The sequence below is a fragment of the Bacillus sp. FSL W7-1034 genome (assembly GCF_038593365.1).
Classification (GTDB): Bacteria; Bacillota; Bacilli; order Bacillales; family Bacillaceae; genus Bacillus; species Bacillus altitudinis.
Genome location: NZ_CP151989.1, coordinates 1,095,341 through 1,153,011 on the forward strand (window position 1 = coordinate 1,095,341; position 57,671 = coordinate 1,153,011).

Annotated in this window: 56 protein-coding genes, 1 riboswitch and 1 other annotated feature (2 of these 58 running past the window's edge); of the genes, 43 read left to right on the plus strand and 13 right to left on the minus strand. The window is 41.2% G+C overall.

The genetic code is table 11. The features are described from left to right. On the plus strand, positions 1-692 hold the 3' portion of the coding sequence (locus NST73_RS05480; RefSeq protein WP_342499435.1) for a lysine N(6)-hydroxylase/L-ornithine N(5)-oxygenase family protein. The gene continues 658 nt to the left of window position 1, outside the view; 692 of the gene's 1,350 nt are visible here — the last part of the coding sequence; its start codon lies beyond the left edge, outside the window; its stop codon occupies positions 690-692. Positions 693-705: 13 nt separating this feature from the next. Next, positions 706-2,520, plus strand: a complete 1,815-nt coding sequence (locus NST73_RS05485) for an IucA/IucC family siderophore biosynthesis protein (RefSeq protein ID WP_035700240.1) — start codon at positions 706-708, stop codon at positions 2,518-2,520. Positions 2,521-2,565: 45 nt separating this feature from the next. On the opposite strand, the gene NST73_RS05490 is transcribed toward NST73_RS05485, so the two are convergent. From NST73_RS05490 to NST73_RS05510, 5 genes are all read right to left on the minus strand, one after another. Next, positions 2,566-3,423: a GNAT family N-acetyltransferase gene (locus tag NST73_RS05490; RefSeq protein ID WP_342499436.1), complete on the minus strand. Its 858-nt coding sequence runs from the start codon at positions 3,421-3,423 to the stop codon at positions 2,566-2,568. Positions 3,424-3,582: 159 nt separating this feature from the next. After that, a complete protein-coding gene (locus NST73_RS05495; protein WP_024720042.1) occupies positions 3,583-4,518 on the minus strand; it encodes a hypothetical protein in 936 nt (311 codons plus the stop codon). Between the two features lie 117 nt (positions 4,519-4,635). Then, a complete protein-coding gene (metH, locus tag NST73_RS05500) occupies positions 4,636-8,064 on the minus strand; it encodes a methionine synthase (protein WP_342499437.1) in 3,429 nt (1,142 codons plus the stop codon). Next, complete coding sequence (locus tag NST73_RS05505) at positions 8,048-9,889, minus strand: bifunctional homocysteine S-methyltransferase/methylenetetrahydrofolate reductase (protein WP_096881227.1); 1,842 nt, start codon at positions 9,887-9,889, stop codon at positions 8,048-8,050. Before NST73_RS05505 ends, metH begins: the two co-directional genes overlap by 17 nt. Positions 9,890-9,967: 78 nt before the next feature. After that, a riboswitch (SAM riboswitch) is annotated at positions 9,968-10,086 on the minus strand. Between the two features lie 81 nt (positions 10,087-10,167). Beyond that, on the minus strand, positions 10,168-10,659 hold the full coding sequence (locus tag NST73_RS05510) for a YajQ family cyclic di-GMP-binding protein (RefSeq protein WP_024720044.1): 492 nt from the start codon (positions 10,657-10,659) through the stop codon (positions 10,168-10,170). Positions 10,660-10,885: 226 nt separating this feature from the next. Here NST73_RS05510 and NST73_RS05515 point away from each other — a divergent pair, with 226 nt between their 5' ends. From NST73_RS05515 to NST73_RS05525, 3 genes are all read left to right on the plus strand, one after another. After that, positions 10,886-11,734: a S1 RNA-binding domain-containing protein gene (locus NST73_RS05515; protein WP_342499438.1), complete on the plus strand. Its 849-nt coding sequence runs from the start codon at positions 10,886-10,888 to the stop codon at positions 11,732-11,734. A 157-nt stretch (positions 11,735-11,891) separates the two neighbouring features. Continuing rightward, positions 11,892-12,869 carry a BMP family ABC transporter substrate-binding protein gene (locus NST73_RS05520; RefSeq protein WP_025207132.1) on the plus strand — a complete coding sequence of 326 codons (978 nt, stop codon included), beginning with the start codon at positions 11,892-11,894 and terminating at the stop codon, positions 12,867-12,869. Beyond that, positions 12,866-14,515, plus strand: coding sequence for a methyl-accepting chemotaxis protein (locus tag NST73_RS05525; RefSeq protein ID WP_047945528.1), 1,650 nt, complete (start codon positions 12,866-12,868; stop codon positions 14,513-14,515). The genes NST73_RS05520 and NST73_RS05525 overlap by 4 nt, the downstream gene beginning before the upstream one ends. 41 nt (positions 14,516-14,556) lie before the next feature. On the opposite strand, the gene NST73_RS05530 is transcribed toward NST73_RS05525, so the two are convergent. Beyond that, the gene (locus NST73_RS05530; protein WP_008348544.1) at positions 14,557-15,414 is read right to left on the minus strand and encodes a DegV family protein; all 858 of its coding nucleotides are present in this window, start codon (positions 15,412-15,414) and stop codon (positions 14,557-14,559) included. A gap of 140 nt (positions 15,415-15,554) precedes the next feature. Between NST73_RS05530 and NST73_RS05535 the strand changes: the two genes are divergently transcribed. Further along, positions 15,555-16,397: a YitT family protein gene (locus tag NST73_RS05535; protein WP_007499067.1), complete on the plus strand. Its 843-nt coding sequence runs from the start codon at positions 15,555-15,557 to the stop codon at positions 16,395-16,397. Positions 16,398-16,411: 14 nt separating this feature from the next. Next, positions 16,412-16,867 (plus strand): BsuPI-related putative proteinase inhibitor, encoded by a 456-nt coding sequence (locus NST73_RS05540; RefSeq protein ID WP_342499439.1) that lies wholly within the window; start codon positions 16,412-16,414, stop codon positions 16,865-16,867. A gap of 40 nt (positions 16,868-16,907) precedes the next feature. Here the strand turns inward: NST73_RS05540 and NST73_RS05545 are convergent, their stop codons facing one another. The 3 genes from NST73_RS05545 to NST73_RS05555 all read right to left on the minus strand — a co-directional run bounded on the left by NST73_RS05545 (position 16,908) and on the right by NST73_RS05555 (position 18,149). Next, positions 16,908-17,099 carry a DUF3813 domain-containing protein gene (locus tag NST73_RS05545; RefSeq protein ID WP_008348541.1) on the minus strand — a complete coding sequence of 64 codons (192 nt, stop codon included), beginning with the start codon at positions 17,097-17,099 and terminating at the stop codon, positions 16,908-16,910. Further along, positions 17,096-17,248 (minus strand): hypothetical protein, encoded by a 153-nt coding sequence (locus NST73_RS05550; RefSeq protein WP_008348539.1) that lies wholly within the window; start codon positions 17,246-17,248, stop codon positions 17,096-17,098. The genes NST73_RS05545 and NST73_RS05550 overlap by 4 nt, the downstream gene beginning before the upstream one ends. Before the next feature lie 88 nt (positions 17,249-17,336). Next, entirely contained in the window at positions 17,337-18,149 is an 813-nt protein-coding gene (locus NST73_RS05555) for a Cof-type HAD-IIB family hydrolase (protein WP_342499440.1), read from the minus strand. A gap of 137 nt (positions 18,150-18,286) precedes the next feature. On the opposite strand from NST73_RS05555, the gene NST73_RS05560 reads away from it, so the two are divergent. The 13 genes from NST73_RS05560 (at position 18,287) to NST73_RS05620 (ending at position 32,765) form a co-directional block, all read left to right on the plus strand. Next, entirely contained in the window at positions 18,287-19,072 is a 786-nt protein-coding gene (locus NST73_RS05560) for an alpha/beta fold hydrolase (protein ID WP_008348536.1), read from the plus strand. A gap of 46 nt (positions 19,073-19,118) precedes the next feature. Continuing rightward, on the plus strand, positions 19,119-19,427 hold the full coding sequence (locus NST73_RS05565; protein WP_003211530.1) for a metal-sulfur cluster assembly factor: 309 nt from the start codon (positions 19,119-19,121) through the stop codon (positions 19,425-19,427). Positions 19,428-19,549: 122 nt separating this feature from the next. Continuing rightward, positions 19,550-20,995, plus strand: a complete 1,446-nt coding sequence (locus NST73_RS05570) for an FAD-binding oxidoreductase (RefSeq protein ID WP_342499441.1) — start codon at positions 19,550-19,552, stop codon at positions 20,993-20,995. Further along, positions 20,992-21,540 (plus strand): MFS transporter, encoded by a 549-nt coding sequence (locus NST73_RS05575; RefSeq protein WP_008348533.1) that lies wholly within the window; start codon positions 20,992-20,994, stop codon positions 21,538-21,540. Before NST73_RS05570 ends, NST73_RS05575 begins: the two co-directional genes overlap by 4 nt. A gap of 138 nt (positions 21,541-21,678) precedes the next feature. Further along, positions 21,679-22,716: an N-acetyl-gamma-glutamyl-phosphate reductase gene (gene argC / locus NST73_RS05580; RefSeq protein WP_335352283.1), complete on the plus strand. Its 1,038-nt coding sequence runs from the start codon at positions 21,679-21,681 to the stop codon at positions 22,714-22,716. A gap of 20 nt (positions 22,717-22,736) precedes the next feature. Beyond that, the gene (argJ, locus tag NST73_RS05585; protein ID WP_039167371.1) at positions 22,737-23,957 is read left to right on the plus strand and encodes a bifunctional ornithine acetyltransferase/N-acetylglutamate synthase; all 1,221 of its coding nucleotides are present in this window, start codon (positions 22,737-22,739) and stop codon (positions 23,955-23,957) included. 14 nt (positions 23,958-23,971) lie between these two features. Beyond that, positions 23,972-24,748 (plus strand): acetylglutamate kinase, encoded by a 777-nt coding sequence (gene argB, locus NST73_RS05590; protein ID WP_342499442.1) that lies wholly within the window; start codon positions 23,972-23,974, stop codon positions 24,746-24,748. Continuing rightward, complete coding sequence (locus NST73_RS05595) at positions 24,745-25,896, plus strand: acetylornithine transaminase (RefSeq protein WP_342499443.1); 1,152 nt, start codon at positions 24,745-24,747, stop codon at positions 25,894-25,896. The genes argB and NST73_RS05595 overlap by 4 nt, the downstream gene beginning before the upstream one ends. Before the next feature lie 69 nt (positions 25,897-25,965). Beyond that, a complete protein-coding gene (locus NST73_RS05600) occupies positions 25,966-27,027 on the plus strand; it encodes a carbamoyl phosphate synthase small subunit (RefSeq protein ID WP_017367005.1) in 1,062 nt (353 codons plus the stop codon). Further along, entirely contained in the window at positions 27,020-30,100 is a 3,081-nt protein-coding gene (locus NST73_RS05605) for a carbamoyl phosphate synthase large subunit (protein WP_342499444.1), read from the plus strand. The genes NST73_RS05600 and NST73_RS05605 overlap by 8 nt, the downstream gene beginning before the upstream one ends. Then, positions 30,097-31,047 carry an ornithine carbamoyltransferase gene (gene argF, locus NST73_RS05610; protein WP_024720054.1) on the plus strand — a complete coding sequence of 317 codons (951 nt, stop codon included), beginning with the start codon at positions 30,097-30,099 and terminating at the stop codon, positions 31,045-31,047. The genes NST73_RS05605 and argF overlap by 4 nt, the downstream gene beginning before the upstream one ends. Positions 31,048-31,150: 103 nt before the next feature. Beyond that, entirely contained in the window at positions 31,151-31,330 is a 180-nt protein-coding gene (locus NST73_RS05615) for a YjzC family protein (RefSeq protein WP_342499445.1), read from the plus strand. 169 nt (positions 31,331-31,499) lie between these two features. After that, positions 31,500-32,765, plus strand: a complete 1,266-nt coding sequence (locus tag NST73_RS05620; RefSeq protein WP_007499050.1) for an MFS transporter — start codon at positions 31,500-31,502, stop codon at positions 32,763-32,765. Positions 32,766-32,884: 119 nt separating this feature from the next. Here the strand turns inward: NST73_RS05620 and NST73_RS05625 are convergent, their stop codons facing one another. Then, the gene (locus NST73_RS05625; protein WP_024720055.1) at positions 32,885-33,079 is read right to left on the minus strand and encodes a YjzD family protein; all 195 of its coding nucleotides are present in this window, start codon (positions 33,077-33,079) and stop codon (positions 32,885-32,887) included. Positions 33,080-33,291: 212 nt separating this feature from the next. Between NST73_RS05625 and NST73_RS05630 the strand changes: the two genes are divergently transcribed. From NST73_RS05630 to NST73_RS05645, 4 genes are all read left to right on the plus strand, one after another. Further along, positions 33,292-34,032, plus strand: coding sequence for a hypothetical protein (locus NST73_RS05630; protein ID WP_007499048.1), 741 nt, complete (start codon positions 33,292-33,294; stop codon positions 34,030-34,032). Positions 34,033-34,107: 75 nt separating this feature from the next. Continuing rightward, a complete protein-coding gene (locus tag NST73_RS05635) occupies positions 34,108-34,683 on the plus strand; it encodes a nad binding enzyme (protein ID WP_342499446.1) in 576 nt (191 codons plus the stop codon). Between the two features lie 90 nt (positions 34,684-34,773). Then, positions 34,774-35,739, plus strand: coding sequence for a BMP family ABC transporter substrate-binding protein (locus NST73_RS05640; protein ID WP_342499447.1), 966 nt, complete (start codon positions 34,774-34,776; stop codon positions 35,737-35,739). A gap of 11 nt (positions 35,740-35,750) precedes the next feature. Next, on the plus strand, positions 35,751-35,948 hold the full coding sequence (locus tag NST73_RS05645) for a ComZ family protein (protein WP_008348507.1): 198 nt from the start codon (positions 35,751-35,753) through the stop codon (positions 35,946-35,948). A 9-nt stretch (positions 35,949-35,957) separates the two neighbouring features. On the opposite strand, the gene NST73_RS05650 is transcribed toward NST73_RS05645, so the two are convergent. Beyond that, entirely contained in the window at positions 35,958-36,191 is a 234-nt protein-coding gene (locus NST73_RS05650) for a hypothetical protein (protein WP_008348506.1), read from the minus strand. 169 nt (positions 36,192-36,360) lie between these two features. Here NST73_RS05650 and NST73_RS05655 point away from each other — a divergent pair, with 169 nt between their 5' ends. The 9 genes from NST73_RS05655 to NST73_RS05695 all read left to right on the plus strand — a co-directional run bounded on the left by NST73_RS05655 (position 36,361) and on the right by NST73_RS05695 (position 46,203). Continuing rightward, positions 36,361-37,299 carry a beta-ketoacyl-ACP synthase III gene (locus NST73_RS05655; RefSeq protein ID WP_024720058.1) on the plus strand — a complete coding sequence of 313 codons (939 nt, stop codon included), beginning with the start codon at positions 36,361-36,363 and terminating at the stop codon, positions 37,297-37,299. 21 nt (positions 37,300-37,320) lie between these two features. After that, positions 37,321-38,562 carry a beta-ketoacyl-ACP synthase II gene (fabF, locus tag NST73_RS05660; RefSeq protein WP_008348501.1) on the plus strand — a complete coding sequence of 414 codons (1,242 nt, stop codon included), beginning with the start codon at positions 37,321-37,323 and terminating at the stop codon, positions 38,560-38,562. A 77-nt stretch (positions 38,563-38,639) separates the two neighbouring features. Further along, on the plus strand, positions 38,640-39,434 hold the full coding sequence (locus tag NST73_RS05665) for a DUF2268 domain-containing protein (protein ID WP_056407963.1): 795 nt from the start codon (positions 38,640-38,642) through the stop codon (positions 39,432-39,434). A gap of 170 nt (positions 39,435-39,604) precedes the next feature. Next, positions 39,605-40,585, plus strand: coding sequence for an ABC transporter ATP-binding protein (locus NST73_RS05670; protein ID WP_024720060.1), 981 nt, complete (start codon positions 39,605-39,607; stop codon positions 40,583-40,585). 23 nt (positions 40,586-40,608) lie between these two features. Continuing rightward, positions 40,609-41,604: a dipeptide ABC transporter ATP-binding protein gene (locus NST73_RS05675; protein ID WP_342499549.1), complete on the plus strand. Its 996-nt coding sequence runs from the start codon at positions 40,609-40,611 to the stop codon at positions 41,602-41,604. An 85-nt stretch (positions 41,605-41,689) separates the two neighbouring features. After that, positions 41,690-43,324 (plus strand): peptide-binding protein, encoded by a 1,635-nt coding sequence (locus NST73_RS05680; RefSeq protein WP_025207149.1) that lies wholly within the window; start codon positions 41,690-41,692, stop codon positions 43,322-43,324. Between the two features lie 77 nt (positions 43,325-43,401). Next, a complete protein-coding gene (locus NST73_RS05685; protein ID WP_008348492.1) occupies positions 43,402-44,352 on the plus strand; it encodes an ABC transporter permease in 951 nt (316 codons plus the stop codon). 33 nt (positions 44,353-44,385) lie between these two features. Further along, positions 44,386-45,285, plus strand: a complete 900-nt coding sequence (gene opp4C / locus NST73_RS05690; protein ID WP_008348491.1) for an oligopeptide ABC transporter permease — start codon at positions 44,386-44,388, stop codon at positions 45,283-45,285. A 165-nt stretch (positions 45,286-45,450) separates the two neighbouring features. Continuing rightward, positions 45,451-46,203, plus strand: a complete 753-nt coding sequence (locus NST73_RS05695; protein WP_017367012.1) for a YjbA family protein — start codon at positions 45,451-45,453, stop codon at positions 46,201-46,203. 35 nt (positions 46,204-46,238) lie between these two features. Here the strand turns inward: NST73_RS05695 and trpS are convergent, their stop codons facing one another. Further along, positions 46,239-47,234, minus strand: coding sequence for a tryptophan--tRNA ligase (trpS, locus tag NST73_RS05700; protein ID WP_008348488.1), 996 nt, complete (start codon positions 47,232-47,234; stop codon positions 46,239-46,241). A gap of 53 nt (positions 47,235-47,287) precedes the next feature. Then, positions 47,288-47,506: a binding site (T-box leader), on the minus strand. A 482-nt stretch (positions 47,507-47,988) separates the two neighbouring features. Between trpS and NST73_RS05705 the strand changes: the two genes are divergently transcribed. The 8 genes from NST73_RS05705 to spxA all read left to right on the plus strand — a co-directional run bounded on the left by NST73_RS05705 (position 47,989) and on the right by spxA (position 55,317). Continuing rightward, positions 47,989-49,626 carry a peptide ABC transporter substrate-binding protein gene (locus NST73_RS05705; RefSeq protein WP_007499024.1) on the plus strand — a complete coding sequence of 546 codons (1,638 nt, stop codon included), beginning with the start codon at positions 47,989-47,991 and terminating at the stop codon, positions 49,624-49,626. 116 nt (positions 49,627-49,742) lie between these two features. After that, the gene (locus NST73_RS05710) at positions 49,743-50,687 is read left to right on the plus strand and encodes an ABC transporter permease (protein ID WP_007499022.1); all 945 of its coding nucleotides are present in this window, start codon (positions 49,743-49,745) and stop codon (positions 50,685-50,687) included. 3 nt (positions 50,688-50,690) lie between these two features. Then, entirely contained in the window at positions 50,691-51,608 is a 918-nt protein-coding gene (locus NST73_RS05715; protein ID WP_017360167.1) for an ABC transporter permease, read from the plus strand. 3 nt (positions 51,609-51,611) lie between these two features. Next, positions 51,612-52,700 carry an ABC transporter ATP-binding protein gene (locus NST73_RS05720; RefSeq protein ID WP_089374143.1) on the plus strand — a complete coding sequence of 363 codons (1,089 nt, stop codon included), beginning with the start codon at positions 51,612-51,614 and terminating at the stop codon, positions 52,698-52,700. 1 nt (position 52,701) lies between these two features. Beyond that, positions 52,702-53,619: an ATP-binding cassette domain-containing protein gene (locus NST73_RS05725; protein WP_024720064.1), complete on the plus strand. Its 918-nt coding sequence runs from the start codon at positions 52,702-52,704 to the stop codon at positions 53,617-53,619. Between the two features lie 105 nt (positions 53,620-53,724). Further along, positions 53,725-54,012: a hypothetical protein gene (locus tag NST73_RS05730; RefSeq protein WP_342499448.1), complete on the plus strand. Its 288-nt coding sequence runs from the start codon at positions 53,725-53,727 to the stop codon at positions 54,010-54,012. Between the two features lie 137 nt (positions 54,013-54,149). Further along, positions 54,150-54,728 (plus strand): GNAT family N-acetyltransferase, encoded by a 579-nt coding sequence (locus NST73_RS05735; RefSeq protein WP_342499449.1) that lies wholly within the window; start codon positions 54,150-54,152, stop codon positions 54,726-54,728. Between the two features lie 193 nt (positions 54,729-54,921). After that, positions 54,922-55,317: a transcriptional regulator SpxA gene (gene spxA / locus NST73_RS05740; protein ID WP_003211421.1), complete on the plus strand. Its 396-nt coding sequence runs from the start codon at positions 54,922-54,924 to the stop codon at positions 55,315-55,317. Between the two features lie 39 nt (positions 55,318-55,356). Here the strand turns inward: spxA and NST73_RS05745 are convergent, their stop codons facing one another. Beyond that, positions 55,357-56,022: a TerC family protein gene (locus NST73_RS05745; RefSeq protein ID WP_342499450.1), complete on the minus strand. Its 666-nt coding sequence runs from the start codon at positions 56,020-56,022 to the stop codon at positions 55,357-55,359. A gap of 264 nt (positions 56,023-56,286) precedes the next feature. Between NST73_RS05745 and mecA the strand changes: the two genes are divergently transcribed. Then, on the plus strand, positions 56,287-56,952 hold the full coding sequence (gene mecA / locus NST73_RS05750) for an adaptor protein MecA (RefSeq protein ID WP_338706113.1): 666 nt from the start codon (positions 56,287-56,289) through the stop codon (positions 56,950-56,952). An 85-nt stretch (positions 56,953-57,037) separates the two neighbouring features. Beyond that, positions 57,038-57,671, plus strand: the 5' end (the start) of a protein-coding gene (gene cls / locus NST73_RS05755; protein WP_008348473.1) for a cardiolipin synthase. Its footprint extends 887 nt past the window's final position; only the first 634 of its 1,521 coding nucleotides appear in the window; the start codon lies at positions 57,038-57,040; the stop codon falls past the right edge of the window.

The following is a 57,671-nucleotide window of genomic DNA, read 5'->3' on the forward strand; positions in this document are numbered from 1 at the left end:
ACGATGAGGCGAAGGATATTCATTGGTTTACACGCTCTAAAGGGTTTTTCCCAATGGAATATTCAAATTTGGGTCTTGAGTATTTCTCTCCAGACTATATTGATTTCTTTTATGAGCTTCCGCAGCCTAAAAAAGATGCGCTATTAAAGCAGCAAGATTTGCTGTATAAAGGCATCAGCTCAGCGATGATCCAAGATATTTATCACTTGCTTTATGAACGTTCTGCTTGCGGAGAGCAGCTGAACACCGTGCTGCAGGCGATGACGGAAGTCAATTTGATTGAGGAAACGAGGGACGGCTTATCGCTTTCATGCAATCAATGGGTCAAAGAGGAATCCTTTACGCATGAGACAGACATTGTCGTCTTGGCAACGGGCTATCAATCTGTATTACCGCCATTTATTGATCCGATTTCCCATCATATTCAGTGGGATCATCAAGGACGCTTCCAGGTTGAACGTGAATATCGATTGAAAACAAACACATTAGGTGAGAATGATATTTTTGTACAAAATGCAGAGCTTCATACACATGGAGTAGGCGCACCAGATTTAGGGCTAGGGGCGTACCGAAACAGTGTCATTATCAATGAACTGGCTCGTCGACCTGTGTATCCACTTTATCAAAAGCATGTTTTCCAGACATTCGGTACACATAAACACGCAAATACATTTGAAGAAATCAAAGGGTAAGGAGGATGAACCGATGAGTGTACAAGATGAATTGAAAAAAGCGGTCAATCCTGCTGCTTGGAAAAAAGCAAACCAGCGAATGGTGGCAAAAATGCTGTCCGAATATATGTATGAGGATATGCTTCATCCCGTTCAGCTAAATCATCAGGATGGCATCGCCCAATATGAATTAATCATTCACGAACAGAAGAAATATCGTTATCTCGCAAAACCTCGTTTGTTTGATAGTTTTGATACGATTGCTGAATCGATCGAGTGCTGTCAAGACGGAACATGGACAAAGGATGTTAGTGCCATTGTGTTTTTACTAGACATTCAGCCAATCATCCCAATGTCTTCTGAAACAACTGGTCATCTGATCAAAGAGCTTCACCATACCTTGTTAGCGGATGTTCATTTGCTGTCGAAAAAAGCACTTCGTGCAGATGAGCTAACAGATACAGATTATGCATGGATTGAGGGCGAGATGACTGGTCATCCGTGGATCGTCTATAACAAAGGGCGTATTGGATTCAGCTACGATGATTACTTAGCCTATGCACCTGAAAGGCAGGAATGTGTGCAACTGTCTTGGATTGCTGTTCACCGAGAACTTGCGACTTTCCATGCGGTCGATCATGAGAACTATGAGCACATCATTGCCAAAGAATTAGACGAAGTCACGATTCGTCAATTCCAACGTGTGTTAAAGGATGAAGGGCTGAATGCGGCTGATTATTATATGATGCCTGTTCATAAATGGCAGTGGACGCATATGATCATCCAGCATTTCCCTGAAGATTTAGCCATGCGCCGTATTGTGTATTTAGGAGAAGGGCTGGATCAATATATTCCACAGCAATCGATCAGAACCTTTACAAACATCTCAAATAAAGGCAAGCATCATATTAAACTGCCAATGAGTATTTTAAATACGCTAGTGTACCGGGGGCTCCCATCAGAACGTACGGTGATTGCACCTCGTATTACAGCACATATTAAAGGAATCGCCGATCAAGACGCCTTTTTATCCGATGTATGCCGCGTGATTTTACCAGGTGAGAATGCGAGTATCAATGTTGATCATCCTTATTACAGCAAGCTACCTGGTGCGCCATATCAATACCTTGAAATGCTTGGGGTCATTTTTAGAGAAAGCATTTATACGTATTTAGATGAAGGGGAGAGCCCTGTTACGTTGGCGGCACTGACGTATGAAGATCATGAAGGCGAGCCTTATCTGAAACAGCTCATTGAAAAATCGGGTCTGTCAGCAAAAGAATGGATGGCGTCATTCTTCCACGTTGTCATGCCACCGCTTCTGCACTTTATGTATCAATATGGCACGGTGTTTTCACCGCACGGACAAAATACAATTCTTGTATTAAAAGATCACAAGCCGCATCGTTTGGCGATCAAAGATTTTGTTGATGATGTGAACATTAGTGATCAACCGCTGCCTGAATTGGCTTCATTAGAAGAAGATCTAAAGGAAGTGCTGCGTAGTGAGCCGCCTGAGGGTCTTGTACAATTTATTTTTACGGGCCTGTTTATTTGCAATCTTCGTTACGTGTCAAATGTGTTAGACAATCACAATCTGTTAGATGAAACGACGCTTTGGCGCTTGCTTGCAGAAGAAATTCAGCAGTATCAAAAGCAATTTCCACAGCTAAAAGATCGTTTTGCTTTATTTGATCTATTCCAGCCTCAGCTGACAAAGCTTTGCTTAAACCGTAATCGCATGATTGATTACGGCTATGGAGATGGAGATGACCGGCCGCATGCATCAGAGCATGGCAAGGTCACAAATGCACTCGCTCAAGTTCTCTCATCCGTAGGCGAAAAATAAAAAAGAAAAGCTGTAGACAACATCTGTCTACAGCTTTTTGATTTTTTAAGAAAATGCTTGTGAGGCCAGAAAATAGAGAAGCGCCGAATCGTTCTGCTTTTCGTTCCCGCGAATCATCATAAAATGTGCGACGTTTGTTTTCGTAAATCCTGCTTCTACAAGTGATGCATGCAGGCGTTCAGCTGTTTCTTCCTGCATATCTAAACGAAAGGCGCCAGAATAAGACGTGAGAAGTGATTGAATGAGTGATAGCGCCGTTTGTTCATCGTTTGCTGCAAGCGGGCCAATCATCAGATTAGCTGGTGTTTCCACACCAAACGCGAAGCCGGTGATTTCGTGGTGTTCATCCTTTGCGATCAGTTTAAATGCTGCTCGCTCCATTCGCTTTATTAAGAAGTTTGATCGATTGGTCCCTGCGCCTTTTTCATCCAGCCTTTCAATAGACGGGAGGTGCGTTTCATCAGCGGGAAAAAGATGAATCTGATGTGACGCGTGAAGCGCACTAGGATTTGTTTTTTGTGCTTTGTATGTATGAATATAACCGGCTGTCTGAAAGCCGATTTTTTCATAAACTGGCTGTCCTTGTACAGTAGCCGTTAAAACGACAGGGACACTTGGATCACTATGACGAAGTAGTGTGTCAATCATTTGACGGGCAAGACCGAGGCCTCGATGTGTCTCAGATACAATGACCGCCCCAATTGATGCCACTCTGTCATACTGAAAAAGTCCAGCGCATGAAATGACTTGTCCGTCAGTTGTTGTAAAACCGGTAAAATGTCCATTTGTTAAAAGAGATGTGAGCTCTTCCGCATTGTAATCAGGCCAGTCGACCTCTTTTGACAATGCGACAAGGTCTGGTATGTCATCAAGGGTTAAAGTTCGTTGTATAACGTTTGCCAATACACGCAACTCCTTCTTAGCTGATTTCTCTATATGTATCGTACCATAAGAACGCATAAGAAAAAGGAAAAGGGGATACCTTTTCCTTCAGCGTATAGACAAACCCTCGCATTTGGTGTCAGTCCTGCGCTTCGGTTCTCCCTTTTCCTTTTGTATAGTTTAATAATTGAGGTCACGGTTGTATTCATATTCAAAGGTGAGCTGTAAGTTCTTAATTGAGACAACGCCTACTTTGATTAACCGTCCACCGATCAATTGAGGAACCTCGGTTGCATTAAAAGAAACAAAAAAGCGGTCTTTTGCTGGCACTTGACTTGTTTTATAAGAAGAGATGTCAACTTTTTGACCGTTCCAAGGTACGTTCACTGTTCCGCCTTTTAAGGAAGAGACAGTGAATACATAATTATATGCATTTGTACTGCCTTTTTCAGCTTCTAATGACAGGCCAGTGACAACGGCATCCTGCGGCAAGCTGCTTAAATCAAAAGAAGAATTGGGAGATCCGGCTTCATTGAAACTATTCAATGTGGCAGGTGATCCATATCGTTTCGTTGTGGCTTTTTCAATACTTTTATCAAAGACAATACGATACATGTTGTCCTCTTCATTTAATAATTGCTTTGGTTTGACGGCTAAATAGTAGTCAGTGCTTGCGGCAATTTTCGGCATATGGATGATTTCATTTTGGTTGTTTGTCCGCACAGAGGAAGACACGAGTGACCCGCTCTGATTGTAAAGATAAAGATCGAAATCATTTCCAGCTTTCACATTGACGAGTTTGATAGAAAAGCGGCCATCTGCTCCATCAAATTTAGAGCTGGTGAACCGGTAAAAATCAATGTCATTCATAGAAGAGATACTACCTTCGTGATATAAATAGGTCTTGTTTAGATGAAGAGAGTGCTGTAAGAATTGAGCTTTTTCCATCGTATCATTGTTTGCATAATCACTGTCTGGATACAGATGCTCCAATTCTTCTGTATAATATGTTGTTTGTTTCGTAGAAGTTTCACTTGCTTGAGCAGGTGATTGGAAAAGAGGGCTAGCGATAAAGAGGCCTGTAAGCAATAAAACCCCGATCTTCTTTTTGAACATGACAAACATCTCCTTTTAAGTAAATGACTTTCATTTATAATATCGGTAAATAAACGTAATATTTCATATTTATTCCATTTTTATTTATAAAAAGAACCTCCAATTCAGGAGGTTTTTTTAGTGAACGTTAAAATATCGAGCTTCAGGATGAGAAACGACAATGGCTGAAACGGATGCTTCGGGCTCCATCATAAACCCTTCTGTGAGATGAATCCCGATTTTTTCTGGCTGCAGCAGGTGGAATAGTTTTTCTTGGTCTTCTAGATTAGGGCACGCTGGATAGCCAAAGGAATAGCGCTGACCTTGATATTTGGCTTGGAACCGTTTCTCCATCGTGAAATCGACTGGGTCTGGGAATCCCCATTTATCACGAATTACTTGGTGCGTTCGTTCAGCCAATCCTTCTGCAAGCTCAAGTGCTAAAGCTTGGACCGCATGCATTTTTAAATAGTCACCCTCTTGTTTAAATTGCTGCGCAACCTCTCGTATGCGGGCACCAGCCGTCACTGCAAATAAGGCGATATAATCTTTCTCGTTCTCTCCGCTTTTCCGCACATAATCAGAAATAGACCGGTACGGAAGTTTTTCCTGTCTTGGAAATTGGAATGTCTCAATGACGCGGTCAGGCGCTTCTGGATCATAGATATGCAGGTCATTCCCATTTGAACTGGCAGGGAAGAATTGATAGACGAATGCAGGTGCAAACCAGTTTTTCTCTCTGCCTTCTTGAAGAAGATCTGTGATCAGTTGTTTTAACTCCAATGCTTTTGGATGCTGTTCAGCCAAGAGCTTTTTGACCTTTCCTTTTAAGCCGAGATGATGGCCGATCAGCATCTGCTCATTGACATAGGGCATAATGTGGTGCAAATCAATATCCCGTACATAATGGCGTTTCGTATTTTCTGGCGTGAAAATCGCTGCCTCCGGAAGTGTCGCGCGTTTTTCTAGTAATTCAATCACAGCTTTTGGCTGCGTTGTTTCTTTTTCCTTATGGAGTGTTTCTTGATCCTCTAAGGGTTTTGTTTGAAATTGAAGAGGGTTCGCTCTTAATTCATTCGCTAAAGACAGGCCGTCCATTGCATCTTTGGCGTAAAGGACGGGGCCATCATATTGAGGCGAAATTTTCATCTTCGTAAACTTCCGGGAAAGCGCCGCGCCGCCCACCAAAATGGGAACAGAGATGTTTGCTTTTTGTAAATCTTGAGCGGTCAAGACCATTTGCTGTGCTGATTTGACAAGTAAACCTGATAATCCAATCATATCTGGCTTTTCTTTTTGCACCGCTTCAATCAATGTTTGTGGGGTTACTTTGATTCCGAGATCGACGACGTGAAAGCCATTATTGCTCAAAATGATGTCGACCAGGTTTTTCCCTATATCATGGACATCGCCTTTGACGGTGGCGAGGAGAATCTTCCCTTTGCCGCTTGCGTCCTTTTTCTCCATAAATTGCTCAAGGTATGAAACAGATGCTTTCATGACCTCAGCGGATTGGAGGACTTCAGCTACAATCAATTCGTTTTGATTAAAAAGGCGCCCAACCTCTGACATTCCCTGCATTAATGGTCCATTGATGACATGAAGAGGTGATTCAAATTTCTCCAAAGCAAGGGCCAAGTCATCAATCAGGCCTTCTTTCGTCCCTTCGACGACATAGAGTGCCAGCCTTTCATCAAGTGATAAGGAGATCTTTGGTTTCTTCTCTGTTTTCTTTTTCCCTCGATAAAATTGGGTGAACTCAGCAAGGGTTTGATCATTTGTTTCATAAAGTAAAGTTTCAGCCAGCTTGATTTCTTCCTTTGGAATTGAAGCGAAGCGTTCAAGCTTTTCAGTATTCACGATCGCATAATCAAGCCCTGCTTTTACGCAGTGATACAAATAAACGGCATTCAATATTTCTCTGCCAACTGGCGGGAGTCCGAAAGACACGTTACTAATGCCTAAAATGGTGAGACATTCAGGCAGTGCTGCTTTGATTCGCTCAATGCCTTTAATCGTCTCTTCAGCAGCACCAATATACTGTTCGTCTCCAGTACCTACTGGAAAGACAAGCGGGTCAAAAATGATATCACTCGCAGGGATTCCATATTTTTTCGTGAGCAGGTCATGGGATCTTACGGCAATCTCAAGTTTTCGATCTGCTGTGACGGCCATCCCTGTTTCATCGATTGTTCCAACAACAAGTGCGCCGCCATATAGCTTGACAAGCGGAAGAATCTCTTCAAAGCGCTCTTCTCCATCCTCTAAATTAATAGAATTGATAATGGCTTTTCCTTGAGAATACATGAGTGCTTTTTCGATGACATGTTTATCGGTTGAATCAATGACAAAAGGAGCTTTCACTTTTTTCATGGCTTCTTTTAAAAAGCCTTCCATGTCTGCTATCTCATCACGATCAGGGTCTGCTAGACACACATCAATGACGTGAGCGCCATTTTTCACTTGAGCACGGGCAATTTCTGCGGCCTCTTCAAACTTTTGTTCTGCGATGAGCCGTTTGAATTTGCGTGAACCAATGACATTTGTGCGCTCACCAACAAAGAGGGGGCGCATCGCTTCTTCATAAATGAGGGGCTCGATGCCTGATACGGTATGCGGTGATGACTCATGCGACATGCTGCGGGGCTGAAGCGAACGTACTTCATCTGACAATGCCTGAATATGTGCAGGCGTTGTACCGCAGCAGCCACCGACGATATTTAACCAGCCTTCTTTTGCAAAAGCGGCAATTTTTTTAGCAAGCGAAGCAGGGGATTCGTGATATTGCCCTTCTTCATCAGGGAGACCAGCGTTTGGATAGCAACTGACAGCCGACTTTGAGATGGAGGAGAGTGTACGGATATGGTCTGTCATAAATTCTGGACCAGTTGCACAGTTTAGTCCGACGCTGATTGGTTTCATATGCTCAAGTGAGATATAAAAGGCTTCAATATCTTGACCGGCAAGGGTGGTGCCCATTGGTTCAATCGTCCCTGACACCATCAGTGGTAGCTCAATACCGGTTGCGTGAAAGGCTTCTTGAATACCTTTAAATCCAGCTTTGACATTCAGCATGTCTTGACTCGTTTCTAAAAGAAGAGCATCACATTTCCCATCAATCAGGGCGCGGGCTTGTTCTTCGTAATTTGCAACGAGCTCTTCAAACGTTGTGCCGCCTGTCACGGATAATGTTTTTGTAGTGGGTCCCATTGCGCCTACAACAAAGCGGGGCCAGTCTGGTGTCGACAAACGGTCTGCTTCACGCTTTGCCAGCTGAGCTGCTTTTACGTTCAATTCATAGGCGAGATGGCCAAGTCCATATTCATCGAGAACGAGCTTCGTCGCGCCGAATGTATTTGTTTCGATTAAATCTGCACTTGCTTCAAGATATTGCCGGTGAATCGTGGAGATAATATGAGGGGCTGTGACGTTCAAATATTCGTTACAGCCTTCATACTCTTCTCCGCCGAAATCCTCTGCTGTGAGCTCGGCGTTTTGAATCATTGTGCCCATTGCACCGTCAAGGACGAGGATGCGTTTTTTGAGCTGTTCAGTGATAGTTGGCATGGATGTTTGGCTCCTTTTCTTTCTGATGGATGTAAGTTGTCAGTTCTGCTGTTAAATCTGATCGAAGGAAAGGGGTAATTAAATAGATACCATTAAACAATTCGCAGGCTGTATCTAATAAAGAACGGGCAATCGCTAATCCTTCTGTCCGCTGCTTTTCTTTATCTTCGCCTGCCTTGGCCATAATCTCACGAATCGAGTCAGACAATTTAATGCCGGGAATTTCATGATGAATAAACTCAGCATTTCGGCTGCTTGTTAGCGGCATAATACCAATGTAAATCGGTTTATCCAAATGTCGGCTTTCTTCATGAATCTTCACAAGCTGTTCTTCAGAGTAAACAGGTTGTGAAATAAAATAATCGGCACCGTATTCGATTTTCTTCTCGAGGCGTTTGACCGCTTTATCAATATGACGGACATTGGGATTAAACGCGCCAGCCACTGAAAAATTAGTCTTTTTCCCGAGCGGTTTCCCAGAGAAAGATAGCCCCTCGTTAAATTGTTTGATCAGACGGATCAAATCAAAGGAGGTTAAATCATACACAGATGTCGCACCTGGGAAGTCTCCAATTTTAGACGGATCGCCTGTGATGGCTAAAATATCGGTTAGTCCAAGCGTGTCCAGTCCCATTAAGTGGGATTGGAGTCCAATCAAATTGCGATCACGACATGTGATATGGACAAGTGAACGCATATCAAGCTGCTGTTTCAATAAAGCGCCGCATGCCACATTGCTAATACGCGGGGTAGCTAGAGAGTTATCGGCCAGTGTGAGGGCATCAATGCCTGCACTTTTTAATTCGTTCGCTGCGATAAGGAATTTTTCAAAGTTCAGCTTCTTCGGCGGGTCCAGCTCGACGATAATCGAACGTTTTTTCACAGCCAGCTCGTCAAGACCTGGTTCTGTCCGTTGATCTTGGATGGAAATGATTTCTTCTTTTAATACTTTCACTTCTTTTTCGGTGATAGGTGCTAAATCTTTGACCGCCTCAGCCATGGCGCTAATATGCTGAGGGGTTGTTCCGCAGCAGCCTCCAATGATTCGTGCGCCCTGATTTCTAAACTCAAGTGCACTTTTTCGGAAATAATCATTATCTGTATCATAGACGAGTCTGCCTTCTTCAAGGGAAGGAAGACTGCTATTTGGATAGACAGATAAATGCGAATTTTGCAAAAGTGGAACGCCTTCAAGTGCCTGAATCATATGATAAGGGCCTAATCGGCAGTTAATGCCGACGACATCAGCGCCAAGTGAGGATAATTCAGATAAACCGTCTTTTAGCGGTGTACCGTCCTGCAATACACCTTGCTCATGCATGGAGACGTTCATGACAATCGGAAGCGCTGTTTCTTTGCGAGCAATCTCAAGCACGGCTTTTGCTTCTTCAATATCGTAATATGTTTCAAGCAGTAACCCATCAGGCTCTTCATTTAAAAGGATATAGAGCTGTTCTCTAAAGCTCCGTTTAATCTCGTCTAAAGAGTAGGCATTTTTGTTAAATGTTCGAATGCCGCCGATCGTTCCGAGGACATAAGCTGAGCCAGCGGCTGCTTTGGCAATTTGTACAGCTTTTGTGTTGATGCGTTTTGTTTCTTCCTCTAAACCGTAGCGGGATAGTTTAATATAATTTGCGCCGTACGTATTTGTTTGAATGATGTCTGCACCAGCCTGCACATATGCTTCGTGCACTCTTTTGACTTCATCTTCTTTCGATAAATTTAATTCTTCAAAGCAGCGGTCAATGCCATAAGAGTATAAAAGTGTTCCCATTGCTCCATCGGCAATCAGTACGCGATTTTGTAAGTCTTGTAATAGGCCCATTGGTTTCCTCCTTATTTCTATGTAACAAAAAAAGCCTTCTGATAAGAAGAAGACTTTTTGGCTGTATTGAAATTCTTCTCCTTATCTTCCAAGCAGTTGCTTGCTGGATTTAGCACCTTGGTCATAGAAAATAGATTTCTACTACACCGGTTGCTGAGGCTTCACAGGGCCAGTCCCTCTGCCTCTCTTGATAAGAAAGCGATATGAACATGTCAATGAATTGAACTTCCATCAACTGTATCGAAAAAATCGGAAATAATCAATGGAAAATTTGAAATTTATCGAAAATTTATAAATTGGACGTCAATCGGTAAATCTGCCTTACGCATGAGTGCCATCACTTCTTGTAAATCATCTTTATTTTTTCCTGTCACACGCACTTGGTCATCTTGAAATTGCGACTTTACTTTTAAACCAGATTGTTTGATCAAGGCATTGATCTTTTTGGCATTGTCCTTATCAATCCCGCTAATCAGCTTTGCACGCTGGCGAACGGTTCCACCTAGGGCATGTTCTGTTTTTCCATAGTCAATGTTTTTAGTCGGTACGTTTCGTTTAATCAGTTTTGTCACAAGGACATCCTTTAGCTGCTCCAGCTTGAAGTCATCATCAGAAATGAGAACGAGTTCTTCTTTTTCTAGTGAAATATCACTTTTACTTCCTTTAAAATCATAACGGTTTTTAATTTCTTTCAGTGCTGCTTGAATGGCGTTTTGCACCTCTGGCAGCTCCACCTTCGAAACAATATCAAATGAACTTTCTTTTGCCATCACATATGACCTCCAACTATAGATATTGCGTCTATTTTATCATGCCCATAGGGGAAGAAGAAACTTTATCGAAGCGAGTTCAGATGCATGCGGTATAATTCAAGTACAGTTTGTCCACTTTAGCTAACAGAACTAGAGATGTTCATGATGACAGAAGTATAGTAGAATAAAGTGAATCAAAAGATGAACGAACGCTCTTTTAAGGGCAGATAGGAAGGAAGAGAACATGAGACCAGGTGAGCAACTGACCTTGCAAATAGATAACGAGATGGAATACGGCTACTTTTTAACAGATGGCGAAGATTCTGTTCTCCTACATCGCAGTGAGATGACAGAGGATATTGGAGATCGTGATGAAGTAGAGGTCTACTTATATGTAGATCATGAGGAAAGACTGGCAGCGACGATGAAAATTCCAAAAATCAATGCACATACATACGACTGGGTAGAAGTCGTAGACGTTGTAGAAGATATGGGTGCTTTTGTCGATATAGGTTTGTCAAAGGATGCACTTGTTGCAACTGAACACCTCCCGCCTTTTGAGGAAGCGTGGCCGAAAAAAGGCGACAAACTATACTGTATGCTCAAAGTGACAAGTTACGGGAGAATGTTCGCAAAACCAGCCACTGAAGATGTGATCAGTGAATTATTTACTGAGGCGCCAGAAACGTTAATGAACAAAGAAATGACGGGAACGATTTATCGCTTAATTGCGACAGGTTCTTTTATGCTGACAGATACAGGCGTGCGTGGGTTTATCCACCGCACGGAACGAAAGGAAGAGCCTAGATTAGGATCGACCGTGACAGGACGTGTCATTGCAGTGAAAGAGGACGGAACCGTGAACGTTTCTCTGCTTCCTAGAAAACAGGATGCATTATCTGTCGATGCAGAAGAAATCTTAACTTATATGAGAACGAGAAACGGTGCAATGCCTTACGGGGATAAAAGTAATCCAGAAGATATCCGGGAAAGATTTCAAATGAGCAAAGCAGCCTTCAAACGAGCATTAGGTCATCTGATGAAAAATGATCTTGTTTACCAAAAAGAAGGATGGACATACGAGAAAAAGTGAGCATTTGCTCGCTTTTTTTATTTTTATCATAAATAATGGTTTTTTTCAGTGAAAAAAGTCATGAAAAAAGCTGAAAATCCTTCACTTTATCATTGAAACAATGCCTCTCAAATCCGATAAATAAGGGGTAAGGATGATAAAAGGAGTGTGTTTTTGGATGAAAGTGAAGATTTCATTACTTCTGATGGCAGCGATGATCATGGTACTCGCCTCATGCAGCAATCAGCAGGGAGGACCACCGATATCAAATGCGAAGCATATTGGTGTCATGCTGACGGATGATGGTCTTGGTGATCAATCATTTAACGATTCATCATTTAAAGGATTAGAAAAAGCACGTGATGAGCTTGGCATTGAATTCGATTATAGAGAAATTGCAGAAACCGATACATATGAAAAAGGGCTGACCGAGCTTGTGAAAGATGGAAATGACCTGATCATCGGTGTAGGTTTCAGTATGCAAGAAGACTTAGAAAAGGTAGCGAAAAAATATCCGAAAAAGCAATTTTTACTCATTGATGCTGTGTCTGAACTGAAAAATGTCACATCAGTGACTTTTAAAGAAGAGCAGGGCAGCTATTTAGCGGGAGCACTTGCTGCCATGACAACAAAAAGTGATGTCATTGGTTTTGTGGGCGGAGTCGATGCAGAGGTGATCCATCGATTTGAACAAGGCTATCAAAAAGGCGCAAAATCAGTGAATCCGAAAATCAAGGTCGTATCCACGTATGCTGGCACATTTAGTGATGCAGGCAAAGGCAGTAAAATAGCGAAAGACATGATCAAAAAGAAAGCAGATGTTTTATATGCCGCAGCCGGTTATACGGGTGTTGGTGTATTAAAAGAAGCGCAAACGCAAGGCAAATACGCAATCGGCGTGGACAGCGATCAGTATTATACAGCTGAAAAAGCCGTTATTTCGTCTATGGTCAAAAAAGTAGATGAAGTCGTCTATCAATTCAGCGAACAGCTCGTCAAAAGCAGCAAAATCAAAAGCGGGCATATCGTTTATGACTTAAGTAATGACGGAATCGATATGGCAAGAATCCGGGTGCTCAAAGATGCTGAGAAATTGACCAAAAAATTAAATGGACTGAAGCAGACACTTCTGAAAGAAGAGGGGGCAGCATCATGAGCTTACGCATCAAAATTTTGCTCAACTCACTCATTTCACTTCTTTTAGCGGTTGGCGTAATTGCCTTTATTATTGTGAGCATGACAAAAATTCAGTCATCAAGCGAAACAGAAGTTCAAACCTTACTGAACGTACAAAAAACGAAGGCCAGCTTTGAAAGTGTCGAACAAGCCATGACCAATTATTCCATGACCCTTTCAGATGAACAGCTAGAGGTCGTTCAAAGCGATATATCGACAGCAAAAAAACAGCTGCAAACGTTAAACAAAAACGCAGGAAATATGAACAAAGAAGCCCTAACACGGTTAAATTCAAAGTTTGACACATGGACGCAAGAAGCAAACAATGCCATTGGTGAAAAAAATGCCTCTGATGCCAGACGAGTGGCTGCCAGAATTGACGGTGTTTTAAACGACGTGCATACGATGAATAAAAGAGCACAAGAAGCGTATGAATACCATTTAGAGGAGGCGGCAGACAATGTGCAAAGGATCATCACAAGCGCATCTGTCGCAGCCCTCACGCTGATTGTCATCGCCGTCTTTTTAAATATTGGTTTAACGAGATCCATTGTGACACCAATCAAATCCCTTTCTTACCGGGCAAAACAGATTGCCGAAGGAAACCTCGCTGTGGAGCGGATGAACATCAAGCGGAAAGATGAAATCGGTGGCTTAAATGAGTCGTTCAATCAAATGACGGATCAGCTGATTAGCTTGATTCAAGAAATCAGCCATGTCTCAAGCCAAGTAGAATCATTCTCGGTTCAGTTAGATGATGAAAACAAAAAGCTTATGGAATCGGCCAATCAAGTGTCAGTATCGACAGACGAAATGGCGAATGGTTCACAAGCGATTTCAGAAGACCTTCAGCATGGCGTTAGTTTGATTGAGAAAATGGATTCACATGGCCGTAAGAATTCCGAAAGATCACATACAGTCATCCGTAGTACAGAGGATGCCATTGAAGCGGTGGAAAGCGGAAAGCACACGTTAACAGAAACAAAAGCAGCCATTGAAAAAAATACACGTGCGACGAGACAAATTGAAGAGTCAGCAGGAGAATTCACTCAGTACGCAAGCGGAATCTCCGCAATGGCCAAAACGGTTTCTGATATTGCGGACCAGACAAACCTCCTTTCGCTCAATGCGGCGATTGAAGCGGCAAGAGCAGGAGAAGCTGGAAAAGGGTTTGCCGTCGTAGCGGACGAAATCCGTAAGCTGGCAGATGAATCGTCTCGTGCAACAAGACAAATTTTTGACATGGTGAGTCATATTGAAAAAGGCATTCAATCCATTAGCCAAACTGTACAAGAAGGGGTCAAGCTATCACTTCAGCAGCAAGATGCAATGGACAAAACCTCACACTCCTTTGAAGATATAGAAACAAAAGCACAACATATTAAGCAAGAAATGGCGATCTTAAATGACCAAATTATTCAATCAACAGAGCTTGGCGGACAAGTGCTGCACTCGATTGAAAATATTAGTGCCGTTGTAGAAGAAACGGCAGCGGGTAGCGAAGAAATTTCTGCCTCGGCAAACGAACAGCTGCAATCTTTCCATCAAATGAACAAACAAGTAGAAGAACTGATGAGTATGACAGCAAGGTTAAACGAAACCGTTCACCGATTTAAGCTATCATAAGAAAAGCACCCTTCCCGTGATGTTTCAGGGAAGGGTGCTTTTTATGATGGGCTGCCTGTAAAGAAGATGGCAAGTGTGCTAGGGCCTGAGTGGGACCCAACAGCCGCTCCGATGACCTGGATGTCGATTTCTTTTGGGTGAAATTCGGCTTCGATTAATTGTCTCATTTCTTCTGCAAGTGCAGGGTCATCTCCATGACTAATGCCAACAGTTTGACTAGACCAGTCAGATCCGCGTTCTTTCATCAGCTCGATAATGCGTTTCAATAATTTTTTACGGCCACGAATTTTTTCAAGGGGTATCAGTTTTCCATCCTCAACGTGTAAAATGGGTTTAATACTTAACAATCCGCCAACAAATGCGGACGCTTTACTGATTCTTCCGCCTCTTGCTAAATACGATAAATCGTCTACAGTAAAAATATGTTGTAAAGATTCACAAAAATGCTTTACAGACGTTTCAATTTCTTGTATTGTATTTCCGTCAATGGCAAGTGATTGAGCGTGTTTGACAGCTAGTCCATAACCAAGTGAAGCACATTTAGAATCAATGATTCGCAAATCGAAATCAGGGTATTCTTCCTTCACTTCGTTTGCCATCATCACAGCGGTTTGGTATGTACCTGAAAGCTCTGATGAAAAGGCAACATAAATAGCCGATGTATGGGTTTGGGCCGCAGAAACAAAGGCTTCTTTGATCCGGTTTGGTGAAGCTTGTGATGTTTTTGGACTTGCACCTTGTCTCATCGCATCAAATACTTGTTTTGGTTCAATGGTGATCAAATCCTCAAATTCCTGCTCGCCGAGTAACACACGCAGCGGAATGAGTGTCATGTTTTGTTCATCATAATAAGAAAGAGGCAGATCAGCAGCACTGTCTGCTATGATATGAACAGTCATCAAAATCCCTTCTTTCTAAAAAATCAACCATATTTTACATCTTTTTAGCCTAACTATATCATAGAAAATCATTTTTTCGTGTTCAAATTCTAAATTTTAGGGAAAACCATAGAGAGAATGGTAAGTGGAGGAATGACAACATGTTCATTGGAGAAGCAAAAAAATTCATCGTCGTCGTCATTGGTGCCTTACTTAATGCGATTGGGCTGAATTTATTTTTAATCCCTGCTGACGTATATGCAAGTGGTTTTACTGGGGTTGCCCAGCTGTTATCTAGTTTAATCGATCAATATGCACCGTTTTATTTATCAACAGGGATCCTATTATTTATTTTAAACATTCCGGTCGGCATTTTAGGCTGGATGAAGGTTGGTCGTTCCTTTACTTTGTATAGCATTATTAGTGTGGCGCTGACAACGATTTTCCTCGGCATTTTACCAGAGACAAGTGTTTCTGAAGATATTTTATTAAATGCTGTATTTGGCGGAGTCATTTCTGCACTTGGCATTGGGATTACACTGAAATATGGGGCATCTACAGGCGGCCTTGACATTATTGCGATGATTTTAGCGAAATGGAAAGACAAACCAGTGGGCACGTATTTCTTCATTTTAAACGGAATTATCATTTTTACAGCAGGATTGTTACAAGGTTGGGAGAAAGCTTTATATACCCTTGTCACATTATATGTGACGACTAGGGTAATTGATGCCATCCATACGAGACATGAAAAGCTGACCGCCATGATTGTGACAAAGAAAGCAGATGAAATCAAAGAAGCCATTTATGGAAAAATGGTCAGAGGGATTACGACTGTTCCGGCAAAAGGGGCATTTACCAATGAACAAAAAGAAATGATGGTCATTGTCATTACAAGGTATGAGCTGTATGAACTTGAACAAATTATAAAGGAAGTCGATCCAAAAGCCTTTACAAATATTGTTCAAACAACCAATATTCTTGGATTTTTCAGACGAGATTAAAAGGTGGGTAGAAGATGAAAAAAGGGTTAGTGCTTTTTCTCGTTCTATTGGTTTTAACAGCTTGTGGACAACAAAAAAAGGATGAACCAAACAAGGAGGTATCCGGTCAAATGGGAGAAAAAACCGTTGTACTCACAGTAGACCCCGTCCAAAAAGGTTCTTCGGTTCAATTTCATATGTCACTAAAAAATGACTCAGATCGAGATATTGAATTCACGTTTAACACAAGCCAAAAATTCGAATTGAGTGTGTACGATGAAGACGGAAATGAAAAATACCGTTACTCGAAAGACCGTATGTTCACACAAGCCATCCAATCCTTTGTGCTGAAAGCAGATGAAACATATGACTTCCAAGATACGTGGTCAAACGGTGTGGAGCCGGGAACGTATGAAGCGGTCGTCACATTTAAAGGAAAAGCAGAAGGGCTAAAGCAAATCACTGAGAAGAAAACGTTCCAAGTGAAATAAGCATAAGAAAAGCTGTCCACAAAGCGGACAGCTTTTTTCGTTAAAGATCATCAAGCAGGTCTTGGAACGTATGCAGCTGGTTTCTTTCTGCATCTGTCGAATTAGCAAATGCAGATGATACGGCGTTTTTAGCTCGCTGAACTGCTTGTTGACGCTCTAAACCAGATGGAAATGAAGAAGTAAGGGCTTCTTCAGTAAATGATTTGGCTTGATCAAAAAGTTCGTTTCTCACAATGAACCTCCAGAAGCATCAGTCTTCATATTTCCCCTGTCCTCCGCAGCTTCTTCAAGTGTGGAACGATACGGAAAACGTGCGTCATGTAGACTGACTGAATCTTTACCTTGTTGTATAAAGCGTTTCGATTTGCTTCTTTTACCCATTCGGAATCCGCCCCTTTACACAAGCTGACAGGACAACCTGTCTAACGGTAGTATGCCCGCTTCGACCTGCTATGTATGAATGGAAAAATTAAAGCGAGAAGTAATTCGTTAGGAATTTTGCAATCCCATCTTGTTCATTCGTATCTGTCACTTCATTAGAGACGCGTTTCACTGCATCAATCCCGTTGCCCATGGCAACCCCGCATCCAGCAAATTCAAGCATCTCTAAATCATTGTCTTCATCTCCGAATGCCACAATCCGCTCCTGAGGCACACCGTAATAATCACTGATCTTTTGCAGTCCAACGGCTTTGTTCATACCTGTTTTAATGATTTCAATGACATGCCACGGAGCAGCCCAGCGTCTGTGGTCAATCACTTCTGCATGAACATCTGTCAAATAGCTCCGAATCGCTCCGACGTCTTCTTCTTTTGCGTGAATTAAGACGCTTGTGACATTCTCTCCAAGATTGTTCCGAAGGTCTCCAACGGTCACTTTGTTTGCATTCATATTAAATATATCAATGAGCTTTTCATCATGATAATGGAAATACAAATCGTCTAGCACTTCAGCTAACACATTGTGCACTTTATATTCCTCACTAATATCCACAAGCTGTTTCACGACTTGAAGATCAAGTGATGTGTGAAATCTGCCCCATTTTTCATCAAGAGGATGATGGACAAACGCTCCATTAAAGTTCACAATCGGTGAATCGAGCTGCATTTGCTGATAATAAGGAGAGCTGGAACGAAATGGCCGGCCAGTTGAAATACAGACATGATGCCCGCTGTCTTTCACTTTTTGAATGACATCAAGTGTGTGTGCAGAAATCGTTTTATCGTCTTTTAATAACGTGCCATCCAGGTCAAGTGCGATTAGATAAGGTTTAGTCTCCATAAAATCTCCTTTGATCTGTAAGTAATAGGAGGCATCTGGTGCGGGTGCCTCCACCTATAGTGTATCTTTATCACATCTTCGTTGTCTACATGTTAAAATAAACAAAGACGGGAATGATAAAGGAGGATTCATAGGCTGTGATCACCATTGATGAGCAAATGACGCACGATATTCCATTTTTACATATCGTAAAAGCTGAAAATAAAGATAAACCACTGCCACTTGTATTTTTTATACATGGATTTACAAGTGCACGCGAGCACAACTTACACTTCGCCTTTCATTTGGCGGAAAAAGGCATGAGAGTCATTTTGCCTGACTGTGCTTATCATGGTGTAAGATCAGAAAACCTCAGCTTAGAGGAACTGGCATCAAAGTTTTGGGAAATCGTCCTGAACGAAATCCGTGAAATCGATATACTTAAGACACATTTTCAAGAAAAACAATTGATTGAAGCCGACCTAATAGGTGTTGCAGGTACTTCCATGGGAGGCATCACGACCTTTGGTGCACTCGCAAAACATGATTGGATTAAAGCGGCAGTCAGCTTGATGGGCAGTCCGAAATATACGACATTCCTACAAGCACAAATTATGGACATGCGGCACAAAGGGTTGATGAAAGAGATTACAGATGAAGAGGTTCATCAGCAATTAGACGCGCTGCGCCCTTATGATTTAACGCTGCAAACAGATCGATTAAACAAAAGACCGCTGTTATTCTGGCATGCAGAAAACGATCCAGTTGTCCCTTACAGACATGCAAAAGCTCTTTATGACGAGTTAGCAGAAACCCAATATAAAGAAGATCCGCACCTGATTCGTTTTATCACAGATGGACAGGCTGGCCATAAGGTCTCAAGACAAGCAATGTTTGAAACCATTGACTGGTTTGTGACACACCTGAAAAGCACAAACGTTTAGCCAAAAGGAAAAGTACGTTATACTAGTTGAAAAAGGAGTGGATATCATGGATGAAGCATTGAAAGAAAATATTTTAGGCGCCCTAGAACAGGTGATTGACCCTGAGTTAAACGTAGACATCGTCAACCTTGGACTTGTCTATGATGTCGATCTTGATGAGAATGGAAAAGCGGATATCACGATGACTTTAACATCAATGGGGTGTCCCCTTGCACCAGTTATCGTCGATGAAGTCAAAAAAGCATTAAGTGACTTGCCTGAAGTGAAGGAAACTGAAGTTCACATCGTCTGGAATCCACCTTGGACACGTGACAAAATGTCAAGATACGCTAAAATTGCGCTTGGTATTCAATAAGTAAATACGAAAAATGCCTGGTATGAGTTGAACTCGTACCAGGTTTTTTTATGAAAAATTAAGGTAGAGGAGGAGTATGGCTTGATATAATGGATGTAATTTTATAGAACGGAGTACCTATAATGAAACGAAAGTGGATATGGATCGTTCTTTTGATGGGATATGGCGCTGCCTTTTTTGCATCAGTCTCTATACGTGAAGGTCAAGCACACAAAAGACAAGGACTTGAGGCGTTTACAGATGTGAGTCACCTCATGCCGGTCAAAATAAAAAAAGTCGTGCAAGGAAAAGAAATAGAATCTTTAAAAGAAGTATTAGAAGAAGCAAAAGAGAAGAATCTGCCCATTTCAATCGCCGGAAAGCAGCATAGTATGGGCGGCCACACGTATTATGAAAATGGCATTGTACTAGACATGACGAAATTTCGCCGAATCGTATCATTTAATGAAAAAAAGAAGACCATTCGGGTCCAGAGCGGCGCCACATGGGATGATATTCAAAAATATGTGAACCCATATGGTCTTGCAGTAAAGGTGATGCAATCTCAAAACATCTTTACGATTGGTGGCTCGTTAAGTGCAAATGCACATGGACGTGATATTCGCTACGGCTCACTCATTGACACTGTGCGCTCTTTCACACTGTTAAAAGCAGATGGAGAGATCATCACAGTAAAGCCTAGCGATTATTTATTTACTGCCGTGATTGGAGGATACGGCTTATTCGGTGTCATTTTAGATGTTGAGCTGTCCTTAACAAAGGATGAATTATATAAAATGGAGACAACCTCTCTACACTTCGATGAATACACTGATTATTTTCAAAAGCATGTAAAGAACAATAAAGAAGTGCGCATGCATCTCGCAAGAATCTCTACAGCGAAAACAAATTTTTTGAAAGAGATGTATGTGACGAATTATTCGCTTACTTCTGATCAACAGATCGATCCATACCGCGAGCTCAAAGAAGATCAGCTCGTCATTCCTTTAAAATTTATGCTCGGCCTTTCGAGAAGATTTGATATGGGGAAAGATTTGCTATGGAACTTGCAAAAGAAGTATTTTCAAAGTCAAAATGACCAGCTGATCACAAGAAATAACGTGATGCGGTCTGATTCTGCTTTTTTAGAATATGAAAATGAGTCAGATACCGATGTGCTTCAAGAATACTTTGTTCCGGTTGATCGTTTTCGTGCGTATATCGATGACATGAGAAGCTTTTTACAACAGGAAGAATTGAATTTAATGAACATCACAATCCGCTACGTACAAAAAAATGAAAAAGCGGATCTCTCATATGCGAAAGAAGATATGTTTGCACTTGTTTTGTTAGTGAATTATGGTTTTGAGAAAGAAGAGAAGGCAGAAGCAGAGCGGGTCATCCGGCAAATGACAGATATCACCTTGCGGCACCATGGAAGCTATTACTTACCATACATGCCGTATCAAACGAAAGCACAAATGAAACAAGCGTATCCAAAAATCGATCTATTCTTTCAAAAGAAAAAGCAAGCAGATCCAGATGGCAGATTTATCAACTACTTTTATGAAAGGTACAATACACAATGAATGCTAAAGCAATGAAATGGTTCGTCTATTCACAAAGTCTACTGTTTTTCGCCAGTAGTCTCATTTTCCCTTTTTATATTCTTTTTATTAAAAATGTTGGGTCGAGCTATTCTCAATTTGGTCTTGCTTATGGTCTGTTTGGTTTGAGCGGTGCGTTCATTCATTTATTATTAGGAAAACTTCCTGAAACGACCGACAGGCGTCTCTTTTTAATCATTCATTCGTTTGGTATGGCGTTTCTTCTTCTACTTTTTCCACATATCACAGAAGTAGAGCAAGTTTATATGATTCAGCTTGCCTTAGGTGTGCTAGGTGGTGTTCAGAAGCACGGAGAGAAACTACTCGTCACCGAACTCACAAATGAGAAAAAGCGTATGAAAGAAGTTGGGCACTATCATTTTTGGACAGCGCTTTTTTCATCCATCGCCATTATGCTTGGCGGCCTGTTTGCTGATTTCTTCACCATTCATTTGATTTTTTATGCAAGTTCCCTATTATATTTATGCAGTGCGCTTCTGGTCCTCAATATGAAGAACAATAGATAAAATCCGCATGTCTCACGAAGATATGTGGATTTTTTTATGAAAAAAAATGAAAACAAATATTAAATATACAATTGAATTAATTTTTATACATGTTATAATGTTAAATAATTTCACAAAGATCAAGAGGGTGTATTGACGTTGAAAATAGGTATTATAGGTGCTACAGGGTACGGTGGTGCGGAATTAGTTCGTATCTTTAAGCAGCATCCACATGTGGAGGAATGTATATTGTATTCATCAAGTGGTGATGGGCAATTATACAGTCAATCTTATCCGCATCTGACAACGATTACTGACCAAACATTAAAAGCCATTGATCCGGCGGCCATTGTGCAAGAAACAGATGCTGTGTTTTTAGCGACACCAGCAGGCGTTTCAAGTGAACTCACACCGAAGCTCATGAATCAAGGGGTGCCAATTATTGATTTATCAGGTGACTTGCGCATTCAAGATGGAACTGTTTATGAAGCGTGGTATAAACGAAGGGCAGCGGATGAAGCATCGGTTCAACAAGCTGTATACGGATTATCTGAATTGAATCGTGAAACCATTAAGCAAGCGGAAGTCATTGCAAACCCCGGCTGCTTTCCTACTGCAGTTCTTCTAGGTTTAGCACCGCTGATGAAACAGAATTTAATCGATGAATCTATGATCATAATAGATGCAAAAACCGGGGTGTCCGGTGCAGGACGATCAGCCTCACTTGGCACACATTTTTCAGAGCTGAACGATAACTTTAAAATTTATAAGGTGAATGAACATCAGCACACACCTGAAATAGAACAAATACTTAGAGAATGGAACCCGCAAACGGCGAACATCACATTTTCAACACACCTTGTCCCGATGACAAGAGGGATTATGGCGACGATGTATACACAATTGAAATCAGATGTCACAAAAGAAGAATTAATGAAACGGATGAAGGACTTTTATGAAGATTCCTATTTTGTAAGAGTGAGAGATCATGGGATATATCCGCAAACAAAAGAAGTATATGGCAGTAACTTCTGTGACATTGGTTTTCATTTAGATGAGCGAACAGGCAGACTGACGATTGTATCTGTCATAGATAATCTCATGAAAGGCGCAGCCGGCCAAGCGGTTCAAAACTTCAACATCATCAAAGGCTTACATGAAGAGGCGGGCCTCACAATGACACCTCTCTATCCATAAGAACAGGGGAGACAACAAACATGATCGAATTGAATGAAAAAAGTATTGTCAAAATAGACGGGGACGTATCATCACCAAAAGGTTTTGAAGCAAAGGGGATTCATATAGGATTACGCTATTCAAAAAAAGACCTTGGCTTGATCATCAGTGAAGTACCAGCAGCGAGTGCAGCGGTATACACTCAAAGTCACTTTCAAGCTGCGCCTCTTCAAGTCACACAAAAAAGCTTAAAAAAGACGGGCAAACTAAAAGGTGTCATTGTCAATAGTGCCATCGCCAACGCATGCACAGGTGAACAGGGATTAAAAGATGCATACGACATGCAGGCAGCCTGTGCAGACATGTTAGGCACAGAGCCTGATTACATTGCCGTTTCTTCTACTGGTGTCATTGGAGAGTGTCTGGATATGGATAAAATCAAAACAGGCATTGCTCAGCTAAAAGAAGCAAAAGCAGGAAATGGCCACTTTGAAGAAGCGATTTTAACAACAGATACAGTCATTAAAAATACGACATACTCCTTGACGATAGACGGGAAAGAGATTCTCATTTCTGGTGCAGCAAAAGGCTCTGGTATGATTCATCCGAACATGGCAACAATGCTCGGGTTTGTCACAACCGATGCAAATGTCGAACAAGAAGCTTTGCAAAATGCTCTTCGTGACATTACAGATGTGACGTTTAATCAAATTACCGTCGATGGAGAAACATCAACTAACGATATGGTGCTTGTGATGGCAAATGGAATGGCAGAAAACCAGGCACTGAATGAAGAACATCCAGAATGGCCATTGTTTAAAGAAGGATTAAAACTAGCCTGTGAAGATCTAGCAAAAGAGATTGCAAGAGACGGAGAAGGCGCAACCAAATTAATCGAAGCGAAAGTTGTTGGTGCTAAAAACAACTTAGAAGCGGGAATTATTGCAAAAAAAATCGTAGGTTCAAGTCTTGTGAAAACAGCCGTATACGGTACGGACGCCAACTGGGGACGGATTATCGGAGCAATCGGTCATAGCGCAGCTTCTGTCACGCCAGAAGAGGTTGAAGTTTACTTAGGCGGGCAATGTCTGTTTAAACATAATGAACCTCAGTCTTTCTCAGAAGAGGAAGCAAAAGCGTATCTAGAGCAGGATGAGATTACGATTTTCATTCAAATGAATGAAGGAAATGGTGAAGCGGCAGCATGGGGCTGTGACCTTACCTATGATTATGTGAAAATTAACGCGAGCTATCGCACATAATGAAGGAGATAGACATGGATAAAACGATCGTGTTCAAGTGTGGAGGCAGTGTCATTCGAGAACTTTCCGATACCTTTTATGAAAATGTCCGCTCACTTCAAGCTGCTGGGTTTAAACTGGCTATCGTACATGGCGGGGGTCCTGAAATCACGAGCATGCTGCAAAAATTAGAAGTGAAAACGGAATTTGTAGATGGACAGCGCAAAACAACAAAGCCGGTGTTAGAGGTAGCCGAAATGGTCCTTTCAGGAACGGTGAATAAATACTTTGTTTCAGAGTTGGCAAAGCATGATATATCATCTGTCGGTGTATCTGGTAAAGATGGACAGATGCTTGTCGCCGATTTTCTCGATCAAGATGTATATGGGTACGTTGGCGAAATCAAAGAAGTCAATCCAGAGATGGCAGAAGCACTAATGGAGAAACAATTCATTCCCGTCATTGCGCCGCTATCTATGACCGAAGAATGCCAAACGTTAAATGTAAATGCTGATCTTGCAGCATCAGCAGTCGCAGGAGCTATGAAAGCTAATAAGCTCATGTTTGTCACAGATGTGGAAGGAATTTTAAAAAATGGTGAGCTGTTAGACGTTGTCACCGAACAAGAAGCTCTCAAGCTCATCGATGAAGGTATTATTTCCGGGGGAATGATTCCAAAAGTGCAATCTGCGCTAAGTGCTTTATCAGGAGATGTGGATGAAGTCATGATTGTGAATGGAAAAGGCAGTATTTTTACAGGAGATACCTTTAAAGGAACTCGAATTGTAAAACAAAAGGAGGCGGTCCTGTGAGTCATCTCTTTCAAACGTACGGACGGTGGAATGTTGAAATTAAAGAGGCAGAAGGTTCTTGGGCAGTTGATACAACTGGGAAAAAATATTTAGACTTTATACAAGGCATTGCGGTCACGAATTTAGGTCACAATCATCCAAAGGTCAATCAAGCCATCAAGAAGCAGCTTGATGAGGTCTGGCACGTATCAAATCTATTTGAAAATGGACTGCAAGAAAAAGCAGCGGAAAAGCTGGCAGCCAACAGTTCAGGAGATCTCGTATTTTTCTGCAACAGCGGGGCTGAAGCGAATGAAGGGGCTATCAAATTGGCCCGAAAAGCAACAGGTAAAACAAATATTGTGACGTTTTTGCACTCTTTCCATGGGCGCACGTATGCTGGTATGGCTGCCACAGGTCAAGATAAAATCAAAACTGGTTTTGGACCGATGCTGGAAGGCTTTCATTATGTACCGTTTAATGACCCTGAAGCGATCACAGCGCGTGAAATCGATGATGTCGCAGCGGTCATGCTGGAAGTGGTGCAAGGTGAAGGTGGAGTGAATCCAGCTACAGCTGAATTTCTAGAAGCCGTTCAAACGTTTTGCAAAAAACATCAAGCACTGCTAATTGTAGATGAAATCCAAACAGGTATTGGGCGAACAGGGACAGCATTTGCCTATGAGCAATCGGGACTTGATCCTGATATTATTTCAGCCGCAAAAGGTTTAGGAAATGGATTTCCAGTCGGTGCAGTGATAGGGAAAAAAGCTTTAGGGGATGCATTTTCTCCAGGCTCTCATGGCACAACATTTGGTGGCAATATGCTCGCTATGTCAGCTGTGAACGCAACTCTTGATGTAATATTTAAAGAAGACTTTCTTTCAGAAGTGAAAGAAAAGGGTGCGTACCTTTTAAAGAGACTGCAAGAAGTCAAACAGCTGAACATCGTGAAAGAAGTACGGGGCAAAGGATTAATGGCAGGAATTGAGTGTCATCAGCCAGTAGGTGATTACATCACAGCCCTTCGAGAGCAAGGTATGCTTGTGCTTCCAGCTGGTCCGAATGTCATTCGTTTATTACCTCCGCTGAATGTCAAAAAAGTTGAATTGGATCAAGCCATTGAAGCAATCATTCAAGTGTTAGCAAATGAAGCAGTAACGGTCTAAATTTTTTTACACCAGAACGCATAAACATGCATTTATATTATTAATTATTCAATATGGGGTGACACAAGCATGAAAGGTTATTTAAATTTAGAAGATGGAGCCTCTTTTGAAGGAGATCTGACAGGAGAAGCTGGCATGACAGGTGAAGTGGTCTTTTTTACAGGGATGACAGGTTATCAAGAGGTGCTCACAGATCCTTCTTATAAAGGACAAATCATTGTCTTCACATATCCGCTCATCGGAAATTACGGCATCAATCATGAAGACTTTGAGAGCAAAAAACCACAAGTGAAAGCGGTCGTTGTCTATGAGGCAGCTGACCATTTTTCTCATCACCTTGCAGCCGTAAGCTTAAAAGATTATTTACAGAAGTGGAACATTCCGCTTCTTACACATACAGATACTCGTGCAGTCGTGCAGAACATTCGAGCAAATGGAACGATGAATGCAGTGCTTAGTTTAGACGAAAATGAAACGCCACCTGCAATGAAGCAAGACAATGTGGTTGAGCAGGTCACAGAAGATGAAGTATACACACAAGGCAGCGGCGAGGATCATGTAGCGCTCATTGATTTTGGCTTTAAAAAATCAATTGCGGACTCACTCGAAGCGCGCGGCTGTAAAGTCACAGTGATTCCGTACAAACAAATGGAAAAGGTATTTGATATCAAGCCAGATGCGATCCTTTTGTCAAATGGACCTGGAGATCCAAAAACAATGAAGCCATATTTAAAAACCATTCATGACATCATGATGACCTTCCCGACACTAGGCATTTGCTTAGGTCATCAATTAATTGCTCTTGCGCTTGGCGGGGATACGTATAAGCTTCCTTTTGGCCACCGCGGAGCGAATCATCCTGTACAAGATACAGAATCAAAACGTGTCTTTATGACAAGCCAAAATCATAGCTATGTGGTCAATGAAAAAAGCATGAATGACAAAGAAGTGGACGTCAAATTCCTCCACGTGAATGACGGATCTGTTGAAGGATTCATTCATAAAGAGAAGCTGATTATGTCCGTTCAATTTCATCCAGAAGCACATCCAGGCCCTGCAGAAAGTGAATGGGTATTCGATGATTTTATTGAGAAAGTGAAACAAGCAAGGAGAGAAGTCGCACATGCCTAAAGATCAAAGCATACAAACCATTCTAGTCATCGGGTCCGGTCCAATCATCATTGGTCAGGCAGCAGAATTTGATTACTCAGGAACACAAGGTTGTATGGCCTTAAAAGAAGAAGGCTACAACGTCATCTTAGTGAATAACAACCCAGCAACCATTATGACAGACGAGTCATTTGCTGATGAAATTTATTTTGAACCGCTTTCAGTTGATTCAGTGACAAGAATCATTGAAAAAGAGAAACCAGATGGTCTTTTAGCCAATCTTGGCGGACAGACGGCTTTAAACCTTGCTGTCGAGCTGGAAAAAGCCGGTGTGCTGAAAAAGCATGGGGTAAAACTGCTCGGAACGTCAGTTGAAACAATTGAAAACGGTGAAGATCGTGAGAAATTCCGTGCTCTCATGAAGCATTTGAATGAACCTGTACCAGAAAGTGAAATTGTGGATAATGCGAAAGACGCCCTTCAATTTGCAAAAGAAGTGGGCTTTCCTGTCATTCTTCGACCAGCCTACACACTTGGTGGTAAAGGGGGAGGCATCGCTTTAACTGAAGAGGCTTTTAAACCGCTGATTGAAGGTGCTCTTCTAGCGAGTCCGATTCATCAGTGCTTAGTTGAAAAAAGCATTGCTGGCTTTAAAGAAGTCGAGTATGAGGTCATGAGAGATCGTCAAAATACGTGTATCACTGTATGTAACATGGAAAATATCGATCCAGTTGGTGTGCATACAGGCGACTCGATTGTCGTTGCACCGTCACAGACATTAACGGATCAGGATTATCAAATGCTCCGTTCAGCGAGCTTGAAAATCATTTCAGCGCTTGATGTCGTTGGCGGCTGTAATATCCAGTTCGCTCTTGATCCACTTAGCAAAGAATATTTTGTCATTGAGGTCAACCCTCGGGTCAGCCGGTCTTCTGCTCTTGCATCGAAAGCAACAGGCTATCCGATTGCCAAAATGGCGGCAAAACTTGCGGTCGGTTATACACTAGATGAATTGAAAAACCCGCTTACAGGAACAACGTATGCTAGCTTTGAGCCGGCACTCGATTATGTCGTGGTGAAATTCCCGCGCTGGCCGTTCGATAAATTTAAACAGGCAGACCGGAAATTAGGCACAAAAATGAAGGCGACTGGTGAAGTCATGGCGATTGACCGTAATTTAGAATCTGCCATTCAAAAAGCAGTCGTATCACTTGAAATCAAAACAAAGGGCTTCCACTTGCCTGAACTGAAAGAACATTCGACTGAACAGTTATTTGAATTAATCAAAACACCGGACGATCGCCGTTTCTTCGCTGTCATGGAGCTTCTTTCCAGACAAGAAACCGTTGAAACGATTCATGAAACGACGAAGATTGATCTGTTTTTCTTACATGTCTTCAAGAATATGATCACACTCGAACAAGAATTGAAGAATCATCAGGGGACGCTATCCAAAGACACCTTAAGAAAGGTGAAAGAAAAAGGCTTCCTTGATGAAACAATCGCTTCTCTGACGGATCGCAGTGAACAAGATATCAGACAGCTTCGTCAAGAGTATGGCATTGCCGCTTCATTTAAAATTGTCGATACATGTGCGGCTGAATTCGATGCAAAAACGAATTACTTCTATTCTACGTACTTTGGCAAAAGTGATGGAGAGCATCAAGAGAAAACAAAGCAGCGTGCACTCATCATTGGATCTGGTCCGATTCGAATTGGGCAAGGGGTCGAGTTTGATTATAGTGCCGTTCATGGCGTTCTTACTTTACAAAAGCTTGGATTTGAAACCATCATGATGAACAATAATCCAGAAACGGTTAGTACCGATTATGAGATTGCAGATCGTTTATACTTTGAGCCGATCACGTTAGAACATATTTTAAACGTAGTTGAAGCGGAGCAAATTGATTTTGTCATCGTTCAATTTGGCGGGCAGACAGCAATCAATGTGGCGGAAGGTTTAGAAAAAGCCGGCGTTACCTTGTTAGGCACGTCCTTTGACACACTAGATGCATTAGAAGATCGCGATTTATTCTATCAGCTTCTTGATGAACTGAATCTTCCTCATGCAAAAGGAGATACAGCTCATTCAAAAGAAGAAGCACTGGGGCATGCTGCAAGCATCGGGTACCCTGTTCTTATTCGTCCATCATATGTCATTGGTGGAATGGGCATGATCGTTGTTCATACAGAAGCTCAATTGGGAGAACTACTTGATCAGCCAGATCATTTACCTTATCCGATCTTAATTGATGAGTATGTCACTGGAAAAGAAGTGGAAGTGGATCTCATTTCAGACGGACAAACGACATTCATTCCAACCATTGTTGAGCATATTGAAAAAGCGGGCGTACACTCAGGTGACAGCTTTGCCATCTTACCAAGTGTCTCTATTAGTGAAGACATCAAACAACAGGTGTATAACGCTTCTGAACAAATCGCAAAGAAATTAGCTTTTAAAGGCATTATGAATATTCAATTTGTGATAAAAGGGAACCAGGCGCTCGTATTAGAGGTGAATCCTCGGGCAAGCCGGACTGTTCCAGTTGTAAGTAAAGTCATGGGTGTAGACATGATCCCAATGGCGACTCAGCTGTTAGCTGGTGCAACGCTTGAAGAATTGAAACCGGCAACGAAGAATAAGGGGGGCACAGCTGTTAAATTCCCGGTCTTCTCCTCACATGCCATTCAAGATATCGATTTAAAGCTCACACCTGAAATGAAGGCGACGGGTGAAGGAATGTGTGTAGGAAAGAACGTCGAAAGCGCCTTGAAAAAAGTGTTTGCACCGATCTGGAAACAGAAAGGAAGCCTCTTTATACAAGGCAGTGAATTATTCGTAGATGAAGCAAAACGAGCAGGCTTTGACGTCTGGACTGGCAGCTTTGAATCGTGGCTGCAACAAGACGATAAATCGCTTCACATTCATTTAGGTGATGATGAAGAGGCAAAAGAACAGCGTGTAAAAGCACTCACACATGGTGTTCAAGTTCTAACCGAATATGAAACGGCGCAAGCGTTCCTGCAAGGAAAAGATGGAGATGTATCACCAGTATCTCTCCACGAATTATATAAAAAGGAAGTGACGGCATGAGCCAAGTCGACGTGCAACCGGCATTATACGGAAAAGACTTTTTATCGTTAAAAGACTTTTCGATCAATGACATTGCGTACTTAATTGAAAAAGCAGAAGAAATGAAACAACATCCATATCAAGATTTATTCAAAGGAAAAACATTAGCGATGATCTTTGAAAAATCTTCAACTAGAACCCGTGTCTCGTTTGAAGCGGGCATGACGCAGCTAGGCGGACATGCGCTCTTCCTCAGCTCAAATGATCTGCAAATTGGCAGAGGAGAAACGATTGGTGATACAGCGCAGGTGCTCTCTGGGTATGTAGATGGCATTATGATTCGAACCTTTGAACATGAGAAGGTAGAAGAACTTGCAAAATACGCCTCTATTCCAGTGATCAACGGACTAACAGACTACTCTCATCCATGTCAGGCACTGGCTGATTTACTGACGATTAAAGAAGCAAAAGGCACACTAAAAGGTGTGAAAGTGGCGTACATCGGTGATGGGAATAATGTGGCTCATTCCTTAATGGTCGGCTGCGCGCAGTTAGGCTGTGACATTGCCGTTGCATCACCAAAAGGCTATGAACCTCTTCAAGAGGTGACAGACACTGCTCGGGCGTTTGCAAAACAATCAGGCGCAGAAGTCATCGTCACAACAGATCCAGTAGCTGCTGTTCAGGATGCAGATGTCATTTATTCAGACGTATTTACAAGCATGGGACAGGAAGCTGAAACAGAGAAACGTCTAGCAGAATTTAAAGAATATCAAGTCAATGAGGAACTCATGCAACATGCAGCAGCAGATTATATCTTCCTTCATTGTCTGCCGGCACATCGCGGAGAAGAAGTGACGGCTGATATCATTGATGGACCACACTCTAAAGTATTCCAGCAAGCAGAAAATCGCCTGCATGTGCAAAAAGCGTTAATCAAAGAGCTCATGTATCAACAACCTAAATAAATCACAAGTGTCCCTGTCTCGACTGAGCAGGGACTTTTTACATATTGGATTGGAGAGGCAATGGACGGGACATAATAACATCAATCGAGAAAGGAGGATGGAAATGGGTCAACAGCATCAGTTTAAATCTGGTAATAAGGCACCTAATAATGGTGTTTATATCGAAATCGGTGAGACCGGTAGTATGGTGAAAGATCCTTTAAAGATAAAGCTTAAAGCAGGAGACGTCTTTCCGGATAACTCGAACCATAAGCGCGTTTGGACTTACCAAAGGAAGCCGTAAGCAATTGACTAAGAGTCCATATGAATAAGTCTTTAGAGGCATGTGTCATGCCTCTTTTTTCTTTATAATAAAAAACAATTAAGTTCCAATTTTCAAATAAATAGTATGAAAAAAAGAAAGATTAAGGTAAAATATGTAAAAATAGTATAAGGTTGAAAGGATTTGTGTGATGGAAAAGATGAATCTCAGTGAAAGTGTTTGGAATAAACGCTTCACCTCATTGTTCATATCAAGACTCATAAAAAATACAGGAGAAAGTTTTGCTTTTACATCCGTTCTTTGGTTATTGATTTTAAGAGGGGATGGAGCGCTCGGTACCGGACTTCTTCTAGCAGTGACAGTTCTTCCTTCATCATTGTTGGCCCCAATACTAGGACCTCTTATGAAAAGACATCATTTATCTAAATGGATGTTTGCTTCAGATGTCATTCGAGCAACCATTGTACTCATTATTCCACTACTGCATTTTTCGCACATATTGCCTCTATGGTTATTGATCTCATTAATGGTTATTCAATCGGCAACAGGTGCAGCATATAACCCGGCTTCTGTGGCCATCCTGCCGCAGATTGTTCCAAAGCATCTCATTCAAAAAGCAAATGCGATCCTGCAATCATCTTTTGAAATTGTCGCACTTGCTGCGGTGATGGTCGCTGGTCTTTTGGTCAAACTAATTGGCCCTGCAGATACGCTCCTAATCACCACTGCTTTATTTATCATATCGGGCTTGTTCATTATTGGCGTTAAACTCCAAAAGTCAGATGCAGAAAAAGCAGCAGACATTAAACAAGCAAAGAATACATATCTGTATAACTTAAAAAGAGGCTTTCTAGTCGTTAAAAATCATCATATTTTATTTGCACTAACCCTTTATTGTATTTTAATGAATGTCGCTGCAGCTCCGTGGCAGGCATTATCCGCTGTATATGTAGCAGAAGCGCTGCAAAGTGATTCAATGGTGTATTCCATTTTAAGAGGTGTCGCTGCAGTCGGTGCGTTTATGATGGGCTTTGCACTGGCGAAGGTGAAAATCAAAAGATTCGGCTTGTTCTTTATTGTCGCAGGCATGATTGAAGGTGCTGCATTCTTTATCACTGGAATGAGTACATGGCTTCCAGTCGTTCTTCTAGCTTCCTTTATTTTTGGTGCAGCCGTCAGTGCGATCAATGTCCCAGAGATGGTTATTATTCAAACGTCTGTTGACCAAGAAGATCAGCCGCAAGTATATGCCGTGATCAATGCGTCATCAAATGTCTTTCTCCCGCTTGCAGCCGTCATATCGGGCGTCCTGGCAGAACGCTTTGGAGCAGGACCTGTCATTGCGGGGGGTGGTGTGCTTGAAATTTTATCGGGCATCGCGATCTTCCTGTTCACAGGGCTTGCGAAAAGCCATTTGTCAGCAGACAAACAGAAGTCCGAAACGGTTGAGGTGTAACTCAAAAACCCCCTGTAATTGACGGCAGGGGGTTTTAGCGTGCGCTCTCAACTTCTAGTCATCATTCTGAAAAAAAGAAAAAGAGCTAATCTCAAATCATTAGCTCTTTTCCAGCAATATTAAGAATGTTCTGTTGAACTTTCTGTTTCTTTCATTGGACTTACTTCAGCAAAGATGAATAAAATAACCGTAAACACTATGGCAAGAATGGAAGTTAACGTAAAATCATAAGCAGCTCCATTCATAGATGAAACGATGTAACCAGCCATATGTGTCAGCAGAAAAGTCCAAATGAGGGTGATAATGTAATGCATTATTCCACCGTCCTTTATGTAACAATCTATTGACTATCATACCATAGATACGAGTTCAGAGAAAAGACTGTTTTCCGCCTTTATGTGACCATTTTGAGACCTTCTACTATAAAAATAAAAAGAATTCTTCTGTCTTTAGGGGATTTCCTTATTCCTACAAGAGTTGTTGTTCATATCATAGAAAGCAGAATCACTGAAAGGAGGCTGGCCATATGGGTGTAAGCGAACGTTTTTTCCAGCTTGGTTCCCAGTGGAACGTCATTCACCTTCCTCAAAAACCAAATGGCTTTGGCATTCTAATCCTCGGTGACCGAAATCACTTTGTGCAGGAAAATACATCATTCTGGCTTCAGCATTACGGAAGAAACCAGCTATTAACTGCTTTAAAGGATGAAGGATATACATTGTTTAATAGTCATCTTCATGGGAATCACTGGGGATGTGAAGATGCTGTTTTTAGTGCGAAACAGCTTGTTCATCACACATTAAAACAAGAAATATTAAACCGGGAAATTCATGTGCTGGCAGAGGGAATGGGCGCACTTGTCGCCATGAGTCTTGCCGAAGAAATGCCAGAAGTGCTAAGGTCTATAGCCATGATGAATCCATGTTTACACCTGCAAGCACAAAGAGAAAGAGAAAAGGAACACAAATTCTTCTACAAACAGTTCATGAAAGAACTCGCACAGAGCTATGGGTGCTCTGCAAAGGAAGCAGAAACGTATCCACTTCCTTCTTGCCCCGTTCATTCAGCTCATGTACCGATTCATATATGGCAGAGACTAAACGGCGCACCGTATGCCTATGAACTACATGCAAAGCCATTTATTGATCAACATATGATGAATCCAGACCATTGTCAGATGGACCTTACCTTGCATATGTTTGATCATCCAAGAAGAATCTTTCAGTCCATTCACAAGTTTTATAAATCGCATGAAAGAGAATTGTAATGAATAGGATGATAACAGCCCTTCATGGAAAGGGCTCTTCTTTTTATTCGATATGCTAAAAAAGGGGACATGAACATGGAAACAGGACTGATCATAGGTGCAGATGAATTTTTTGGGCTGACACTTTGTGAATATATGATGAAAGAGGGCATACAAGTGGATATCACATATCCTAAGGAGCAGTCAGAGGAGCAAAGAATGTTATTAGAAGAGCGGATGATGTGGCTCGGCCGCAATGATCTTGTCCGCGTTATTGATGGTCAAGATAGGAAAGAGGCATATGACCTGATCTTTTTTCAATCAGATGATTCAATGAACAGAGAGACAGACCTCGAAGCGAAGCATGGCATATACCGCTTGTTTTACGAAGAACCCGAAAGCCATTCGCATGAACAAAGCGTTTCGGCTGTTATCCTTCCACGCATGTTTGGTCCGTGGACGCTCCATGAAGAGAGACGAATAAAGGACGATCACGCATTTTTTGTAGAAGATGTCGCAAAGGAGCTTTTAAAGTGGGCACGGACTGATCAAAGGCAGGAAATGATCCATCAATTGAATGTAGAAAGACAAACAGGTGACAAACAAGCAGAAGAAATCATAGCAGAATGGAAAAGACAAAACTCAACATTTTTCGACAAAAAGCAAGAATGATCTTCCATCTTATCTTTTTTCAGTATAAAATAAACCTATATTTAACATACAGGTTCATGCCTGCGTGTTGCAAAGGGAGTTGAACATGGCATGAAGTACCAGCGGCTTGTCATGATCTTTTCGTTCCTTCTTCTTATGCTATCTGCCTGCTCACAGGCGCCGTTAAAAGGACATATTGAGAAGGTGGGTTTACTCGTCCCCGATACGATTAATGATCAAGTTTGGGGAACGAAAGGTTATAAAGGCTTATTAAATATCCAATCAACATTTGGTGTAGATGTTTATTATAAGGAAGGGATGGTCGACAAGGAGAAAATCGTTGATGCCATTGAAGAATTTCATAAAAAAGGAGTCAATTTAATTATTGGCCATGGCAATGAATACAGCGAAATTTTCAACTTGATCAGTGAAGATTATCCGAAAACACAATTTATCACGGTCAATGGAGGCAAGCCTCAAGCTGATAATGTCACAAACGTCACGTTTAAAGGAGAAGCAATGGGCTTTTTCGGAGGCTTGACAGCAGCACATATGTCCAAAACAAAAAAGATTGGTATTCTGGCTACATATGATTGGCAAAGTGAAGTAGACGGTTTTATCAAAGGTGCAAAATATCAGGACGAACATGTGCAAGTCCTAGCGGAATTTGTCGAAAACTGGGATGATGCTGACAAAGCCGTGAACCTCTATCAAAAATTGAAAAAACAAGGTGTAGATGTTGTGTATCCAGCAGGTGATGGTTATAATATCCCTGTCATTGAACAAATCAAAACCGACAATTTATCTGCGATCGGATATGTCACTGATCAATCCAACCTTGGAAGCCATACGGTGTTAACTAGCACTGTACAGCATGTCGATAAAGCGTACAGTATCATTGCGAAGAAGTTTAATGAAGGCAAGCTAAACGAACAAGGTGAGTACTCCTTTGACTTTAAAGAAGGAGTGATCGAAATGGGGAAATTTAGCTCAACCATAGACCGCGCTTTTGTGAAAGACATTGAGAAGGATATTGCGAATTACAAAAAAACAGGCAAATTGCCAAATGAAAAGTGAGGACGTTGAACATGCAACACGAAAAATCGATGGAGTTTTTACAAATTGCGATGAAGTATTTTCCACAAGCAAAAGAAGAATTAGATAAAGCAGGGATTCAGCTTGATCCACAAGCACTTCAGCCGCTTCTCTCTTTGTTTACATCTGTCATGCAAGAGGCATATGAGCTTGGAAAAGCAGATGCAGCATCAGAAAAAGCCACAGAATAGTGGCTTTTTTTATGATAATTTTTTCTTGAAGGCACTAATCATAGGGCCGACATCTTTAAACACAGGCTTCAGCTCATCGATGGAGTTCATAATGTTTCCAATTTGATTCATGACATGCATGTAGTCAATGGAGTCATCACTTGAAGAAGTCTCTGCACGCTCCTCCTTTTTTTCTGTCTTGCTTTTCTCCTTTTCAAGCGGCTGACCAAACATCATTGCTGAGAAAATATCCTTTTGCGCCATATCACATGTTCCTTTCTACTATTGGTATATCATTAATCTATGAAAAAAGTGAGAGGAAAGGTTAGACGTTTGTATTGCCAAGGAGAAAAAAATAAGGTAAAATTAGTACCAGATACTAATATAAGATCACAATATCACATGCTCGTATGAGTAAAAGGAGTCTTATTCAATGAATGCTGGAATTATTGGCCTTGGCCGCTATATACCTGAAAAAGTATTAACAAATCGTGATTTAGAAAAAATGGTTGAAACTTCTGACGAGTGGATTCGTACTAGAACAGGTATAGAAGAAAGAAGAATTGCATCTGATGATGTCAATACATCTCATATGGCGCTTGCTGCTGCAAAAAAAGCATTAGCTGACGCAGATGTGGCTGCAGAAGATATTGATATGATTCTTGTAGCGACAGTTACGCCAGATCAAGCATTTCCGACAGTCGCTTGTATGATTCAAGAGCAGCTCGGTGCACATAAAGCATGTGCAATGGATATTAGCGCTGCCTGCGCTGGCTTTATGTATGGGCTTGTTACTGGAAAACAATTTATCGAATCTGGCACTTACAAACATGTGCTTGTCGTTGGTGTAGAAAAGCTTTCTCGCATTACCGACTGGGATGACCGCAACACAGCTGTTTTGTTTGGAGATGGAGCAGGTGCTGCTGTACTAGGAACAGTCAGCGAAGGCAAGGGAATTCTATCATTTGAGCTTGGAGCCGATGGAAGAGGCGGGAAGCACTTGTACTTAGATGAAAAAGATCATACAATCATGAATGGAAGAGAAGTATTTAAATTTGCTGTGAGACAAATGGGCGAGTCAAGTGTAAACGTGATTGAAAAAGCTGGACTATCAAAAGAAGACGTAGACTTCTTGATTCCGCATCAAGCAAACATTCGCATTATGGAAGCAGCACGCGAACGCTTAGAGCTGCCAGTTGAAAAAATGTCGAAAACAGTCCATAAATATGGAAACACATCAGCAGCATCCATTCCAATTTCACTATGTGAAGAAATCGAAGCCGGAAAAATTCATGACGGCGATGTGATTGTAATGGTTGGTTTTGGTGGAGGATTAACGTGGGGCGCAATCGCTATGCGATGGGGCCGATAAAAGAGTGGGGTGCACAAATTAATGGATAAGAAACGAGTAGTTGTTACAGGATTAGGTGCTTTGACACCTCTTGGCAACGATGTAGAGACAACATGGAAAAATGCTGTAGCAGGTGTATCAGGTGTTGGCCCGATCACACGTGTTGATTCAAGTGAATATACAGCAAAAGTAGCAGCAGAACTAAAAGATTTTAACATCGAAGATTACATGGAGAAAAAAGAAGCGAGAAAGATGGCACGCTTCACACAATATGCAGTCGTTGCTGCTCAAAAGGCTTTAGAAGATTCACGCCTCGAAATTACAGATGAAAACGCACCTCGTGTTGGGGTATGGGTTGGATCTGGTATTGGCGGACTTGAAACATTCGAAGAGCAATTCGAAGTGTATTCAAATAAAGGAGCAAGACGCGTAAGCCCGTTCTTCGTTCCAATGATGATTCCAGATATGGCGACAGGTCAAATTTCGATTGCACTTGGCGCAAAAGGGGTTAACTCTTGTACAGTGACAGCATGTGCGACAGGAACAAACTCCATTGGTGATGCCTTTAAAGTGATTCAGCGCGGAGATGCAGATGCGATGATCACAGGTGGAACAGAAGCACCATTAACGAAAATGTCGTTTGCTGGTTTCTGTGCAAACAAAGCCCTTTCGACAAATCCTGATCCAGATACAGCAAGTCGTCCATTTGATAAAAACCGTGACGGATTTGTGATGGGTGAGGGAGCGGGAATTGTTGTTCTTGAAGAATTAGAGCATGCGTTAAAACGTGGTGCGACCATTTATGCAGAAATCGTTGGCTACGGTTCAACTGGAGATGCATACCATATCACAGCACCTGCTCCAAACGGAGAAGGCGGCGTACGTGCAATGAAAGAAGCAATTCGTGATGCAGGTTTAACAGTGGAAGAAATTGATTATATCAATGCCCACGGAACAAGCACACCGTATAATGATAAGTTTGAAACAATGGCGATTAAAGAAGTGTTCGGAGAGCATGCGAATCAGCTTGCGATCAGTTCGACAAAATCAATGACAGGTCATTTACTTGGTGCAGCAGGCGGAGTAGAAGCGATTTTCTCTGTTCTGGCGATTAAAGACAGTGTCATTCCGCCAACGATTAACCTTGAAACACCAGATGAAGAATGTGATCTTGATTATGTAGCAAATGAAGCACGTTCAAAAGAAGTACAAGTTGCGTTGAGCAACTCACTTGGTTTTGGCGGGCACAATGCGACAATTATCTTCAAAAAATACGAAGCGTAATATGTCTTAAGAAGGCGGCGATCTATAAACAGATCGCCGCCTTTTTGCATATGATGAAAATGGAGGTGTTCAGCGGTATGGGTCTGATCAATACACAATATCTCATCCAACAATCATCATCATTTCAGGAGCTGGCGGCACGTTTTGTCCCTTATTTTAAAGGAGCGGAGAAAAAAGAAGGATCATCTATTCTCGCCCATTTACAACATCACGGAATGGTGCGATCATGGAACGCCTGCCAGGAAATGATCGACAAGCTCAAAGAAAAAGGGTATTTCAAGCTTGTGATGAAAGAATACAAAGCGCTGCAAAAAAAGTGGGGAGGTCCTGATGTCCCCGTCTTTATTTTGCCTGTTAATGAGAGCAGCAAAGAGATAAGAGAACAATTTTACTTTCAATCCGGCATGGCATTTGATGACAAAATCTTTCTTTTTTTATCCCCGCATACACCGAAGGAACGAATCGGTACGTTGCTGACGCATGAATATCATCATGTATGCAGGTTGCATTTTCTCACGAAAGAAGAAAAAGATTTTACATTCCTTGATACAATCATGATGGAGGGGCTCGCTGAATATGCTGTGTATCATAGATATGGAGAAAGCTATACAGCAAAGTGGACGACTTTATATGACGAATCGCAGCTGCAGCGCATGTACAAGAAATGGGTATCCAGTCACCTTTATCAGAAAGTGCAGGACGACGAAAGGCTGATACAGAATCTCCTTTATGGAAAAGGGAACTACCCCAAAATGCTTGGCTATGCCACTGGATTTTATATCGTGAAAAAGTATTTCGATGAGCACCGAATCAGCGAGGAGTCTATGATTGCGGAGCCAGCGGAAACGTTTTTAAAGGCGATAGAATCATAAAGACAATCATTCACAAAAAAAGTGACATATTACAATTTTACTAAATAATTCTTGATTTCGTCATGCTGATGTAATAATATACAAATATAAATTTTGATAATTCTTTTTATTCTAAAAAGGCAGAATTTTTCGATTCGGTTCATTTAATCTATGGAGAAAGGGGCGAATGCATGAGCACACTGCTTGAAGTGCAAAACTTAAAAACCTATTTTTTTCGAAAAAAGGAACCAATACCTGCTGTTGATGGCGTGGATTTTAGTATCAAAAAAGGGGAAACAGTCGCATTAGTCGGTGAGTCTGGGTCTGGTAAAAGTATTACGTCTTTATCCATCATGGGTCTGATTAATGGGACTGGTGGGAAGATTATGGATGGTTCCATTAAGCTTGATGGAAAAGACCTTGTTACATATAGTGAAAAGGAATTGTGCAATATTCGCGGTAATGATGTATCCATGATCTTTCAGGAACCCATGACCTCACTTAATCCCGTCTTAACCATCGGGGAACAAATAACAGAAATCCTCATTTACCACAAAAAACTTTCAAAAAAAGAAGCGACCAAAAAAGCGATTGATTTGCTAAAGCTTGTAGGCTTTTCCAGGCCGGAACAAATCATCAAAGATTACCCGCACCGTTTATCCGGCGGTATGCGTCAACGAGTCATGATCGCCATTGCGCTAAGCTGTGATCCGAAGCTCCTCATTGCGGATGAGCCGACTACTGCTCTCGATGTGACCATACAAGCCCAGGTGCTGACCTTAATGAAAGATTTATGTTCGACCTTTGGTACATCTATACTTCTCATTACGCATGATTTAGGTGTTGTGTCGGAAGTAGCAGACCGCGTCATTGTCATGTACTGCGGACAGGTTGTTGAAAATGGAACCGTTGAAGAGTTGTTTGATGAGCCGCTTCACCCATACACAGAAGGACTGCTTGAATCCATTCCAGTCATTGACGGAGACATTCAGCCATTAACGGCGATAAAAGGAAATGTCCCTGCGCCAGATCAGCTTCCGACAGGATGCCGTTTTGCACCTAGATGCCCGAAAGTAATGGAACGCTGCATAGGTGAATTGCCCAAACTGACAACCTTTGAAAATGGTAGAAGCGTCAGGTGTTTCTTATATGAGGAGGCAAGCCAAACATGACACTTGCTGAAAATCAACCATACATGACAGATCGATCTGAGAAAGAAACCATCCTGGAATTAAAAAATATACGAAAACACTTTCCGATTAAAGCTGGGGTGCTGCAAAAGAAAGTAGGAGCAGTCAAAGCGGTTGACGGCATCGACTTAAACATTTATAAAGGCGAAACGTTAGGCATCGTTGGAGAGTCTGGATGCGGTAAATCCACATTAGGACGGACGATGATTCGTTTATATGAACCAACAGAAGGACAAATTCTATTTAAAGGGCAAGATATCTCTCATGTTTCTGAATCAAAACTAAGACAATCAACAAGGAAAAACATCCAAATGGTTTTTCAAGATCCCTTTGCATCACTCAACCCTAGAAAAACACTTCGAAGTATCATCAAAGAACCCTACAAAACACATCACTTATATTCCTTAAAAGAAAGAAATGAAAAAGTAGAACAGCTTTTATCCAAAGTCGGCCTTCACCCAAGTTTTGCGAATCGATACCCGCACGAATTCTCCGGCGGACAAAGGCAGCGGATCGGTATCGCTCGTGCACTTGCCATGAATCCTGAAATGATCATAGCAGATGAGCCTGTTTCAGCGCTTGACGTCTCCATTCAGGCGCAGGTCATCAATTTGATGGAAGAGCTTCAAGAAGAGTTTGACCTCACCTATCTCTTTATCTCTCACGATCTCAGTGTGGTCCGCCACATTAGTGATCGAGTGGGCGTCATGTATCTTGGCAAAATGATGGAACTTGCAGATAAGCATAGCCTGTACGATGATCCGCTTCATCCGTATACACAGGCGCTTTTATCTTCCGTTCCAGTCACCCGTAAAAAAGGTCAGATGAAAAGGGAACGGATTATGCTGCAAGGGGATTTACCAAGCCCTGCAAATCCGCCAAAAGGCTGTGTGTTTCATACAAGATGCCCGCATGCGAAAAAAGTCTGTAAAGAAAAAGTACCACAATTTCAAGAATTAAAAACGAACCACTTTGTGGCCTGCCACCTCTACGACGCTTGATCACGCTTGTATGATCTCATCTTTGAGAGGGGGGATAAAACGGGCTTCTGTCATCATTTTTTAAAAAAGATAGGGGGAATTGTCTATGAAAGATAGAAAGAGAAAGTCCATTTTGGTCAGTTTGCTGCTGATCTTTACATTGATCCTTGCTGCTTGTTCTGGTGGAAATAAAACGTCTGGAGACAGTGAAAAGAAATCCACAGGTAAACCTGTACAAGGCGGCGATCTTGTCATTGGTTCGATTGCAGAGCCTACATTATTTAACTCACTTTACTCAACAGACGTGGCAAGTTCTGATATTGAAGAAAGAATCTATAGCTTTTTACTGCAAACAGATGGAAAGTTAAACCCACAGCTGGCGTTGGCAGAAGATATTAAAGAATCCGATGACGGCAAACAGTTTGATGTGACCATTAGAAAAGGCGTGAAGTTTCATGATGGAGAAGAACTGACTGCTGATGATGTTGTGTTTACATACAGCATTCCGATCAATAAGGATTACAATGGTGAGCGTGGATCAGGCTTTGAAGTATTAGAGTCTGTCAAAAAAACAGGGGACTATTCGGTCGAATTTAAGCTGAATAAAAAAGATCCATATTTTTATAATGTCACGCTAGGAAGCTATGGGATTTTACCAAAGCATATTTTAGGTGATGTCCCTATAAAGGATCTTGGCGAAAATGAATTTAACCGAAAAAATCCAATCGGCTCCGGTCCATTTAAATTTGCCGAGTGGAAAGAAGGAGACTATGTCAAACTCGAAGCATTTGATGACTATTGGGATGGACGGCCATACCTTGATACAGTCACCATTAAAACGATTCCTGATCAAAATGCAGCCATGGCTCAGCTATCCGCAGGTGATATTGATTTCTTTGCAGTGCCTGGAGCAGAACTGCAAACAGCTGAAAAAGTTAGTAACATCAAAATTGAATCTGATCTAGGGCTAAATTATTCATATATTGGCTGGAATCAGAAAAACGAACTGTTCAAAAGTAAAAAAGTCCGTCAAGCTCTTACCCATGCTATTGATCGTCAAACGATTGTCGATCAAGTGTTAAATGGAGACGGGAAAGTAGCCAACATCCCAGAAAGCCCGCTGTCATGGAACTACCCTAAAAATGAAAATGTCCCAGTATTTGAATTTGATCAAGAAAAAGCGAAAAAGATGCTGAAAGAAGAAGGCTGGGAGGATACAGATGGAGATGGTTATCTGGATAAGGACGGTAAGAAGTTCTCCTTCGTCTTGAAGACGAACCAAGGAAACAAAGTCCGTGAAGATATTGCTGTCGTTGTCCAGCAGCAGCTCAAAGAAATTGGCATTGAAGCAAAACCGCAAATTGTAGAATTTAGTGCATTAATCGAACAAACAACCCCGCCAAAATGGGATTATGATGCGTTATTACTCGGCTGGAGCTTAGCGACATTCCCTGACCAATACAGCATTTTCCATTCGAGTCAGTCTGAAAAAGGCTTAAATAACATTTGGTATAAAAATGAAGAAGTCGATAAACTGCTAGTTGATGCCAAAAACTTGAGTGATCGTAAAGAGTATTCAAAGGCGTATGAAAAAATTTATGAGCTGATTGCAGAAGACCAGCCGTATACGTTCCTTTATTATGCCAACTCACATCGCGCGATGCCATCTAATCTACAAGGCTACTCTTACCACCCGAAAGATGAATATTACAAAATCGAAAAATGGTGGATTGAACAGTAGTCTGCTAGTGAAGAAGGGGAGGGGTCTCCCCTTTTTTCATCATAGTATGGCCATCCGATGAAAAAGGAGTTGTGCATATGGTTACATATATCATTAGAAGGACACTTCTTTCCATCCCAATTTTGTTTGGTATTACGATTTTGTCCTTTGCGATTATGAAAGCAGCACCAGGCGATCCGATGTCACTCATGATGGACCCGACCATTAGTGCCGCAGACCGGGAAGCCTTTATTGATAAGTACGGCTTGAACGATCCTGAATATGTGCAATATATGAAATGGCTCGGCAATATGCTTCAAGGTGACTTTGGCACATCCATTGTAAAAAAAGGAACGCCCGTGTCGGATTTGATTTTTGCCCGGCTGCCAAATACCCTCATCCTCATGATCTTTTCTACATTAGTTGCCCTGATCATTGCCATCCCATTTGGTGTTCTTTCAGCAAAACGTCCGTATACAAAACTTGACTATGGTATTACGGTTACATCATTTATCGGACTGGCTATTCCGAATTTCTGGTTTGGTTTGATCCTGATTATGGTGTTATCAGTGAATTTAGGATGGTTTCCGACCGGGGGTGTCTCTACCTTAAATGCAGATTTTAATCTATTTGACCGGCTTCATCATATTATTTTACCGGCCTTTGTTTTAGCAACAGCTGATATGGCCGGCCTTACACGATATACAAGGTCAAGTATGCTCGATGTGATGCGGCAGGATTACATTCGCACGGCGCGAGCGAAAGGTTTTAGAGAGAACAAAGTCATCTTCAAACATGGATTGAGAAACGGTCTGATGCCTGTTATTACGATCTTTGGACTCATGATTCCATCCTTTATTGGCGGCGCAGTCGTGGTGGAACAAATCTTCACATGGCCAGGGCTTGGGAAACTGTTTATCGATTCTGCTTTTTCAAGAGATTATCCCGTCATTATGGCGATGACTGTTATCTCTGCTGTGCTCGTGGTCGTTGGAAACTTAATAGCGGATATTCTCTATGCGATCGTTGATCCGCGTATTGAATATTAGAAGGGAGCTGAAGCACAATTGGCACAACCTAATATGGGAACACCTCCAGTTGATCTCAAATTAAAAGAAGGCCTTCCGCCAAAACCAGAGACGATGCTTCGTTTATTTTGCGAGAAATTTTTCAAAAATAAATTGGCGGTTGCCGGCTCCGCTATTTTATTGGTCATTATCTTTTCCGCTATTTTCGCCCCGGTGATCGCACCTTACGCACCGGAACAGCAAGACTTGTTGAAACGGCTACAGCCTCCAAGTGCAGAGCATTTTATGGGAACCGACAAGTTTGGTCGAGATATTTTTTCAAGGGTGCTATACGGAGCGAGGGTGTCTCTATTAGTTGGCTTTGTCTCAGTAGTCGGAGCCATCACCATTGGTACCGTCATTGGGGCGGTAGCGGGATACTTTAAAGGCTTTGTTGATTCTGTGCTCATGAGAATGGTGGATGTCGTATTGTCTATTCCAGATATTTTTCTCTTGATCACGCTAGTGACAATTTTTAAACCGGGTATTGATAAATTGATTTTAATCTTTGCACTGACTGGCTGGACAACAACCGCCAGGCTGATCCGCAGTGAATTCTTGTCACTTCGCACAAGAGAATTCGTACTCGCAGCAAGAACGATCGGAACGAAAAACCATGTCATCATCTTTTCGCATATTTTACCGAACTGTATCGGCCCTATCATTGTGTCTGCTACATTGAAAGTCGGTTCTGTTATTCTAGCTGAGTCGACACTTAGCTATCTAGGGTTCGGCATCCAGCCTCCAACGGCGAGCTGGGGAAACATGCTTCAAGATGCACAAAATTTCTCCATAATGGTGCAAGCATGGTGGTATCCACTGTTCCCAGGTTTACTGATTCTACTTACCGTTTTATGCTTTAACTTCTTAGGTGATGGACTGAGAGATGCTCTTGATCCTAAAAAGCTAAAATAAGGTTCTGCTTATAGAAGATCGTGAAAGGACTCTGCGAGATGTTCTCCTTTTCCCAGGAAATAAAGCCGTCCTTCCGTCAGGGCGAAGTTTTAATAAAGTTGGAATAATTTCTCTATCCCTTGCCCATACTGTGGACAACAGTTTTTAAAAAGTGAGGGATTGGTTATGTTATTTCTTCATGACGTATGGGTGAATTGGTTTGAAGGGGAAGAGAATGGCTATAATGTGTGCCATTTTCATGAGTGGCGCAAGGAGGACAGCGTGGAGCTGTTAGATCAAGTACCTTTACTCAAGGTGCAGAGTCCTTTGTTTGATTACATAGAGAATGATCTATCAGAGCTGCCAAAGACGCTGCTAGAGACTGTATTTGAGAAATCATATATTCGAAAAAATCATGAACGCCGTAAATTAGAGTATTGCTTTGTGGTCACGGACGGGATTAGAATCATCGCTGTGGATACGATTGGTTATTCCATCCCTGTGAGAAAGAGCCGATTGATTCCAAGACAGGAGCAATTGGTGTATGAAATGGTGAAAGATGTGAAGGCAGAGGAGTATGAATTCACGACGGACAGTCTTGAATCGACGAAAGAATATCACATCCTATCATTACCACCGCAGCATATCAGCGGACTAACGAGAAAAGAAAGACAGCTGAAGCAGCTGATGTTTATGGCGCTAGATCAACTAAAGGGGCTTCAAAACCGAGCAGAAATTGCCTATTGGTATACAGAATGGAATCCGCGCATGTACAACCAGATCAAACGAATGTCTTTCGAGGAAATTTGGAACATGCTTTATAACGAAACCATTGATGGATGGTCAGAAAACCATTTAGCCTTTTGTGAAAAAATGATTAAAGGACAGCCATTTTTTGAAAAACTTTGGGAAATGGAAAACGAATCAAAAGTGAATTAGAACAAGCTTGCAGCTGAATATGCTGCAAGCTTGTTTTATTTGCGTTTCCGGCCAAGACCCATTGCATTCTCCATTTTTTTCAGCATTTTGTTTGCCGCACGGTTTGCCTTTTCAGCACCCTCATCTAAAATGCGGTCAAGCTCATCTGACTCAATGAGTTCATAATAGCGATCTTGAATCGGTTTTAACGCATCCACGACAACGTTCGCAAGATCTCCCTTAAATTCACCATAACCTTTGCCTTCGTATTTTTGTTCAAGCTCTGCAATCGATACGTTCCCTAATACAGAATAAATCGTCAGCAAGTTGGCAATTCCAGGTTTGTTTTCTTTGTCATATTTGACGATGCCTTCTGAATCAGTCACAGCACTTTTGATTTTCTTTTCAAGCTGTTTTGGCTCATCTAATAAGGTAATGAAAGATTTTTGGTTCGGATCAGATTTGCTCATCTTTTTCGTTGGGTCTGTTAAAGACATAATCCGAGCGCCTTCTTTTGGAATTTTGACTTCAGGTACAGTAAAGATGTCGTTATACTTTCGGTTAAAGCGTTCAGCAAGCGTTCTCGTTAATTCAAGATGCTGCTTTTGATCTTCTCCTACAGGAACTAAGTCCGTACCGTATAACAAAATATCGCCAGCCATTAATGGCGGATACGTTAATAGTCCTGAAACGACTGCTTCCTTACCAGCAGATTTGTCCTTAAATTGAGTCATTCTTTCTAATTCCCCAATATAAGCGACACATTGCAGCATCCATCCTGCCTGGGCGTGGGCAGGTACCTCTGATTGGATAAACAATGTTGCCTTCTCTGGATCAAGTCCCACTGCCAAATAAAGAGCGGCTAAGCTTCTAATATTTTGTCGAAGGGCTAAACGATCCTGACTGACCGTAATGGCATGCTGATCGACCACACAAAAGTAGCCGTTGTAATCATGCTGAAGATCGACAAATTGCTTCATCGCTCCAATGTAGTTCCCCAATGTCACAGAACCGCTAGGCTGTATGCCTGAGAAAATCGTCTTTTTTGTCATACTAAAACCTCTTTTCTTCAATATAAAAAGGCCCACCCATCACTTTTCAACAGAAAAGGGACGAATGAACCGTGGTACCACCCTTGTTATTTCAATACGAAATCACTCAAGACGTTGATATCGGAGACTGCTCCGTCTAAGCCTACTGACTCTGTCAAGTGTTCGGTTAGCTGCTCCAAAGCCCATTCCATACATGCCATTATCTGCTTGCACCGACCGCAGACTCTCTGTAAATGGTGAATATATGTACTCTTCTTTTTCATCGCAACAGTATGTCTATCTATTATAAAGGATGACCATGAAAAAGTCACGAAGCCTATTTGTGACCTTCTCATCATGTCGTTTGACACTTAAAATTTTAGATAAAATAGTAACTATCTGTCAGAATTTTTTAAAAAAGGATGATTAATTATATGTATAAAACATTATTCCTGCTGAATTTGTCAAATTATTTTAATCAATTTACGCTTTAATTTGTTGAAGTGATTGAGACTTTAGTTTATAAAAATCAATCTTTATCCCCATTTACGTTTTTTAAAAATATGTGAAATTGATATTGCAATAAATTATTCTATTCATTATAATGAATTTGTTCACACGTTTGTGCTAGGCTCTTTACATAGTGAAAATTCAGAAAAAACAAAAGAAATAGAAAGTAAGCTATTCAGGGACTTTTTTACGCTATTTCTTAAATCTGAATCTCATCTTCTATCGAGACCTTTGAACTAAAAACATATTATAAGGGGGAATACAGTTGAAAAAGCGTTGGTCTGTTGTTACTTTAATGCTTATTTTCACACTTGTATTAAGCGCTTGTGGTTTCAGCGGAAACAAATCAGGCGACAGCACGAGCAGTTCTGGAGAGGCTAAAACAACATTAAATGTGAATATCTCCACTGAGCCTTTTTCTCTACATCCGGGATTGGCAAATGATTCAACTTCAGGAAGTGTCATCCGTCAGACTTTTGAGGGATTAACAAGAATTAACGCTGAAGGTAAGCCAGAAAACGCAATGGCTTCTGATATCAAAACAAGTGATGATGGTAAAACTTACACATTCACACTTCGTGATGCAAAATGGTCTAATGGTGACCCTGTCACAGCACAAGACTTCGAATATGCTTGGAAATGGGCATTAGATCCTAAAAATGAATCTCAATATGCTTACCAGCTTTATTATATTAAAGGTGCTGAAGCTGCTAACAAAGGGGAAGCAAAAGTTTCTGATGTTGGCATTAAAGCAAAAGACGACAAAACGCTTGTAGTTGAGCTAGAGAACCCAACACCGTTCTTTACTGAACTAACTGCATTCTATACGTATATGCCAGTCAACAAAAAAGTGGCTGAAAAGAATAAAAACTGGTACACAAATGCTGGTGAAAACTACGTATCTAATGGACCATTCGTTCTTTCTAAATGGAAACACGGCGGTTCTATCACACTTGAAAAGAACAATGAATACTGGGATAAAGACACTGTGAAATTGAAAAAGATTAACATGTCTATGATCAAAGATACAAACACTGAACTTAGCATGTTCAAAAAAGGCGAACTTGACTGGGCTGGTTCTCCAACTGGAAGCCTTCCAACTGAGTCTTTAAAAACGTTGAAAAAAGAAGGCGGTCTTGAAATTCAAACGATCGCTGGTATCTATAACTACAAATTCAATACAAAAGTAAAACCTTTAAACAATGCGAACATCCGTAAAGCCCTTGCTTACTCAATCAACCGTCAAGCAATCGTTGACAAAATTACGCAAGGTGAACAAGTTCCAGCGATGGCAATCGTTCCTCCAACAATGGAAGGATTCACGGATAACAAAACTGGTTACTTCAAAGATCATGATGTAGCGACTGCTAAAGAACTTCTTGAAAAAGGTGCGAAAGAATTAGGTTATAAGTCAGTTTCTGATCTTCCAACATTGAAATTGTCTTACAACACAGATGAAGGCCACCAAAAGATTGCACAAGCAATTCAAGAAATGTGGAAAAAAGATTTAGGTGTGAACGTTGAACTTGATAACTCTGAGTGGAACGTATACATTGATAAAATCCACAGTGGAGACTACCAAATCGGACGTATGGGCTGGTTAGGAGACTTCAACGATCCAGTGAACTTCCTTGAGCTTTACAAAGATAAAGACGGTGGAAACAATGACACTGGATGGGAAAGCAAAGAGTACAAACAATTATTGAATGATTCTGCAAAAGAAACAGACAAAACAAAGCGTGAAGAAATGCTGAAAAAAGCAGAAAAAATCATCATCGACGATATGCCTGTAGCGCCTATTTACTTCTACACTCAACTTTGGGTACAAGATCCAAAACTTAAAGGTGTGGTTGTATCTGGACTTGGTGATGTTCAATACAAATGGGCACATTTCGAAAAGTAAGAGTTATAGTGTAAGAGATCTACGGCAAGGATCTTAAGGTATATGGAGGATGTCTCTCCATATACCTTTCTTGCTGATTAGAGAAATTGTTGTAAAATCATGGAGGTGCAATTCCGTTGCTTAAATATATCGGTAAGCGATTAATATATATTTTAATCACACTGTTTGTTATTGTAACTGCAACTTTCTTTCTCATGCAGGCAGCACCTGGTGGTCCATTCTCTGGAGAGAAGAAACTTCCTGCTGAAATTGAAGCAAACCTAAACGAGCACTACGGGTTGGACAAACCCTTATTTGTTCAATACGTGAGCTACCTAGGTTCAGTTGCAAAATTAGATTTTGGTCCCTCATTTAAATATAAAGGACAAACTGTTAATGATTTAATCAGTTCTGGATTCCCCGTTTCCTTTACCCTCGGAATTGAGGCAATTCTCCTCGCATTAGCATTTGGTGTATTGTTTGGGGTCCTTGCAGCGCTCTATCATAACAAGTGGCAAGACTATACGATTGCCATTTTAACGATCTTTGGAATCTCAGTTCCAAGTTTCATCTTAGCGGCGCTATTACAATATGTATTTGCATCTGAGGCAAGCTTTTTAGCGATCTTCCCAGTTGCAGGATGGGAGTCTTGGGCAAGCACCGTACTACCTTCTATTGCACTTTCCTTCATGCCAATGGCATTTATCGCTAGACTTGCACGGTCAAGTATGCTTGAAGTATTAAATAGTGACTACATTAGAACGGCTAGAGCAAAAGGATTAACAAAATCAGCTGTGACGATCAAACACGCCATTCGAAACGCATTGTTACCTGTTATCACATACATGGGACCAATGGCTGCTTCAGTGTTAACAGGTAGTTTTGTCGTGGAGAAGATTTTTGGTATTCCTGGTCTTGGCTCTCACTTTGTTACAAGCATTACAAACCGTGATTACACAGTCATCATGGGTGTCACAGTCTTCTACAGTATTATTCTATTAGTCAGTATTCTAGTTGTTGACGTCCTCTACGGTATTATTGATCCTAGAATTAAACTGACGAAGGCGAAGAAAGGGGTCTAACACATGGAAGAGATGAGAAAAGATTTATTTGTGCCTGCGACAGCTGACGCAGCAGAATCTGAAAAAATTTCTAAACCTAGTCTATCTTTATGGAAGGATGCCATGCTTCGCTTCCGTGCAAATAAACTTGCAATGGTTGGACTTGCAATTATTTTCATTATTGTGATTCTGGCCATTTTCGTTCCAGTGTTCTCGAAATATGATTATTCAACGACAGATTTGCTTAATGCAGATCAGCCGCCATCAAAAGAGCATTGGTTTGGTACAGATGATCTAGGCCGAGACATGTTTGTTCGTACATGGGTAGGGGCAAGAATTTCGATCTTCATCGGTCTTGCTGCAGCAGTTCTTGACGTGATCATCGGGATCATCTGGGGAAGTATTGCTGCATTCAAAGGCGGCCGTACAGATGAAGTCATGATGCGTATCGCAGACGTTTTATGGGCAATTCCAACACTATTAATGGTTATTTTAATGATGGTGGTTCTGCCAAAAGGATTATTAACGATTATCCTTGCTATGACAGTCGTAGGCTGGATTAACATGGCACGTATCGTTAGGGGACAAGTTTTACAATTAAAGAGCCAAGAATACGTTCTTGCAGCACAAACATTAGGTGCAAAAACATCTAGACTTTTATTTAAACACTTGATTCCAAACTCAATGGGACCCATTCTTGTCACAATGACATTAACGATTCCTTCTGCTATTTTCACAGAAGCATTCTTAAGCTATCTAGGGCTTGGTGTACCGGCTCCATTAGCTAGCTGGGGAACAATGGCTTCTGATGGAATTCCGGCCATGACGTATTATCCATGGAGATTATGGTTCCCAGCCGCATTTATCTGTATTACAATGTTTGGTTTTAACGTGGTTGGAGACGGACTAAGAGACGCTTTAGATCCGAAGTTGCGTAAATAAGGAGTGATTAGGATGGAACGTGAACGTATTCTAGAGGTGAAAGACCTTGCAATCTCATTTAAAACATATGGTGGAGAGGTTCAAGCCATTCGCGGTGTGAACTTCCACTTAAATAAAGGCGAGACACTTGCTATTGTAGGTGAATCTGGTTCTGGAAAAAGTGTAACATCACAGGCCATCATGAGATTAATCCCGATGCCGCCAGGTTATTTCAAGCGCGGAGAGATTTTATTTGATGGGCAGGATATTGTCAAGAAAACGGAAAAGCAAATGCAAACCATTCGAGGAAAAGACATTTCGATGATCTTCCAAGATCCGATGACTTCTTTGAACCCAACCATGAAGGTCGGGAAACAAATTACAGAAGTACTTTTCAAGCATGAACAAATCTCAAAAGAAGCGGCTGAAAAAAGAGCCATTGAACTTTTAGAGCTTGTTGGGATTCCAATGCCTGAAAAAAGAATCAAACAATATCCGCATGAATTTAGTGGCGGGATGAGACAAAGGGTTGTCATCGCGATGGCACTTGCAGCCGATCCAAAGCTATTGATTGCTGATGAGCCAACGACTGCACTTGATGTAACCATTCAGGCACAAATCTTAGAATTAATGAAAGAAATTCAGCAAAAAGTCGAAACATCTATTATCTTTATTACCCATGATCTAGGTGTTGTGGCCAATGTTGCTGATCGTGTAGCCGTTATGTATGCTGGACAGATTGTGGAGACAGGGACTGTTGATGAAATTTTCTACAATCCGAAACATCCATATACATGGGGACTTTTAGCATCTATGCCAAGCCTAGACACTGATGGAGGAGCTGAAGGGAAACTAACGGCGATTCCAGGAACACCACCAGATTTAACAAACCCGCCGAAAGGAGATGCATTTGCACTCCGGAGCGATTATGCAATGAAAATTGACTTTGAACAAGAACCACCAATGTTCAAAGTATCAGATACGCATTATGTGAAATCATGGCTACTTCATCCGAATGCCCCTAAAGTTGAACCGCCTGCTTCCGTAAAGGCGAGAATGCGTGAACTAGAAGGTAGCTACGAAAAACCTGTATTAGTAAAAGAGGGTGAATAGCATGGCAGAAAAACTGTTAGAAATTAAAAATTTAAAGCAGCATTTCCATACAGCAAGAGGGACTGTAAAAGCAGTTGATGGTGTCTCATTTGATATTTATAAAGGTGAAACACTTGGACTTGTAGGTGAATCTGGATGTGGAAAGTCGACAACTGGCCGTTCAATCATAAGACTTTATGATGCGACAGATGGCGAAGTTCTCTATAAGGGGGAAAGCGTTCACGGAAAGAAATCAAGACAAAAAATGCTTGAATTTAACCGTCAAATGCAGATGATTTTCCAAGACCCATATGCTTCACTTAACCCTAGAATGACAGTGCTTGATATCATTGCAGAAGGGATTGACATTCATGGCCTTGCGAAAACAAAGCAAGCACGTAAAGACCGTGTATATCAATTGCTTGAAACGGTTGGTTTGAATAAAGAGCACGCGAATAGATACCCACATGAATTTTCAGGTGGTCAAAGGCAGCGTATTGGGATTGCTCGTGCGTTAGCTGTTGAGCCGGATTTCATCATTGCCGATGAGCCAATCTCTGCACTAGATGTGTCGATCCAAGCGCAGGTCGTCAACTTAATGAAAGAACTGCAAGAAGAAAAGGGCTTAACGTATTTATTCATTGCCCATGACCTTTCCATGGTGAAATATATCAGCGATCGTATCGGTGTGATGTATTTTGGGAAATTGGTTGAGCTGGCACCAGCGAATGAATTATATGAAAACCCGCTTCATCCATACACAAAATCATTACTATCTGCGATTCCGCTTCCAGATCCTGATTATGAGCGTAACCGCAAACGGATTAAATACGATCCATCTGTTCATAAAGGAACAAATACGGAATTTCGTGAAGTGAAGCCAGGTCACTTTGTCAGCTGTACTGAGGAAGAATTCAAAGAGATCAAAGCAAAACAATAAGAATAGAGAAGAAGCACTGCGATATCAGTGCTTCTTTTTTTATTTTACAAAAAAACAAGTTGATGGTAATTTTTATGTAAAGTGAGTAAACTAGGAGGAAATCAAATGTTGTTATGGAAGACGTTTCGCTATTCATGTCTTCACTTTTTTATCGTCACGATGCTTTTTTCAATATCTTTTTTATCGGAACCAAACGGAGGAAAGTGGATGATCGCATTTTTAGTGCTCATTTGCATTATTTCGTTTTCGGTTGAATTTGCTGTGTATCGGCGCACGAATAAACAGAAGGAAGAAGTCCGGCGTATGAAGTACCTTTATTTCATCATGTTTCAGATCGCCATGACACTTCTTTTGTTTGCTTGCTTTCAAATGCTCATGAATCGTTCGATATAAAACTTTTTTGCTTTCTCTTGAAAAAAAGTGAAACCACCAATGGCATTGCTGCGTCTTACTAGTACAGGCGTTTAAATAGCAGGAAATCGGGAATAGATAAGGAAGTGGTTCTTAACTACATCATAAGGAGCGGATCCATGAATTGGTATGAAAAGCTCAGTGAATACTTCCCGATAGAAGAAATGAAGTCAAAAGAGCATATGGAAGCTTTATTAAAGGAAAGAAGTGATATTTATCATAAAGAAGAAGGGCCTCATCATGTGATGATGTACGCTGAATTTGATTCTTTCATCTTTATTGATTATTTATTTGTTTCCAAGGATGCAAGAGGTGAAGGCCTCGGCTCAAAGCTCATTCATAAGCTGAAGGAAAAAAGAAAACCGATCTTGCTTGAGGTCGAGCCTGTAGATGAAGATGATGCAGATACTGCAAAACGCCTAAAGTTTTATCAGAGAGAGCACTTCAAGCATGCTGAATCAATTGGTTATAAACGCAGGTCACTTGCAACGAATGAAGTGAACCGCATGGAAATTCTTTATTGGTCGCCTCGTACAGATAATGAGGAAGAAATGATGGAGTCCATGAGAAAGACGTACGAAAGAATCCATACGTATAAAGACGAAGAATGGTATGGACAATCGTATGAGGATGTTGATGATGTGCTGAAGCTCGTTGAAAATAGAAAACAAAAAAATATTTTCGATCATCTCGACTAAATGAGAATGTTCAGACTTCAAACATCTGCACAAAAAGAATGAAATTGTCTAGTTTTTGTCACAAAAATTGCAAGAAAATCTGTTCACACTTACTTTTTTATAGTATAATCACTATAAAGATTACTTATTTAGAACAATTTTAATTTAAGAATACAGATCAATATTCATTCTACAAATTGAGGAGTGAAGATTTATGGTAACATTATACACATCACCAAGCTGTACATCATGTAGAAAAGCAAGAGCGTGGTTAGAAGAGCACAATATCCCATACCAAGAGAGAAATATCTTTTCTGAGCCTCTTTCAATCGATGAAATCAAAGAGATTCTTCGTATGACGGAAGATGGTACAGATGAAATTATCTCAACACGTTCTAAAGTATTCCAAAAACTAAATGTAAATGTTGAGACAATGCCGCTTCAACAATTGTATAAACTAATCAATGAGCACCCTGGTCTTCTAAGACGTCCAATTATTTTGGATGAAAAAAGACTGCAAGTTGGGTACAACGAAGATGAAATTAGACGTTTCCTTCCTAGAACGGTTCGTACATTCCAACTTCGAGAAGCTCAGCGACTTGCTAACTAATAGACAACACGAAAAGCTGCCGATCATTTGGCAGCTTTTTTATTTATTTTCAGCCGTTTGTTCGTAAAAGAGACTGGCTAAAATAACGGTTGCGACGGTTAAAAAAGGAAGCAACAATTCAAGTGTTGTATGCTGCGCCATAAATTCATTCAGTTTTACATCACGGACAATCATTTCTCCGCCAGTAAAAGCTAAAAGGGCACTCCCTCCGTATAAAAGAATCGGAAACTTGGTTAGTGCTGCATGAATCAGCTTACTCCCCCAAATAATAATCGGAACTGAAATCATTAAGCCAAAGGCAGTGAGCACCATGTTCCCCTTAGCTGCCCCTGCAACAGCGATCACATTATCAAGTGACATAAAAAGATCTGCAATCACGATGGTCTGAACAGCACGCCAAAGGGAGCCGCTGCTTTTAATCCGAATGGATTCTTTCTTTTGTTCAATTAACAAATTGTATCCTATATAAAGGAGAAAGAGACCGCCGATAAATTGCAAATAGGGGATGGTCAATAAATAAACGGCAGCACCAGTCATGGTGATTCTCATCAGCACTGCCAAAAATGTGCCGATCCATATGGCTTTGTTTCGTTTTTCATTTGATAAGCTTCGACTGGCCATCGCAATGATTAATGCATTATCTCCGCCTAATATGAGGTCTATGCCAATAATCATTAGTAAGGATACGATCCACTCTGTTTCCATCCAGTTCACCTCATTTCACTAAAATAGCTCGTACAACCAATATATGAGGACAATTCAAATATATGTTTCTGCAAGTTTTCTCTGCAAAAAATGCGTTTTTATTTCTTTTATTCATGTTTTATCATAAAATAGACAGTACACAGCAATACCTCATTTCTTTAAATGGTTAACATGTAGACGGAACGGGTAAAGTGTAGTAAAGTACTATTAATTGGGAGCTTGTATGTCCCTTCAACATCTTATATAGAAGGGAAGGTTGGCAAAATGGAAATCGAAAGAATAAATGAACATACAGTCAAATTTTATATTTCCTACGGTGATATTGAAGATCGCGGTTTTGACCGTGAAGAGATTTGGTATAATCGTGAGCGCAGTGAAGAGCTGTTCTGGGAAGTGATGGACGAAGTGCACGAAGAAGAAGAATTTGCAGTAGAGGGACCACTTTGGATTCAAGTACAGGCACTTGATAAAGGTCTTGAAATTGTCGTGACAAAAGCCCAACTTTCTAAAGATGGACAAAAGCTCGAATTGCCGATTCCAGAAGATAAAAAAGATCAAACAGATGAAGAAAGTTTAGATGCTCTGCTTGATGATTTTCATAAAGAAGAGCAAGATCAAGAAGATCATAATGAGAAGGACAAAAAACTTCAACTTCAGTTCGTATTGAAAATGGATGACTTTGAAGATTTGATTGCACTTTCTCAATTAAATATGCAGGATTTTACGACAAGTTTATATTCGTTTGAAAACCGTTATTATCTATATGTTGACTTCCACGAGGATTTGTCAGATGAGCAGGTGGAGAATAAGCTTAGTATTCTGCTTGAATATGCTCATGAATCAGTGGTCAGCATCTACAGACTGCAAGAATACGGTCAGCTGATTGTCAAAGAGAATGCGCTTGAAACGATTCAACAGTACTTCTCGTAACAACCAAAAGTCGATTTCTATAGAGGAATCGACTTTTTTATCTGAATGAAAAAGTAAATAAAGTGATCGGCAAGGAGAAAATGAAATGAGAAATGTAGTCAAAGTTCTATTTTTTCTTATCATTACGATAGGTGCTTATTTGATTATCCAAATTTTTGCCGGTGATCTAGCGGTAAGTGTATTAAGTTCCGTCAGTGTTCTATTCACTTTATCGATTATCTTCATCGGGTTTGTCATTTTCTTAGAAAACAGAAATCCCTCTCAAACGATTACATGGCTTGTGCTGCTTGGGAGCTTTCCGCTTTTCGGGTTTTTGTTTTATATTTTCTTTGGACGCAATATTAAAAAGCGCAGACTTTTTGAAAAGAAAGCGGTACTGGATGAACAGCTTGTCCAGGAAGATGAACGTATCCACAGAGAAGCAATTGAAAAAATGACTCATATGGGTGACCATCAGCAGCTCTTATTTAAGCTGGCCCACAGACTTGGACATACCCCTATTACGTATCGCACATCCTCTAAAGTTCTGACCAATGGAGAAGAAACGTTCTCTCATATTTTTGAAGAGATCAAAAAAGCAACACATCACATTCATCTAGAATATTATATTCTCCGTCATGATGATCTGGGACAAGAATTAAAGGACATTTTAATCGAGAAAGCAAAAAGTGGTGTGATTGTCCGCTTTTTATATGATGATGTAGGCAGCCTAAAACTCT

Bases quoted from the DNA above. Each gene is read 5' to 3' on its own strand.
- NST73_RS05520 (WP_025207132.1), top strand. From the start codon at position 11,892: ATGAAAGTGAAGATTTCATTACTTCTGATGGCAGCGATGATCATGGTA.
- opp4C (WP_008348491.1), top strand. From the start codon at position 44,386: ATGGGAACACCTCCAGTTGATCTCAAATTAAAAGAAGGCCTTCCGCCA.
- mecA (WP_338706113.1), top strand. From the start codon at position 56,287: ATGGAAATCGAAAGAATAAATGAACATACAGTCAAATTTTATATTTCC.
- fabF (WP_008348501.1), top strand. From the start codon at position 37,321: ATGGATAAGAAACGAGTAGTTGTTACAGGATTAGGTGCTTTGACACCT.
- NST73_RS05735 (WP_342499449.1), top strand. From the start codon at position 54,150: ATGAATTGGTATGAAAAGCTCAGTGAATACTTCCCGATAGAAGAAATG.
- NST73_RS05505 (WP_096881227.1), bottom strand. From the start codon at position 9,889: ATGGGCCTATTACAAGACTTACAAAATCGCGTACTGATTGCCGATGGA.
- NST73_RS05675 (WP_342499549.1), top strand. From the start codon at position 40,609: ATGACAGATCGATCTGAGAAAGAAACCATCCTGGAATTAAAAAATATA.
- NST73_RS05535 (WP_007499067.1), top strand. From the start codon at position 15,555: ATGTTCATTGGAGAAGCAAAAAAATTCATCGTCGTCGTCATTGGTGCC.
- NST73_RS05635 (WP_342499446.1), top strand. From the start codon at position 34,108: ATGGAAACAGGACTGATCATAGGTGCAGATGAATTTTTTGGGCTGACA.
- trpS (WP_008348488.1), bottom strand. From the start codon at position 47,234: ATGACAAAAAAGACGATTTTCTCAGGCATACAGCCTAGCGGTTCTGTG.
- NST73_RS05555 (WP_342499440.1), bottom strand. From the start codon at position 18,149: ATGGAGACTAAACCTTATCTAATCGCACTTGACCTGGATGGCACGTTA.
- NST73_RS05575 (WP_008348533.1), top strand. From the start codon at position 20,992: ATGAATGCTAAAGCAATGAAATGGTTCGTCTATTCACAAAGTCTACTG.
- NST73_RS05615 (WP_342499445.1), top strand. From the start codon at position 31,151: ATGGGTCAACAGCATCAGTTTAAATCTGGTAATAAGGCACCTAATAAT.
- metH (WP_342499437.1), bottom strand. From the start codon at position 8,064: ATGCCAACTATCACTGAACAGCTCAAAAAACGCATCCTCGTCCTTGAC.
- NST73_RS05540 (WP_342499439.1), top strand. From the start codon at position 16,412: ATGAAAAAAGGGTTAGTGCTTTTTCTCGTTCTATTGGTTTTAACAGCT.
- NST73_RS05495 (WP_024720042.1), bottom strand. From the start codon at position 4,518: ATGTTCAAAAAGAAGATCGGGGTTTTATTGCTTACAGGCCTCTTTATC.
- NST73_RS05745 (WP_342499450.1), bottom strand. From the start codon at position 56,022: ATGGAAACAGAGTGGATCGTATCCTTACTAATGATTATTGGCATAGAC.
- argB (WP_342499442.1), top strand. From the start codon at position 23,972: ATGGATAAAACGATCGTGTTCAAGTGTGGAGGCAGTGTCATTCGAGAA.
- NST73_RS05640 (WP_342499447.1), top strand. From the start codon at position 34,774: ATGAAGTACCAGCGGCTTGTCATGATCTTTTCGTTCCTTCTTCTTATG.
- NST73_RS05630 (WP_007499048.1), top strand. From the start codon at position 33,292: ATGGGTGTAAGCGAACGTTTTTTCCAGCTTGGTTCCCAGTGGAACGTC.
- NST73_RS05550 (WP_008348539.1), bottom strand. From the start codon at position 17,248: ATGGGTAAAAGAAGCAAATCGAAACGCTTTATACAACAAGGTAAAGAT.
- NST73_RS05565 (WP_003211530.1), top strand. From the start codon at position 19,119: ATGGATGAAGCATTGAAAGAAAATATTTTAGGCGCCCTAGAACAGGTG.
- argJ (WP_039167371.1), top strand. From the start codon at position 22,737: ATGATCGAATTGAATGAAAAAAGTATTGTCAAAATAGACGGGGACGTA.
- NST73_RS05695 (WP_017367012.1), top strand. From the start codon at position 45,451: ATGTTATTTCTTCATGACGTATGGGTGAATTGGTTTGAAGGGGAAGAG.
- NST73_RS05725 (WP_024720064.1), top strand. From the start codon at position 52,702: ATGGCAGAAAAACTGTTAGAAATTAAAAATTTAAAGCAGCATTTCCAT.
- NST73_RS05525 (WP_047945528.1), top strand. From the start codon at position 12,866: ATGAGCTTACGCATCAAAATTTTGCTCAACTCACTCATTTCACTTCTT.
- NST73_RS05645 (WP_008348507.1), top strand. From the start codon at position 35,751: ATGCAACACGAAAAATCGATGGAGTTTTTACAAATTGCGATGAAGTAT.
- NST73_RS05650 (WP_008348506.1), bottom strand. From the start codon at position 36,191: ATGGCGCAAAAGGATATTTTCTCAGCAATGATGTTTGGTCAGCCGCTT.
- NST73_RS05730 (WP_342499448.1), top strand. From the start codon at position 53,725: ATGTTGTTATGGAAGACGTTTCGCTATTCATGTCTTCACTTTTTTATC.
- NST73_RS05510 (WP_024720044.1), bottom strand. From the start codon at position 10,659: ATGGCAAAAGAAAGTTCATTTGATATTGTTTCGAAGGTGGAGCTGCCA.
- NST73_RS05680 (WP_025207149.1), top strand. From the start codon at position 41,690: ATGAAAGATAGAAAGAGAAAGTCCATTTTGGTCAGTTTGCTGCTGATC.
- NST73_RS05600 (WP_017367005.1), top strand. From the start codon at position 25,966: ATGAAAGGTTATTTAAATTTAGAAGATGGAGCCTCTTTTGAAGGAGAT.
- NST73_RS05685 (WP_008348492.1), top strand. From the start codon at position 43,402: ATGGTTACATATATCATTAGAAGGACACTTCTTTCCATCCCAATTTTG.
- NST73_RS05715 (WP_017360167.1), top strand. From the start codon at position 50,691: ATGGAAGAGATGAGAAAAGATTTATTTGTGCCTGCGACAGCTGACGCA.
- NST73_RS05665 (WP_056407963.1), top strand. From the start codon at position 38,640: ATGGGTCTGATCAATACACAATATCTCATCCAACAATCATCATCATTT.
- NST73_RS05670 (WP_024720060.1), top strand. From the start codon at position 39,605: ATGAGCACACTGCTTGAAGTGCAAAACTTAAAAACCTATTTTTTTCGA.
- NST73_RS05515 (WP_342499438.1), top strand. From the start codon at position 10,886: ATGAGACCAGGTGAGCAACTGACCTTGCAAATAGATAACGAGATGGAA.
- NST73_RS05655 (WP_024720058.1), top strand. From the start codon at position 36,361: ATGAATGCTGGAATTATTGGCCTTGGCCGCTATATACCTGAAAAAGTA.
- NST73_RS05530 (WP_008348544.1), bottom strand. From the start codon at position 15,414: ATGACTGTTCATATCATAGCAGACAGTGCTGCTGATCTGCCTCTTTCT.
- NST73_RS05620 (WP_007499050.1), top strand. From the start codon at position 31,500: ATGGAAAAGATGAATCTCAGTGAAAGTGTTTGGAATAAACGCTTCACC.
- NST73_RS05605 (WP_342499444.1), top strand. From the start codon at position 27,020: ATGCCTAAAGATCAAAGCATACAAACCATTCTAGTCATCGGGTCCGGT.
- spxA (WP_003211421.1), top strand. From the start codon at position 54,922: ATGGTAACATTATACACATCACCAAGCTGTACATCATGTAGAAAAGCA.
- NST73_RS05625 (WP_024720055.1), bottom strand. From the start codon at position 33,079: ATGCATTACATTATCACCCTCATTTGGACTTTTCTGCTGACACATATG.
- NST73_RS05485 (WP_035700240.1), top strand. From the start codon at position 706: ATGAGTGTACAAGATGAATTGAAAAAAGCGGTCAATCCTGCTGCTTGG.
- argF (WP_024720054.1), top strand. From the start codon at position 30,097: ATGAGCCAAGTCGACGTGCAACCGGCATTATACGGAAAAGACTTTTTA.
- NST73_RS05570 (WP_342499441.1), top strand. From the start codon at position 19,550: ATGAAACGAAAGTGGATATGGATCGTTCTTTTGATGGGATATGGCGCT.